The organism is Kribbella sp. C-35 (assembly GCF_046549195.1).
Classification (GTDB): domain Bacteria; phylum Actinomycetota; class Actinomycetes; order Propionibacteriales; family Kribbellaceae; genus Kribbella.
The window spans coordinates 393,492-450,003 of sequence record NZ_JAJPWG010000003.1; the positions used below are offsets into that span (position 1 = coordinate 393,492).

Consider the following 56,512-nt stretch of genomic DNA (forward strand, 5'->3'; position numbering starts at 1 on the left):
AGTCGATCACCACGCGGACGAGCGTGCCGAATCGGTCAGTGGGTTCAGTGAGGCCGGGGTACAGGCAGAACGGATGGCCCACCGGGTCGGCGTACACGCGCCAGCCGGGGAAGTCTTCCAGCTTCGTCGCGCCATGCTCCAGCACCGCGCGCTCGGCGGCCTCCAGCTCAGGGACCTGCACATCGAGGTGAATCTGCGTCGGGTACGCCGGGTCGCGCCAGCGTGGAGGGCGCATCCGGCCCTCGCCTGGCCCGATCCGTCCATGGGTGAGCATCCTGTAGAACGCGCGCAGCTCGTCCTCTTGCTCCTCGGGGCAGCCCACGACGACCCAGAATCGTCCGTCCTGCTCGTCGGAGTCGACCGACGTACCAACGACCTTGCCCGCTTCATCAAGCACCACACTCACGAAGGCCTGCCCACGGTCGCCAACCAGAACGACGCGAACCATGCGCCCGTTGACCTGCCGCGCACTACTCACCGACCGGCCCGAACCCGCGAGCTCCTCCACCCTTGGCTGCCACGCCTCGACGATCCACGGACCCGGATCCCATCCGAGAAGACCGCTGACCGCGTTGGCCGCCGGCACGTCCGCTCGCTCCAACGCGTCGACCCAACGGCATGCGACTTCGACGAGATCTCGCGACATCTCCGCAGTCTCACGCCGGCGGACCACCCAATCAAGCCTCGACCAGCCCAGGATGCTGGACCTGGACCAGTGAATTGGTCGGCGGTCTCGCGACACGGAACCGGACGTCAGGGGCGTGCCCTAGGCCACCTTGGTGATCTTGCAGTCAATGCCTGCCGGTCCAATGGGAGCTTGCGCCGGGTTGGTTCCTCCGAAGGTGGTCGTGTCGCGGACCTCGAAGGTCTGTCCGCCGATCCTCTCCTGAGAGGCTGCATCCAGTACGTCGACGGTCACTGTGTAGCTCGTCGCGTCGAGGACCGGAGTACCTTCCCCTGGCGCACCTGTCATTTGGCGCACGGCGAAGACGCCCAGGCACACCAGCATGCCCAAGGCGATGACAATCTGAATCCTCCGCAAGGGGCGCCGAGGCGAGCTGTATCCATCGCCGGCCGTAGTCCACTCGTGAGTCGGCATTCTCTGTCCCCCCAGAACCCTGATCGATCGTGCTGCACGCCGCAAGCGCCGGTCAGCTTGCAGCGCAGATGCGCCACGAGGTCAGACGAGTTCGCAGTTGCTGTTAGCACGGTCGGCGTAAGCCGGAGGGTGGGCGGGAGCTCGCGTAGTGGCGCGCTGAGGAGCGGAGCGACGAAGATAGCGGCCGCGTAGCGTGCGTGGGAAAGAAAAATCCCTCCCCGGTGTGCGGAGAGGGTGGTGGTGGTCAGGGGCGGTCTCGAACCGCCGACCTTCCGCTTTTCAGGCGGACGCTCTACCAGCTGAGCTACCTGACCGGGGAGAAAGTTCGGCGGCGGTGTTTTGGACACCGCCGCCTTCTCCTGGCGACCCAGACGGGACTCGAACCCGCGACCTCCGCCGTGACAGGGCGGCACGCTAACCAACTGCGCCACTGGGCCAAATGACTCGATGATCTTACAGCATCTTCGAGGTACTTCTTGCACCGGTCTTTCGACCGTATCCCCAACGGGATTCGAACCCGCGTTACCGCCTTGAAAGGGCAGCGTCCTAGGCCACTAGACGATGGGGACTCGGACCCGCGGGAGCCGAAGCTCCAGGGACAGCCGTAAGCATAGAGGAGACCGTGCCAGCTTCCAAAACGAGATACTGGCGGGGTGATCGAGATGAGTCGGGTCGACTTCGAGGGGCTCGTGGCGCAGGCGCTGGACGAGGTGCCGGAGGAGTTGGCGGCGCTGATCGACAACGTCGCGGTGTTTGTCGAGGACGAGCCGCCGGCGAGCGATCCGGACCTGCTCGGGATCTACGAGGGCATCCCGCTGACGGAGCGCGGGCACGACTACGGCGGCGTACTGCCGGACCGGATCACGATCTACCGCAATCCCACGCTCGCGATCTGCGAGGACGTCGACGACGTCGTCGATGAGGTGAACATCACGGTCGTGCACGAGATCGCGCACCACTTCGGCATCGACGACGCCCGCCTGCACGAACTCGGTTACGGCTGACCGTAGGCCGATCGCGGATCGGTGAGGTAGCCTCGGGCGGCCGGTTTCGGGGACCGGACCGCCTAATCTTTTGAACGATCTAGTGAGGCCTCGCCGTGAGCGATCAGCAACCGCCTGCCTGGAACCCCGACCACCGCCCGACCGGGCCGTACGGCGCCCCGCCGCCACCGCCCGGTACCCCGTCTCAGCCGTACGGCGCGCCGTCCGAACCCACCGTTCCACTGCCGCAGTACGGCCAACCGCAGCCCGGCGGCCCGCCGTCTCAGTACGGCAACCAGCCACCGCAGTACGGCAACCAGCCGCCCCAGTACGGCAACCAGCCACCGCAGTACGGCAACCAGCCACCCCAGTACGGCGGCCAGCCGCCGCAGGGCCTGTACTCGGGCAGCGGTCAGCCGCCCGGCAAGCGCCCGAGAGGCCCGTGGCTGTTGGTCAGCGCCATCGCTGTAGTGGTTGCGCTCGTCGGCGGTGCTGTCGTCCTCCTGACGAGCCGTGGCGACGACACCACCGACACCGAGGCCCCGATCCCGACGGCCACCTTCACCGATGAGGTGGCCAGCCCAACCGCCAGTCCGTCCTCTGAGCCCCCGTCGGCAACCCCGTCGACCAGGCCGACCCCGACCCCGACCCCGACGCCCACGCCCGCCGAACGGCGTCGGACCCTGAAGGACGTCGACCAGGGCATCGCCGTGTACGACGACGTGTACGTGAACCCGGCCGCGGGCTGGCGTAAGAGCCGCTCGACGACGTACTCCGTCACGCTCGGCGCCACCACCCGAGCCGGCGCCGCCATGGTCGTCGTCAGCCCGGCCGGCATCTCCCCGCGGACCGCGGTTGTCGCGGTCGCGCAGGCGCTGATCAAGGCCGACCACCTGAAGGCCGCCAAGCAAGGCCCCGTGCGGACCGTCAGCCCGGCGAACTCGAACATCGGCGCCCAGGCCGAACTGACCTACTCGGGCCGCTACACCGCACCGGACGGTGCTGTGTTCTCCCTCGTCTCCAGGTGTACGACGATGACCGGCGTCGAGTCGATCCACAACGTGACGGTCACGCTGTGCGTCGCGGCCCGGAAGGACGCGCAGAAGCCGGTCTTCAGGGACGGAGCCCGCATGCTGGCCTCTGTCGCCCGTTCGATCTAGAAACCCTAGGAGCGGCCGAAGAGGAGTTTCCAGGGCATGAGGGCCGACTCGAGCTGCACCTTGAGGGACATCTTGGAGACGCCTTCGGTGCGTTCCTCGAAGTGGATCGGGACCTCGGCGATCTTCAGGCCGCGCTTGACCGTGCGGTAGTTCATCTCGACCTGGAACGAGTACCCGTTGCTCTCGATCGACGACACGTCGATCCAGCGCAGGGTGTCGGCCTTCCACGCCTTGAACCCGGCGGTGGCGTCCTTCACGTGCAGCCGCAGGATGGCGTTCACGTAGAAGTTCGCGAACGCGGACAGGGCCCGCCGGTGCCAGCCCCACTCGGCGGCGGCCGAGCCGCCCGGCACGTAGCGGGAGCCGATCACCACGCCGGCGTCCGTGGTCCGCAGCGTCTCGACCATGGTCGGGACGACCGAGGCCGGGTGCGACAGGTCCGCGTCCATCTGGATGACGATGTCGGCGCCTTCGTCGAGCGCGCGGGTGATCCCGGCGACGTACGCGCGGCCGAGGCCGTCCTTCGCGGTCCGGTGCAGTACGCCGACCTTCTCCGGCGACTCCTTCGCCAGTTCGTCGGCGACGTCGCCCGTACCGTCGGGGGAGTTGTCGTCGACGACGAGAAGCTCCAGGCCGGGCAGGTTCAGGTCGGACAGCAGCCCGGCCAGCACGGGCAGGTTGTCCCGCTCGTTGTAGGTCGGTACGACGACCACGATCTTGGCTAGCTCACCCATGACTTTCCTTCGTCGGAGACACCGAAAGCTACCGTATCCGCGGTCAGAGCTGGGTGAGCGCCTCTGCGACCGTGCTGAAGATGCGGAACTGACCGCCGAGACCGGTGACGCTGAGCGGGCGGTCGACCGGGCGGCCGACGCCGACCAGCGCCAGGGTGATGTTGTGCTGTCCGGCCAGGTTGCGGGCCTCGACCAGGTTGCCGAGGCCGGCCGAGCTGCAGAACGTGACGGCGGACACGTCGATCAGCACCAGCCGGGCCGGCGGCGCGACCGCGGCACGGATCGCCTCGGCGGCGAAATCGGTGCTCGCGATGTCGATCTCACCGGACATCCGGACCAGCAGTACGCCGGGTTCCAGCTCCTCGGCCACAGCGTCGAAGGTGGTCCTGATCATCTCGCCGTCACGCGGCTCTGGGTGGCTGGTCACGCCGAATCTCTCCCCGGGTAGCGCCACGAACGCAAGGTCCTGGCGGAGTGGAACTGCCCTGCCCTCACCGTATGCCTGAACGCGCAGGCATAACAACGGGTCTGCCTCGGATGACCCCGGAGCGTGACCTCCGACCTGTAAGCGCTGCCAAAATCAAGCAAACGAAGGACCCAGGACGGGTGGTAGACAGGACGACATGGGCGTTCTCGACGGTAAGACAGCGCTGGTCACCGGTGGCTCGCGGGGGATCGGTGCGGCGATCGTACGGCGGTTGGCCGCGGACGGCGCCGTGGTGACTTTCACGTATGCGAACAGTGAAGCGGCCGCGGCCGACGTGGTCGCCGAGGTGAAGGCAGCCGGCGGCGAGGCGATCGCCGTACGGGCGGATCAGTCGGACCTGTCCGCGATCGACGAGCTGTTCGACAAGGCGGCTGAGCCGACCGGGACGCTGGACATCTTCGTCTGCAACGCGGCGCAGGCGATGGTGAAGCCGATCGCCGACGTCACCGTCGAGGACTACGACCAGCTGTTCGCGACCAACGTCAAAGGTCCGTACTTCGCGATCCAGCGTGCCGGCCGCGTTCTCCCCGACGGCGGCCGGATCATCGCGTTGTCCACCCTCAACACCGTGATGCCGGGCCCTGGGATCTCGCTGTACGCCGCGAGCAAGGCAGCGCTCGAACAGTTCGTGAAGATCGCCTCCCGCGAGTACGGCCCGCGCGCGATCACCGTGAACACGGTGTCGCCGGGCGCGACCGACACCGACATGTTCCACGACCACAATCCCCCCGCGGTGAAGGACGCCCTGGTCGGCATCACCGCGCTCGGCCGGATGGGCGAGCCCGCCGAGGTCGCGGACGTGGTCGCGTTCCTCGCCGGTCCGGACGCCCGGTGGATGACCGGGCAGAACCTCCGCGCGACGGGAGGGATGCTGGTCTGAGTACGACGGACTTGCTCGCCGAGATCGACGCCGCCGCCGATCCCGCGGTGGCGGAGGTACTCGCGCGCTACTTCAAGCTCGGGCCCGGCGAGTACGGCCACGGCGACCAGATGATCGGCGTGAAGCTCTCGACGATCCGCGGCATCCTCAAGCCGTACCTGCGCGCTGACCTCCCGCTGCCCGAACTGGAGCAGGCCCTGGCCAGCCCGGTGCACGAGCATCGGCTCGCAGTCCTTTGTGTGTTGGCCGATCGCGCATCCCGCAGTCTGAAGCCGCGTACGGCGAACCCGGACGAGCTCACCGCGATCTACGAGCTGTACACGCGCAGTACGGCGTACATCAACAACTGGGATCTGGTGGACTGCAGCGCTCCCCAGGTCGTCGGCGGGTACCTGCTCGACAAGCCGCGCGATCCCCTCTACACGCTGATCGGCTCCAACCAGCTCTGGGAACGCCGGATCGCGCTGGTCGCCACGCAGTACCTGATCGGCCAGGGGCAGACCGCGGACACGTACAAGCTGGCCGCCGAGGTCCTCGACGATTCGGAAGACCTTATTCACAAGGCCTCCGGCTGGATGTTGCGCGAAGCAGGCAAGCGGGTTTCCGAGGACGAACTGCGCGCCTTCCTGGACCAGTACGCGACCCGCATGCCGCGCACCATGCTCCGCTACGCCATCGAACGCCTCGACCCGGACAGTCGCGCGCACTACCTCAAAAGATAAGTCGACATATCAGCTCGGTGTGCGGCTGTCGGCGTACGGCGGGGCCTCGAGCGCGCAATGTGTGTGGTGGTGCACGAGGTGATGCTTGCGCGGTACGCCGCGATCGCCCAGGGTCACCCACGCGATCACGCCGCCGGCTGCCGCGAGGACCGCGGAGATCCACAACGCGTGCCCGAATCCGTTGTGGAAGGCAACGGGATCGCGGTACGCGTCGCCGGTGATACCGGCCGCCATCGGGATCGCCGCGACCGCCATCAGCTGCGCCGACCGGGCGACCGCGTTGTTCACCCCGGACGCGATCCCCGCGTGGTGGTCCTCGACCGACGACAGCACGGTCGCGGTCAACGGCGCCACGGTCGCGACCAGACCGAGCCCGAGCAGAACGACGGCGGGCAGTACGGCGGTGTAGTAGCTCGTGCCGGTGTTGATCCGCAGCATCAACAGGAACCCGCCGGCCATCAGCGCCGGCCCGACGGTCATCGGGATGCGCGGGCCGATCCGGTCCGCGAGGCCACCGGCGTACCCGGACAGGCCGAGCATCAGTACGGTCATCGGGAGCAAGGACGCGCCGGCCCAGAGGGCTGAGTAGTGCAGCGCGGTCTGCAGGTAGACGACGACGAGGAAGGTCGCCGTACCGAGGGCGCCGTACACGACGACGGTGACCAGGTTCGCGCCGGTGAAGCGGCGGTTGGCGAAGATGTTCAACGGCAGCATCGGGTGCGAACCGCGACGTTCGACCTCGATGAACGCCACGAAGGCGACGACCCCGATCGCCAGGCTGGTCAGCACCATCGCGTCGCCGAAACCGTGGTCGCCCGCGCTGATCAGGCCGTAGGTGATGCCGGCGAGACCGACGGTCGCCAGGATCGCGCCGTTGATGTCGAGCTTGCCGGCGGCCTCTTCGTCGCGAGTCTCCGGTACGTGCCGGAGCGTGACCAGGACGGTCGCCAGAGCGAGCGGTACGTTGAGCAGGAAGATCAGCTGCCACGATCCGCTGTCGACCAGACTGCCGCCGACGAACGGGCCGACGGCCGCGGCCACCGAGGTGAGACCGGACCAGGTGCCGACCGCCTTACCGCGATCGGAGTGCTGGAACGTTGTCTGCAAGATGGCCAGGCTGCCCGGGGTCAGCAGCGCACCGCCGATGCCTTGCAGGACGCGGCCCGCGATCATCACCTCGAGGTTCGGCGCGATCGCGCAGACGACCGAGGCCACGGCGAACCAGATCACCCCGACGACGAACGTCCGCCGCCGGCCGAGCCGGTCGCCGAGCGAACCGCTGAGCAGCACCAGCGACGCCAGCATCAGCATGTAACCGTTCACGATCCACTGCAGACCCGCCATGTCGGCGTTCAGGTCCTCGCCCATCGCCGGTAGCGCGACGTTCACCACGGTCCCGTCCAGGAACGCCATACCCGACCCCAACGCGGTGGCCGCCAGCACCCACCGGCCTCGCGCCGTACCCAGCGCGATCCGCTCATCACTCATGGGGTCAGCGTGGCAGATTCAGCTGCAGTACGACGAGGGCCTTGCCGGCTGGGATGGCGGGCCGGACCGTGAGGCGGGGCAGATCGCCGACAGCGCACCTGGGTTCGTCCAGCAACGGGCAGACGACGTTCAGCAGCCCGCTGGTGACCGTGACGTCGGTCGGCAGGGTGCTCTCGACGCTCGCAGTGAGGGGACGAATGGCCGCGGCGGCGCGGGACGTCTGCGAAGGTGTGGCGCGCACCGTCGAGCCGGACAGCTTGTAGGTCAGCTGGATCTTGGTCGCTCCGGGGGCCAACCGAATAAAGCTGGTGCCTGTGATCGTGGTGTCCCGGAGCGGCACCGCCCGGCCGTTGGCGAGCACCTTCAGGTTCGTCACGCGTGGTGTCGTCGGGGCCATCATTCCGGGCAGGTTCTGACCGGACGCCGGTAGCTGCAACGGCAGCCTGCCGGCGGCCTCGGGCAACACCACGTTCTCGGTGATGTCGAACGAACCGTCCGAGCGCGGTACCACGGTGAGCTTGATCCCCGGCTTGGCCTGGTTGGTGCCCGGCGTAGTCGCCGGCTGAGACGAGACCGGCGTACTTGTGGTCGCCGGCGCGGACGGAAGGGAACCGCTGACTCCCGGGCTCGGGGCAGCCGGGCCCTGCGACCCGTCCGAGCAGGCGGCGGTCGCGCTGTACCCCAGCACCAGCGCGACCGCCGCCAGGTATCGGGTCGTCGTGGTGCGCCGCGACTCCTCCACCCCCCAAAAAACGGACCTGGCCGCAAAGAAGATTCGCTACCCCTGGCGATCAGGTAGAACTTCCGCATACGATACGCCCGAATTCAAGGGGTCGGGCGTTTGTTTCACAATTTTCCGGTGAACTCCGGAGGGGGAGAAAAATGCGGAGACGGAGCGTGTCCGGGCAATCCCGGGCGGTGCACGGAAATGTTACGAGAATTCACGGTGCGGTAATTCGAAGGGTAGTTCCGCTGCTGCTCGCGGTGTTGATCGCGGCCGCGCCGGCACTACTCACCGTGCCCGCCGAGGCAGCCGCGGGCGCCAACCTGTACTTCGTCCAAGGCCTGCCCGGACGCACTCTGGACATCAGTGTCGACGGGCGTCAGGTCGCCACCGGAGTCGCCGGTGGGAAGCTCGTCGGGCCGTTCGGGGTCGCGTCCGGCAAGCGGACGATCACCGCCAAGCAGGACGGGAAGGTGGTGATCCAGCGCGCGATCACGGCGGGCTCCGGCACGAGTCTGGACGTCGTCATTCATCAGCCGGTGTCGCCGACGGGGGCGCCGCTGATCACGACGTACGCGAACAAGTTGACCGCGGTGCCGAAGGACAAAGCCGGATTGCGGGTCGCGCACGATGCCGCGGTCGGTCCAGCTGACATCCGGGTGAACGGAAAGGTACTTTTCCAGAACGTCGCGAACGGCGAATCCCTGGACGTGGTCGTTCCGGCGGGCACGTACAAGGTCGACATCGTGCCGACCGGTGCGACCTCACCGGTCGTACTCGGTCCGCTGGATCTGCCGGTGCAGGCGGGGTACCTGACCCGGGTGTTCGCGATCGGCGCTCCGAGTCAGAAGACCATGACCGTCGCGCTCGGCACGATCAAGGTTCCGGCCACCGGATCGGCCAAGCCGGGCGTGGTGGACACCGGAACCGGCGGACAAGCGGCGGGGCTCGACCAGGCGCAGAGCCCCGCCGCCCAGTCCGGGCTCTGGATCGTGGTGTTCCTCGCCGCGCTCGGGGTCGCGGTCGTCACCGGCCGGAAGGTGGTCCGTCGCTGAACCGGCGACTCGCAGGTACGGCGCTGTGCTGTCTCGCCTTGGCCGGCTGTTCGGCCGAGGCGGACGGCGCAGCGCCTGTACCCACGCCCACGGCATCCATCAGTTTCAAGCTCGGCGGTACGCCGTCCGCCGCCGAGTCGACCGCACCGAAGTCCGCGCCACCGGGACGCGTCGGTACGCCGGCGCCGAGCCAGCGCATCCGTTTCGTCCCGGAACAGGTCGTGCTGCCCGGGGGAGCCAACGCATCGGTGCTCCCGGCAACTACCGTCTCCGGTCAGCTCCAGGTGCCGGCCAAGGCGCAGCGGGTCGGCTGGTGGGACGGCGGCGCCCAGGCCGGTGATCCGTTCGGGTCGGTGGTGCTGGCCGGACACGTCGACACCAAGACCGAGGGGCTCGGGTTCTTCGCCCGGTTGCTCGACGTACGGCGCGGTGAGGTCGTCGTACTGCACGGGTCCGGGCATACGGCGTCGTACCGGGTCGTCTCGGTCGTGTCGGTGCGGAAGGACGCGCTCGCGACGAAGAGCGGCGCGTTCGACCAGACCACCGGCCACCGGCTCGTGCTGATCACCTGCACGGGTGCGTACGACGCGTCGCGCGGCGGCTACGAGGACAACCTGGTGGTGACCGCGCTGCCCGTCGGCCTGGCCAAGTAGGCTCGGCGGTCATGGCCAGGTATTTCGACATCCATCCCGAGAACCCTCAGCGGCGGTCGATCGGGCAGGTGGTGGACCTGCTGCGTGAGGACGGGTTGATCGCGTACCCGACCGACTCCTGCTACGCGCTCGGCTGCCAGCTGGGCAACCGGGACGGCATCGACCGGATCCGCACGATCCGGCACCTGGACGACCGGCACCACTTCACGCTGGTGTGCGAGAACTTCGCGCAGCTCGGTCAGTTCGTGCACATCAGCAACGCGGTCTTCCGCTCGATCAAGGCGGCCACGCCGGGCAGCTACACGTTCATCCTGCCGGCCACCAAGGAAGTGCCGCGGCGGCTGCTGCACCCGAAGAAGAAGACCGTCGGCGTACGCATCCCGGACCACGTCGTCACCCAGGCGCTGGTCTCCGAGCTCGGCGAGCCGCTGGTCTCCAGCACGCTGCTGCTCCCGGGCCACGAGGAGCCGATGACGCAGGGGTGGGAGATCAAGGAAGAGCTCGACAACCAGATCGACGCAGTCATCGAGGGCGAGGCCGGCACCGACCCGACCACCGTCATCGACTTCTCCGAGGATCTCCCTGAGGTCGTCCGCGTCGGCTCCGGAGACCCGACTCCGTTCGAGTGAACTACCTGCGGTCTTGTCATGGGGTAACAAATGACCGATGGTGGCGGGCGAGCGTTAGTTAGTTACCTCGTCCGCCCCGGAGGGACTCATGCGACGTGTTCTGCTTGCCTTGACCGTTCTGCTCATTACCGCTCTCGTGCCGCCGTTTGCGCAGGCCTACGCCAACGCCTTCTTTCCGACCCAGAGCCGCGGCAACCGTGGTGCCGACGTACAGGCGATCCAATTCCTGCTGCAGCACGCTGGACAGTCCGTAGGTGCGGACGGGGTGTTCGGCGCGACCACTGTGACCGCAGTGAAGGCGTTTCAGACCGCCAAAGGTCTGGGGGTCGACGGGATCGTCGGACCGCAGACCTGGGGTGCGTTGGCGCCGACCATCCGTTCCGGCGACAGCAACGCCGCGGTGAAGGCGTTGCAGGTCGAGTTGAACGCCAAGCGCCGCCTCAGCCTCCCGGTCGACGGTGTCTTCAGTACGGCGGTCCGCGACGCGGTCGTGTCCTTCCAGTCGCATGCGGGGATCGGCGCGGACGGCGTCGTCGGCCCGATCACCTGGCGCAACCTGGCCTGGCACTACGACTACCCGGACTTCAGTGCGAACCTGTGCGACCAGGACCCGGACGGCAACGGTACGGCGGCCAACTGGGCAGCTGCTGCACCTGTGGCGCAGCTGGAAGCCGCCGCCCGCTCGTTCGCGTCCACCGGCCAGGGCAAGGTCCCGTACGGCGATGCGGGATTCGAGCACGGTGGCGACATCCCGGGCCACGCCAGCCACGACAACGGGATGGATATCGACATCTGGCCGATCCGTACCGACAACGCGCAGTGCACCGCGGGCCGGATCACCTGGGAGTCTTCGACGTACGACCGGGCCGCTACTCGCCAGCTCATCCAGGCCGTTCGCGCCGCGGCGCCGGGGCACGTGAAGTACATCTGGTTCAACGACCCGACCCTGATCGGCGAGGGCCTGACCCAGAACTGGCCGGCCCACGACAACCACCTGCACGTCCGGTACTGCGAGAAGGTCCACCCGAACAGCACCTACGTCTGCTGACAGACTGGCCGGCGTGACCTACACACTCGACCTGAACCCCGACGAGCTGCTGACAACGACCCGTACCGTCCGCAAGCGGCTCGACCTCGAGCGGCCGGTGCCGATGGAGCTGGTCCGGGAGTGCATCGAGATCGCGTTGCAGGGCCCGTCGGGGAGCAACCGGCAGACGTGGCATTGGCTGGTGATCACGGACGCTTCGAAGCGCGCTGCGGTGGGTGGGTACTACCGGCGCGCTGTCGAGTCGTACCTGGCCGGCCCGGGCGCGGCAGGGAAGCTCCACGCCGACGACCCCGAGCGTGGTCCGGTGCAGCGCCGAGTCGGTGACAGCGTGGCGTACCTGGGTGAGCGGATGGGAGAGGTGCCGGTGCTGGTCATCCCCTGTTTGCAGGCGCGAAACCTGCCGGCCGGGAACCAGTCCGGGTTGTGGGGCTCGATCCTGCCGTCGGCGTGGAGCTACATGCTCGCGGCGCGGGCGCGTGGCCTCGGTACGGCGTGGACCACGCTGCACCTCACCTACGAGCAGGAGGTGTCCGAGCTGCTCGGTCTGCCCGAGGACATCCGCCAGACGGTGCTGATCCCGACGGCGTACTCGATCGGCACGAACTTCAAGCCGGCGCCCCGGCAGCCGCTCGACGACGTACTGCACATCGACGCCTGGTGATCACGAGGCGGCCATCTCCTCGATGGTGAGGCCGCTCAGGACCGAGCGGGGCTCCGTGACGGTCAGATCCAGCGCCGGGTCGGCGTCCGCGTCCTTCACCTTGACCAGGAGCCAGTCGCCGCCGGTACGGGTGAAAGCCCAGGCCCCGTTCAGCTTCACGCCGTGCAGTTGCACTTTCAAGTGCCCGCGTTCGATCGCCTCGGCCGGGTCGACCAGTTGCCGGCGGTCGTCGCGGGTGAGGTTCGTGTAGACGCCGGCGTCCCAGACGATCACCGCGCCGCTGCCGTACTGCGCGTCGCGGTGCACCCCCTCGTACGACGCGTACTCGAGATCGTGGTCCGTGGTGAACACCGCGAGCCGTTTCACGATCGGATCCAGCGACGGCCCGCGCGGCACGGCCCACGACTTCAGCACCCCGTCCACCTCGAGCCGTACGTCGTAGTGCAACCGCCGGGCATCATGCAGCTGGACGACGAAGATCGGCTTGGACAACGGGGCTCCTGGATGAATTCGAGTTACCGCTAACGGTCGGTCATGTTGCGGTTGTACGCTTGCGACTGGTCGGGAAACCGGCCCACAAACTTCCTCCATCATCCGCCCCTGTCCCTAAGCAGGTGCCCATGTCCGTAGCCCCCTCACCGGCGCGGCCGATCGCAGTCCAGATCCGCATCGGCGGCCGCTGGATCGCGGGTCAGGAGCTGGGTCGCCGGACCGGGACGGCCGGGACCGACGAGGTTCTCGTCAGTCACCACGGCCATCTCGTCTGGATCGATCAGAGCTCCGTCCGCGAATCCTGAAAGTCCTTACAGGTAAGGCTTTTCAGCAAAGAGTTTTCGCAACCAGGTTGCCGATCTCGACCGCCGACCCTGACCCCGTCGGATCGAAGAGCGTCCTGGTCAGCGCGAACGTGACCCCTGACCGCGTGTCCGCCCAGGCCACACTGCCACCCATGCCCGGCCATCCGAACGACGCCGGGCTCTCCTCCGCGGTCGACCCGAGCCGGCCGATCGCGTAGCCGAGCGCCAACGTCGCCGGATTGCCGAGCAGTTCGTCCTGCGCGACCAGTGCCGGTCCGGTGATCACCGGGACCGCTTCCGGTCGGACGAGCCGGACCCCGTCGACCTCGCCGATCAACCCGGCGTACAGCTTGGCGATCCCACGAGCGTTGAGGATTCCGCTCGACGGGTCCTCGATCGCGAGCTGCTCGGGCCGGTTCAGTACGGCGGCCCGCGGCTGCATCGCCCGCGGTACGACGTTCTCGAACATCCCGGCCAGCATCGCGAACGTCTCCTCGGCACCCTCGGGCTCCACGAGTTCGGCGAGCCGATGCCGCTGATCCACGGGCAGCGCGAAGAAAACGTTTTCCTGCAGGCCGAGCGGGGTCACGATGTCCCGGAGTACGGCGGAGATCGTGCGGCCCGTCGCGCGGCGGACGATCTCGCCGACGAGCAGGCCGAAGGTCTCCGCGTGGTAGGTCATCTTCGTGCCCGGTTCCCACCACGGCTTCGCGTCGGCGAGGCGCTCTGCCTGTAAGGGGAGCGTTTTCCGGGTCGCGTCAGGCGGCAGCGCGGGCAGGCCGACGGAATGTGTCAGGACGTGCCGCAGGGTTGCAGTTTCCTTCCCGTGCGCACCGAACTCGGGCCAGACCTCGACGATCGGCCGGTCGTAGTCGAGGACGCCGCGATCCACCAGCACATTCGCCACCGTCGCGGACGCGCCCTTGCCGGTGGAGGCGGCGAAGTACAACGTCTCCGAGGCCACGCCGTCGCCGGCCACCGCGTCCACGACGAGCTCGCCGTGTCGATACACCGCGACCTGCAGACCGAGTTCGGTCTCCACGAGTTCGTCGATCCGCCGCTGCACCACGTCCTGAAGCTCCATGCCGGTACGTCGTAGCAGACGCGGGCCGCTCTACGCGTAGTCCAGGGCGAACCGGATCGTGCGCTCCACCTCCGCGTCGGTCCCGACCGGGCAGACCAGGAACTCCGTCGTACCGGCGTCCGCGAACCGCTGCAGTTCCTTGGCCACCGTCTCCTCGTCACCGAGGACCGCGGTGTCCTCCGGGCCTGCCTTGCCGCCGCGGTCCAGGACGGCCCGGTACGACGGCATGTCGCCGGCTGGCCCGAACTTGTCGTGGATCCACTGCCGCGTCGCGTCCGGATCGTCCGTGACCGCGACGCAGACGCCCGCGATCACCTGAGGCTCGGGCCGTCCCGCTGCGGTCGCGGCCCGGTCGATCGTGGGGCGGATGAAGTTCTCGATCACCTCAGGACCCGCCCAGCTGGTCGTCGTACCGGCAGTCAGTTCGCCGGCCGTCTTCAGCATCCGCGGACCAAGTGCGGCCAGGATCAGCTCGGGTGCCTCGGCGCCGGCGATGTCGACTTGCCCGCGGGCGGTCAGCCGCTCGCCTACGTAGTCGGTGGGCTCACCGGCCAGCAGCGGGCCGAGCGCCTCGACGTACTCGCGGACGTAGGCCGCGGGGCGGTCCATCGGCAGGCCGAGCATGCCTTCCACCATGTGCGGATGGCTCGAGCCGACCCCGAGCGTCAAGCGGTTTCCGGTCAGCACCTGGACGCTGAGCGCCTGCGCCGCGAGGGCCAGCGGATGCCGCGGGTACACCGGGACGACGCCGACGGCGTACCCGATGGTCGAGGTGTACGGCGCGACGCCCGCGATCAGCGTCAGCGCGTCCCACCCGAGCCGCTGGCTGAACCAGATCCGGTCGATGCCCGCATCCTCAGCGGCCTTCGCGGCCGCCCCGATCTCGTCGATGGTCTTGCCCTCTTCGTCGATCCACAGTCCGATCCTCATGTCCACCAGTCAACGAGACCGGCGGGCGCCGACCCAGACGCAGTTACGCTGTGCAGCGATAAGGGATCGTGATCGCCGGAGGTGTCCGATGGAGCTGCGGCAGCTGCGGTACTTCGTGACCGTCGCCGAGGAACTGCACTTCGGCCGCGCCGCCGAGCGGCTCAACATCGTGCAGCCGGCCGTCAGCCAGCAGGTCGCCCGGCTCGAACGCGAACTCGGTCTGCAACTCCTCGACCGGTCCTCGCGACACGTCCGCCTGACCGGCGACGGCGAGCGGATGCTGCACGAGGCCCGCGCGGTCCTGTCCGCCGCGGATCGGGCCGGCGAGGTGGCCGCAGAGCTTGCCTCCGGGCGTTCCGGCGTACTGCGGATCGGGATCGCGCCCGGCCTCCGCGACCGTCTGGAGCGCGGCCTGACGACCCTTCGCAAGGGCACAGCGAACCTTGAGGTACAGCTCAGTTCCGGGTCTACGGCTGAGTATCTGAAGGCGCTGCGTTCCGGGGAACTCGACGTCGCATTCGTCCGGGGCGAGGTGGCGGCCGCCGACCTGCGAGTCGTCGAACTCTGGCGCGATCCGCTGTCCGTCCTGGTCCCTTCGTCCTACCGAGCCGACGAGGGCGTCAAGCTGATCGATCTGGCGGACCTGCCGCTCCGGCTGCCGAGCGACCCTTGGCTGAATGATCGCTTGCTAGCTGAGTGCCGGGCGGCCGGGTTCGAGCCGAGGATGGGCCGGCCGGCGGATGATCTCGAGGCTGCGATCGTCGAGATGTCGACCGGGTCGCCGGCCTGGACCGTCGTCTACGGCACGGCCTGTGAAGCCGCCGAGGGCGCGCTGTGGATGGGGCCGTTCGCGTCGCCGCTGAGCGCCCCGGGGCAGCTGGTCGTCGGACCGGGGCCGACCGCCGAGTGCGTCGACGTACTGGTGGCCGCCTTCTCGTGAGGACCTCCGGCGGGCCCTGACAGCTCCGCCGGAGGCCGGGTGTTGATTACTCAACAAGCACCGGATCGTACGTGGGAAATCGCCTTCCGAGGAGGGCCCGTCTCATAATGCGCCGATCACGCGTTTGATGGCTCCCGGTGAACAGTTGCTGACGGTGCGGGATTAAAGTTGGTAGTTGCAACCAAATAATCAGGTCGGGTGAGGGCATCGCCGGCCGTTTCCGCCTCGGAGCAGCACACCCCGCTGCTCCGGTCGTCGCGTTCCCGCCGTACGAAACGGAAGCTGATGTCTGCCACCCAGGCCTCGCCGGCCACACCTGCCGCCGGCTCCCCACCGGCCGGCTCCACGCCGCCCCGGTACCGCTCGCGGTACGCCGCCGGTGGCCCCGACCCCGCGCCCCCCGCAGCACCCCCGGCCGTAGATCCAGAGCTCTCGCACCGCGAGATCCTGGAGATCCTCGCCGGGCTGCTCGCCGCGCTGTTCACCGCGGTCCTCAGCTCGACGATCGTCAGCAACGCGCTGCCGACGATCATCGCGGACCTCGAAGGCACCCAGACGCAGTACACGTGGGTGGTCACCGCCAGCCTGCTCGCGATGACCGTGTCCACGCCGGTGTGGGGCAAGCTGTCCGACCTGATGAGCAAGAAGCTGCTGGTGCAGTTCGCGATCATCATGTTCGTGACCGGCTCCGTGCTGGCCGGCGCCTCGCACAACGTGCCGTTCCTGATCGGCTCGCGGGTCCTGCAGGGGCTCGCGATGGGCGGTCTGATGGCGCTCGCGCAGGCGATCATCGGGGCCGCGATCCCACCGCGGTCGCGGGGCCGGTACTCCGGGTACATGGGCGCCGTGATGGCGCTCGCGACCGTCAGCGGTCCATTGGTCGGCGGCGTGATCGTCGACACCTCGTGGCTCGGGTGGCGGTGGTGCTTCTACGTCTGCGTGCCGCTCGCCGTACTGTCGCTGATCGTCCTCCAGCGGTTCCTGCACCTGCCGGTGGTGAAGCGCAGGGTGAAGATGGACTACCTCGGCGCGCTGCTGATCGCGGGCGCGGCCAGCCTGCCGCTGATCTGGGTCTCGTTCGCGGGCGAGCACTTCCCGTGGTGGTCGTGGCAGACCGGTGCCTATCTGGGCGGTACGGCGGTGCTCGCGATCCTGGCCGTGGTGGTCGAGGTACACGCGGCCGAACCGCTCGTGCCGATGCGGGTCGTCCGGGAGCGGACGACGGCGCTGGCGATCCTCGCGAGCGTGGCGGTCGGGATGGGGATGTTCGGGAGCGCGGTGTTCCTGGGTCAGTACTTCCAGGTGGCCCGCGGGTACAGCGCGACCGAGGCCGGGTTGCTGACCATCCCGATGATGTTCGGGTCGTTCCTGGGGTCGGTTGGGTCGGGGCAGTTGATCACCCGGTTCGGGAAGTGGAAGCGGTACCTGGTGATCGGCGCGTTGTTCCTGACCGCGGGGCTCGGGTTGCTCGGCACGATCGACCACACGTCGCCGTACTGGTATGTCGGGCTCGGGATGCTTGCCATGGGCATCGGGATGGGCATGACGATGCAGAACCTGGTGCTCGCGGTGCAGAACACCGTGGACGTCAGCGAGGTCGGGGCCGCCGGCGCGTCGGTCACGTTCTTCCGGAGCCTTGGCGGTGCGGTCGGCGTGTCGGTGCTGGGGGCGATCCTTGCCACGCGGGTGACCGATCTGATCACGGAGCACCTGCGCGAGCTCGGTCCGGGAGCGGCGGCTGCGGCGCAGGGCGGTTCGGGGAGTTTGCTGGACGTGAACTCGCTGCCGGGGCCCGTCCAGGAGATCGTGCGGCACGCGTACGGCGACGCAACCGGCCGAATCTTCGTGATCGCCGCCGGCGCCGCGCTGGTGAGCTTCCTGGCAGTCCTCTTCATCCGAGAAGTCCCCCTCCGCCAAACCGTCGCAATCCGCCCGTCGGAGGCTGAAGCACCTGTGCGTGAAACCGTTGCTGACGATCCGGCGGAGCGGGCTGCGGTGGTTGCGCTTGATGTGATCACGTCGGCGGAGCGTACGGCGCGTGAACGTGAGCGGGAGGCCAGCGAACGGGTGCAGGCCGCCGCGAACACGATCCGCCAGATGCGGACCGATGTCGCGGACCTGTTCACCCGCGTGGATCAGCAGATCGCCGACCTGGAGAGCACTCTCCCGGACGCCGAAATCCCGCAGCCGGCCGCAGCACTCCTGGACGCCCAGCGCCCCGCGGGCGAACTGGTCGACGAACTCCGCCGGTACGAGCTGAGCGTCCTCAGCGCCAGCCAGCGCACCGCCGACCACCTCCGCGAAACCGCCCGCACCGAAGCCGACCACCTCCGCGGAACAGCCCAAGCCGAGGCGGACCAGCTCCTCGCCGAGGCCCGCGCCGAAGAACACGAAATCCGCACCCGCATCACCGAACTGGAAGCTGTAGAACACCGCCTCCTAACCACAGTCCGCGACAACCTCTCCAACACCCCACCCCCACCCGCTGCCCCATCCACCCACGCATCCGGGCATCAGATCCACCCACCGACCCACGCACCATCCACCCACGAGGCCGCCGCCTCCGGCAACGGCTACCCCGACGAACACCACAACCGCCAACCCTTCGGCTGATCCCCATTTGCCTGGCAGACCCACCAATTTGCCTGGCTGACCCACCAAATGCGGGGTTCCACACCCGCGTTCAGGGTCCGGAACCCCGCATCTCGTGGGTAGGCCAGGCAAATACGGCGGCGGGTGGGACTCGTCGAGGCCAACCCGGAGCTCGCGTCCGACGGTCCGGGCCGCAGCCTGACGTACCTCCGACCCGTTCTCGGCGAACCCTCCAGTTCGGTGGGCGCCCACTCAGCTGGAGGGTTGCCCGCTGAAAATATGAGGGGGCAACCCTCTGCCCCAGTGGGCAAGCTCAGGTGGGTTGAGTGGGGCGGTGGGGGGTGGGGGTGTCGGTGGGGGGTGGCATGCTTCGGGTAGGGCGTGGTGAAGGAGTGGTGTGGGGTTGTGGGACGTGGAGCAGGTGGTGGGGCTGGCGCCTGATCCTGCGTCCGCGAAGGCTGGGCAGGGGCTGGCTCGGGGGGAGAAGTGGTCGGGCGCCGGGGCGACGGATCGTGCGGTCTGGGGTTTGTGCCAGGGCAGCGGGAAGCAGCCGTACCAGACAGTCGTGGATCTCGGCGGCCCGGCGTACAAGTGTTCCTGTCCGTCCCGGAAGTTCCCGTGCAAGCACGCGCTCGGGCTGCTGTTGCTCCACGCGAAGCACGAGGTGCAGCCGGGCGACGAGCCGGACTGGGTGAAGAGCTGGGTCGACCAGCGGGCCGAGCGCGCTGAGCGGCCGGAGCGGAAGCCCGGTGAGGTGGCCGACCCGATTGCGGCTCAGGAGCGGGCTGCCCGGCGCGCGGATCGCGTCTCGGCGGGACTGGCCGAGTTGGCCGGTTGGCTGGACGACCAGGTGCGCCAGGGGCTCGGCGGGTTCGACCAGCGGGCGTACACCGAGCTGACCCGCCTCGCCGCGCGAATGGTCGACGCGCAGGCACCAGGAGTGGCAGGAGCGGTACGTCGGGCAGCGGGTGTAGTCGGACGTGGTCACGGCTGGCCGGGTGAACTGCTCGAAGAGTTGTCCCTCGTCCACCTGGTCGTCGCGGCGCATGGGCGTCTCGCGGAGCTCCCGCCGTCGCTCGCCGACACGGTGCAGAGCCGGATCGGCTGGACGACCGAGACGGCCCGCGTACGAGAGGAAGGAGAGAAGGTCGAGGACGACTGGCTCGTACTCGGCCGTGTGATCGAACCGGACGACCGCCTCACGGTCCGCCGCGTATGGTTGCGCGGGGCAAAGACCGGCCGGATCGGACTGATCCTCACGTTCGCCGCCGCCGGACGCCCGTTGGAACCGCTCCCGGCTCGCCCCGGTGAGTACGTCCCCGGCGCGCTCTCGTTCTACCCGGGCGCTCTCCCAATGCGCGCGCTCCTGACTCAGACCGATCCGCGCCTGCCCGCACCACGTCCCGCCGGCCTCACCGTCCGCCAGGCATTGGCGTCGTACGTCGAATCACTCGCCGCCGACCCGTGGAACGAACGCTGGCCGCTGGTGCTCCAGGATGTGCGACCCGCACGGCACGGCGACGGCTGGGCGCTGGTGGACGAAGCCGGCGATGGGCTGGAGCTCCTGCCGGGTTGGGATGCGTTGAAGCTGCTCGCGGTCTCGGCAGGCGACCCGCTCACCGTCGCCGGTGAGTGGAACCGCGCCGGCCTCCGCCCGATGACCTGCTGGCACGGCGATCGGCCGGTGATCGTGTGAACGACGATCGGTGGGTGAGAGTGTGAAGGGCTGGGACGGGCTGGTCAGTTCGGCGTTGCTCGGCACCGATCGGCGGCCGCCGCACTTCGATGAGCTGCCCGAGCACATCCAGGAGCGCCTCGGCGACGGCAACCTGCTGGACGCTGCTGCGCTGGCGACCGTGTACAAGCGGGCCGGACGTAAGCCGCTGCACGATCTCGAGCCGCTTCCAGCCGCGCCCGGTGCGGATCGGCCGTTGCCGCGGCCGAACGCGGTTCGGCGGTTGGCCGCGATGCTGGGCGGGTTCCAGACGTCCGCGCTGGGTGAGTGGTTGAGTACGGCGGACGCGCACGGCTGGGGCGTTCCGCCCGAGCAGCTGCCGGCGTTGGCAGACTACGCGCGCAACCGTGCGCAGTACCGTCCACTCGTCATCGCCGCTGCTGGCCGTCGTGCACGCTGGCTCGCGGAGCTCAACCCCGAGTGGCGATTCCTGCACGCAGCGGTTGCTGAGAGCAACGACTCGGAGTTGTGGACGCACGGCAACGCGATCCAGCGGCGTACCTGGTTGCACGCCGCTCGCACCCAAGATCCCGCCGCCGCGCGGGAGTCGCTCAAAGAGGTCTGGCCGAGCGAGTCCGCCGCCACCCGGGCGGACTTTCTTGGGCTCCTGCAGGACAACCTCGCGCAATCGGACGAGGAGTTCCTCGAGTCGGCGCTCGACGACCGTTCCCGTGAGGTACGGCGGGTGGCCGCGCGGCTGCTCGCACGGTTGCCGGGATCGCAGTACGGCGTACGCATGACGGAACGCCTGCACGCGCACCTCCTGCCCAGCCAAGGCGTGCTCGCCGTCGACCTTCCGCGCAACCTGACCCACGCGATGGAGCGTGACGGGATCGACTCGCAGAACCCGGAAGGTGTCGGCAAGCGCGCGTGGTGGTTCCACCAGATCGTCGCCAACACGCCGTTGCAGGCGATGGACCTCACCTGGCTCCAGACGCCGGTCGAGGGATGTGCCGTCGAGGTACTGCAGTCCGCCTGGACCGAGGCCGCCATTCGTGAGAGTTCAGTCGAGTGGTCCCGAGCGATCCTGCAGACCGGATCGAATACGGGCAGTCGAGGCCCCGCCGAGCTGTTGCGGTTGTTGCCCGCCGAGGAGTGGGCGAGCGCGGTCGACGTACTGCGGAAGAACGTCGACGTTGCCGAATTGGTCGGCGGATTGCCCGTGCCTTGGCCCGCTCCGCTCGCGACGATGATCCTCGACCAGCTCGCCAAGGTCGGCACCAACCGCGCCTGGGCCCGGCTCGCCAGCATCACGGCCCGCGCCGCGCCGCCCGACGTACTCGACCACCCGATCACCCGCGAACCCACCGGCGAGGAAGACACCTGGCGCCGCCGCCTCGTCGAAACCCTGACCTTCCGCCGCGAAATGTACGAGGAGCTCACATGACCACCGAGGTACTGCGCCCGCATGCGGAAGTCGAGTACGCCGACGAACTCCGGGCGCTGCGCGCAACGGACGACAAGCCGCGACCGCCGGCCTGGCTGATGTCCCCGAGCGCCGTGGTCACGTACCTGCTCGGTGGGCAGGCGGGCGACACCGAGATCTCACCGAAGTACGTCGGTCCGCGCCGGCTGGTCGAGGTCGCGGTCGCCACCCTCGCGACGGATCGGGCGCTGCTGCTGCTCGGCGTACCGGGTACGGCGAAGACGTGGGTCAGCGAGCACCTTGCGGCCGCGATCAGCGGCGACTCGACGCTGCTCGTCCAAGGTACGGCGGGCACCGCGGAGGAAGCGATCCGGTACGGCTGGAACTACGCCCAGTTGATTGCCCAAGGCCCCAGTGAAGCGGCGCTTGTGCCGAGCCCGGTGCAGCGCGCGATGACCGAGGCGAAGATCGCCCGGATCGAGGAACTGACCCGGATGCCGTCCGACGTCCAGGACGCGCTGATCACGATCCTGTCCGAGAAGGCGCTGCCGATCGCCGAGCTGGCCACGGAAGTCCAGGCCCGGAAGGGATTCAACGTCATTGCCACTGCCAACGACCGCGACAAGGGCGTCAACGAACTGTCCAGCGCGCTCCGCCGGCGCTTCAACACCGTCGTACTGCCCCTGCCCGACTCCGCCGAGGACGAGGTGGAGATCGTGTCCCGCCGGGTGTCCCAGCTCGGCGCGGCGCTCGAGCTGCCGCAGCCGGACGACGCGCTGGACGAGATCCGCCGCGTGGTGACGATCTTCCGCGAGCTCCGCTCCGGCCGGACCGAGGACGGCCGGACGGCGGTCAAGTCGCCGTCCGGCACGCTCTCCACCGCGGAGGCGATCAGCGTCGTCACCGGCGGTCTCGCGCTCGCGGCCCACTTCGGTGACGGCGTACTGCGTCCGACCGACGTGGCCGGCGGCATCCTCGGGGCGGTCGTCAAGGACCCGTCCGCGGACCGCGTCGTGTGGTCGGAGTACCTCGAAACCGTCGTCCGCGAACGCGACGACTGGGCGCCGTTCTACCGTGCCTGCCGAGAGATTTCCGGATGACCGTTCACCTGCTCGGGATCCGGCATCACGGGCCGGGATCGGCGCGCGCGGTGGCGACCGCGCTGGCCGAGCTCCGTCCTGATGTCGTCCTGATCGAGGGGCCGCCGGAGGCCGACAAGATCGTCGAGCTGGCGGGCTCCGAGGAGATGGAGCCGCCGGTCGCGCTGCTCGCGTATGCGGTGGACGACTCGACGCGGGCGGCGTTCTGGCCGTTCGCGGTGTTCAGTCCGGAGTGGCAGGCCGTCAGGTACGGGCTGGCGGCCGGGGTGCCGGTGCGGTTCTGCGATCTTCCGGCGGCACAGCAGTTCGGCTCCTCGGGCGGGCGGTCGGTATCGATGGATCCGCTCAAGACGCTGGCCGAGGCGGGCGGGTACGACGATCCGGAGCGCTGGTGGGACGACGTGATCGAGTCGCGCCGCGGTGGTGCCGAACCGTTCACGGTGATCGCCGACGCGATGCGGGAACTGCGGCACGGCGAGGAGGCGATCGGCCGCGAGGCGCAGCGCGAGGCCTACATGCGAACCGTTCTGCGCAAGGCGATTCGCGAAGGTTTCGAGCGGATCGCGGTGGTCTGCGGTGCCTGGCACGTTCCTGCTCTGGAATTGCCGTTGCCTCCAGCAACACATGATGCGCGGATCCTGAAGGGTCTGCCGAAGCGGAAGGTCGCCTGCACCTGGGTGCCATGGACGCACGGCCGGCTGGCGGCGGCGAGCGGTTACGGCGCCGGCATTACGTCACCGGGTTGGTACCACCACCTGTTCACCGCGCCTAACCAGATCACGACTCGTTGGCTCTCCAAGGTGGCGCAAGTACTGCGCAACGAGGATCTGCCGGTCTCCAGCGCGCACGTGATCGAGGCGGTGCGGCTTGCGGACACGTTGGCGGCGATGCGCGAACGGCCGCTGGCCGGGTTGAGCGAGGTGACCGAGGCGACGCGGGCAGTGCTCTGCGGCGGGAACGACGTACTGCTGGACCTTGTGACGCGCGAAGCGGTTGTCGGTGAGCTGCTCGGGTCGGTACCGGGCGAGACGCCGCAGGCGCCGGTGGCGGCGGACCTGGCCGCGCACGCGCGACGCTTGCGGATGAAGCGGGATGCGGCCGAGCGAGTGATCGAGCTCGACCTGCGGAAGTCGAACGACTTGGAGAAGTCCAGACTCCTGCACCGGTTGCGGATTCTCGGGGTGCACTGGGGTGTGCCGGCCGCCGACGAGCGGCGGGCGCAGGGCACGTTCCGGGAGATGTGGCGGCTGGCCTGGGACCCCGGGCTGGAGGTAGAACTGGTGGCCGCGGGCGCTCACGGTACGACGGTGCTCGGTGCAGCGACGTCCGTGATGCTGAAGTCCGCGGACTCGCCGACGCTGGCCGATGTCACGGCCGCGCTGGAGAAATCGCTCCTCGCCGACCTCGCGGACGCGCTCCCGCCGCTGCTTCAAGGTATCGATACCCGTGCTGCGGCCGACGCTGACGTAGGGCATCTGATGGCGGCGCTGCCCGCGCTCGCACGAGCCTCGCGGTACGGCGACGTACGTGGGACCGACACGGCCGGGCTGGCTGCCGTCGCGGGGCGGATGGTGTCGCGCGTGTGCGCCGGTCTTGCGCGGACCGTTCACGGGCTGGATCCGGATGCGGCGACCGCCGTACAGGAACTGATCGACGGGGTGCAGGACGCGACCGTACTGCTGGCTGAGGACGTGCGGTCGGAGTGGCTGAACACGCTGCAGGGGTTGAGTGATCGGGCGTCGGTGCCGCCATTGATCCGGGGGCGGTTGACGCGGTTGATGTTGGACACGTCGCGGTTGCCGGATCACGAGGTCGGGCTGCGGCTGGGGCGTTCGCTGTCGTCTGGCACGCCGACTGCGGACGCGGCCGGGTACGTCGAGGGCTTCCTGGCCGGCGGCGGGTTGTTGCTGGTGCACGACGAGCGGCTGCTGGCGATGGTGGACGGGTGGCTGGCGGCGATCCCGGACGACGCGTTCGTGGAGGTCCTGCCGCTGCTGCGGCGTACGTTCGGCACCTTCGCGGCGCCGGAGCGACGCTCAATTGGTGCGCGGGCCCGGGTGCTGAGCGATCCGGCGTCGTTGGTCGTTGCTGATGACAACGAGCTGGACGCCGAGTTGGCGGCGACCACGTTGCCGGTGGTTGCGCAGTTGTTGGGGGTCTCATGAGTGACGAGCGACTTCGCCGGTGGCGGCTTGTGCTGGGCGGTGAGGCCGAGGAGGAGACGGGTACGACGTTGTCGGCCGAGGACCGGTCTGTCGACGCGGCGTTGGCGGCGTTGTACGACGCCGCGGAGGGGGAGTCGGGTACGCAACGGTCAGCCGGGTTGGGGGCGTCGGCGCCTCGCGTGGCTCGGTGGTTGGGCGACATCCGGCAGTACTTTCCGAGCACCGTCGTACAGGTGATGCAGCGGGACGCGGTCGAGCGGCTCGGGATCACGCGGATGCTGATGGAGCCGGAGCTGCTCGGCGCGGTCGAGCCCGACGTCCATCTGGTGTCCACGTTGCTCGCGCTCAACGAGGTGATGCCCGAGGAGACCAAGCAGACCGCGCGGGACGTGGTCGGCCGGGTGGTGGCCGAGCTCGAGGCGCGGCTCGCCGAGCGAACGCGGGCGGCGGTGACCGGCGCGCTCGACCGGGCCGGGCGGACGGCGCGGCCGCGGCATTCGGACATCGACTGGGACCGGACGATCCGGGCGAACCTCAAGCACTTCTCGCCGACGCTCGGCACGATCGTGCCGGACCGGCTGGTCGGGTACGCGCGACGGAACCACAGTGTGCAGCGGGACATCGTGCTCGCGATCGACCAGTCGGGGTCGATGGCGGAGTCCGTCGTCTACGCGTCGCTGTTCGGGGCGGTGCTCGGGTCGATCCGGACGTTGCGGACCTCGTTGGTCGTGTTCGACACCGCGGTGGTCGACCTGACCGATCAGCTCGAGGATCCGGTCGACGTACTGTTCGGGACGCAGCTGGGCGGTGGGACGGACATCAACCGGGCGCTCGCGTACTGCGAGGAGCTGGTCACGAAACCGGCCGAGACGGTGCTCGTGCTGATCTCGGATCTTTACGAGGGCGGGGTCCGGGAAGAGATGTTGCGTCGGGCGCGTTCTTTGGTGGAGTCCGGCGTACAAGTGATTGCTCTGCTGGCGCTCGCGGACTCGGGTACACCGTCGTACGACGCCGAGAACGCGGCCGCGCTCGCCGACCTCGGCGTACCGACGTTCGCCTGCACACCGGACAAGTTCCCTGACCTGATGGCCGCTGCCATCCGCCACGAAGACATCGGCGGCTGGGCAGCAACCAACATCACCTGAGAGGTACCTCGATGTCGACTGTCGAACTGACCCGTTTCCGTGTGCTGCCGTCGCGCTCTGAGGAGCTGCTCGCGGCGCGCGCCGACATGCTCAAGGACTTCGAGGCGGACCGGGCCGGCTTCCTCGGTGCGCGGCTGGTGCAGCTCCCGGACAACGAATGGCTGGACATCGTTGACTGGGCGACCCCTGCGGATTTCGCTGCGTCTCGTGAAAAGGGCGCCAATCTGCCCGGTATCGCGCGTTTCTTCGCGGCGATCGACTCGCTCGTGGTCGCGGAGGAAGGCGTCAGCGCGGCGTAATTCGCCTGACAGCCCGCTGGGTGCGGTGCGACGGTGGCGGGATGGAGATCAGCGACATCCGGCCGGACGAGTACGACCGGGCGGCCGAGTTGTGGGAGGCGTCGGTCCGGGCGACGCATGCGTTCGTCACCGAGGCGGATCTCGACGTGTTCCGGCCGTTGGTGCGAGCGGCGTTCCCGGAGATCGCGCAGCTGGCCGGGTTGCGGGGCGACGACGGGCTGCTGATCGGGTTCATCGGGGTGGCGGACGGGAACGTCGAGATGCTGTTCCTCGACCCGGCGTACCGGGGGCGCGGCGGCGGGAGCTTGCTGCTGAAGCACGCGTTCACACACTTCGCCGCGACGTCGGTCGACGTCAACGAGCAGAACCCGTTGGCCGTTGGGTTCTACGAGCATCACGGCTTCCGACTCGTGTCCCGTAGTACGCACGACACGACCGGGAAGCCGTACCCGATCCTGCACCTGAAGCTTTAGCCGGCGACCTCCAGGATGTCGATCTCGGTGTACGGGTCGGCCTCGGCGAAGCGGAGGGCCCACTGGACGGCTTCCTCCTTGGTGTCGACGCGGATGATCGAGACGCCCGCGACGAGCTCCTTGGTTTCGGCGAACGGCCCGTCGATCACCCGCGGCTGACCCGGTGCGGGGAACGTCACCCGGGCGCCGCGGGAGCTCGGCATCAGGCCCTCGCCGAGCACCAGCACCCCGGCCTGACGCATCTCCTCGAGTACGGCGTCCGCCCGCTCGAGGATCTCCGGATCCGGCGGGTTCCCGGCCTCCAGACTGTCGTTGGTCTTGTGCAGCAGCATGTACCTCATAGCGCTGACCTTAGTGCCGTCCAGAACGCCGGCGGCACCTCATAGTCGTGCCACGCCGCGACCTCGGCGATCTCCCGCGGGCTTCGCGCTCCCACGACCACGGCTGGTACGGCGGGATGCGTCAGGGGGAACTGCAGCGCAGCAGCCAGCAGAGGTACGCCGTACGCGCTGCAGAGCTCCCGCAGTACGTCGATCCGCCGCAGCACGTCCCGCGGGACCCGCTCGTACCCGTGCGGCGCCCCGTCCGCGGTGTCGGCGAGCACCCCACCGTGAAACACCCCCGCGGCGAGCACAGCCACCCCAAGTTTCTCGCACAACGGCAACAACTCATCCGCCCCCGACTGATCCAGCAAGCTGTAACGCCCCGCCAACAAAATCACGTCCGGCCCATCCACCGCGGGCCCGCCGGGCCCTCCGCCGGGGTGTTCGCTTGGTGCTGTTGTGGTTTCGCGGAGGAAACGAGCTGCTACGTCGGCGTGGTTGACGCCGAGGGAGATGGCTCGGATCGTGCCTCGGCCGCGCAGTTCAACGAGCGCGCGGAACGCCTCGGTCGACGCGGTCGTGAAGTCCAGCTCCGGGTCGTGGATGTGCAGAACGTCGATCCGGTCGATCCCCATCCGTTCCAGACTCGCCTCGAACGACCGGATCGTCGCGTCGTACGAATAGTCCAACCGCGGCCCCACTCCAGCGGGCGGCTCCGCCCAGATCGGCTGCAGATCCGGCCCGCCCGGCTCGATCAGCCGCCCCACCTTCGTACACAGCACGAACTCGTCCCGCGGTCGCCCCCGCAACGCCAGCCCGGCCCGCTGCTCCGACAACCCGTACCCGTACACCGGGGCCGTGTCGAACAACCGCACGCCCAACTCCCAGGCCCGATCGATCGTCGCCACCGCCTGCCGCTCCGGCACCGCCGCGAACATCCCCCCGACGGACGCCAGCCCCAACCCCAACTCACTGACCCGCAACCCCGTCCGCCCGAGCTCCACCATCCGCATGGGGCAGACGCTAGATGCGAGCACCGACACTTGGAGGCGATCCCCAGCCCATCACAATCGCGCCGAGGACGGTCCCCGCCGCGGCGACCGGCCCTCGCGGTCCGATTGCGATGGCCTGGAGATCCCCACTTCAGGTTGACCCTTCCCTCGGTGCGTGCGGGCGCGCGACCATTCGGGGATGGGTGAGATCGCGGAGCGGTACCGGCGGCGGGCCGAGGCGTTCGAGCGGAAGGTCGCGGCGGTGCGTTCCGATCAGTGGGGGAACCAGTCACCGTGCGCCAAATGGACCGCGCGGGACGTGGTCGAGCACGTCGTCACGATGCACGCGGTGATGCTGACGCCGGTCGCGCGGAAGCTGGAGCCGGCGGACGACCCGCTCACCGCGTTCCAGGAGGCACGGGCCGCGATCGAGGACGTACTCGACGACCCGGTGGCCGCGCTGACCGAGACGCAGACCCCGGCCGGGCCGTTGACGACCGAGCAGCACATCGACCAGGTCGTGTCTGACGACCTCGTCCTACACGGCTGGGACCTGGCGCGCGCCACCGATCAGGACGAGACGATGGACCCGGCCGACGTCGCGCGGCTCTGGGCGACTGCGGTCGCGATCCCGCCGGAGCTGATGATGAAGTACCGGACGCCAGGTGCCTTCGGAGAGGGCATCGAGGTGTACGGCGCCGAAGTACCGGTCGAACCGGACGCCCCGCTACAGGACCGTCTACTCGGGTTGCTCGGCCGCGAGCCGTGACAGGGTGCTCGGCGCGTAGTAGCTGCTCGGGTCGTCGCACAGCGGTGCCTCGGTGAGTTGTCCAGGGCGAGACATCAGCAGCGCGTGACCCTTGGCGATCGCCGGGTCCAGGTACTCGTGGCCCGGGAGGTCCGCGACCGCCGTACGGCAGCCGAGCGCCATGCCCTCGAACAACGCGGTGGTCGAGACGCCGACCTGGTACGTCGCCGTCGCGAGCAGATCGAGCGTACTGCCGCCGGTCGAGAGCTGGACGCCGGCCGGAATCGTGTAGTCCTCGGCGCGCTCGCTCGGATGCAGACGGTAGAGAACCTCGAGGTCGGAGTGCTCCTTCGCGACTGCACCCGCGACCTCGACAAGCTCCGATCCGACCGTCCCCTGCGACAAGAACACAACGCGGCGCGGTTCCTTCGGACCAGGCGGCGGCAGGAACGGCGCGCCCATCACCTCGGTCCGCATCCCGGCGGCCAGGTCCGCGACATCGGTCCAGTACGACCCGAAGCACCACAGCTCGTCCGGCTGATCCGCGACCACGGGCCGGCTCGGGTAGCTGTACCCGAGGTGGAACGGGCTGATCGCGCCGTGCTGCAGCTCGACGACGCGGATCCCGAGATCGCGGGCGGCGCCAACGATGTGCTGGTGGAAGTACGCGACGACCAGGTAGACCGTCTTGATCCGGTGCTTCTTGAGGAGCGCGCGGTACAGGGCCCGCAGCCTCAGGTGCTTCGGGACCTCACGGGCCAGCAGCGCACCGATCGGGATCCGGACCCCGGTGAGTTTCTCGAGCGCGGTCGCGATGCCGCGGTCGTCGGCGGTACGGCGATGGACCGCGCCGGCGGCCGACGTGAAGAAGTCCAGGTTCTTGCTGCCCGGAAGCGGGGTGCCGTTGATCCCGGAGTCGAGGATCAGCGCGCGGTCGCCGAGCGCGGCGCGGAGCTCGTCGGTGTAGATCTCGACACCGTTCGGTTTCCGCGGATGCGGTACGACGAGCGCGTCGTACCGGCCGGGGAACGGGCTGCGCGTGGCAATCCCGGTCACGTGGCGAGCGACCAGGGCGGCCTTGTCGTACGGCGTACGGCGTACCGGATGCGGCGCGCCGTGGATCCCGGTGCGGCGGGTCAGCTCATGAAAGACGCGCATCCGGATGATCGGCCAGGGGTGCGCTCCCCGGATCTGCCACGCGAGCAGCTCCAGGTCCCGTTCCACCGTCCAGATCGCCCGGCACAGCTCCGCCACCGTCGGCCGAACCGTGCCGTTCCCGGTACTCGTCATGGTTGATCCCTACTATCCCCGCGAGACTCCCGACGCCCGAGAAGAACCGGCGGACTGCCTTCAGCAGGTGCGTCTTCCGGCCGAGCAGCAGCCCGGCGAGGGCGAACCCGATCGCCGAGATCACCCGGGCCGAAGCATAGGCCAGCACCAAGACGTAGCTGACTGCGCCCGGGCGGATCAACAGGCGGCTGATCGTGTCGCCGCTGCCCGAGCGGAAGGCCCGCCGTACCAGCCAGCGCAGCGTGGTGCGGCCGACCGGAACCTCCTCGGCGATGCAGGCCTCCTCGCACCAAACGATGCGGAAACCGGCGCGGTGCACGCGGAGGAAGAAGTGCAGGTCGCTGGAGCCGGTGTACCGGAACGCGGGATGGAAGCCCGGCGTGACGGCATGGTAGACGCGGCGGCTGACCAGCGTGTTGTTCGTGTACGCCTTGCGAAGCTCCTCGCCGGTGGTGTGCCGGCCGGTGGAGTCGTGTACGTCGCTGTAGGCGTTCCACGGCGGCGCGCCAGGCGGGAGATTGCCCTTCACCGGACCGGTGACGACGTCGGCGCCGGTGGACTCCCACGCCTGGAGCAGCGTTTTGAGCCAGCCTGGGGGCGCGGTCTCGTCGTCGTCCACGAAGATCAGCGCATCGTCGTTCCAGCACAGCTCGACGGAACGCTCCCGCGCGAAGGGGATCCCCGGCTCCGCTTCCACGACCGACTCGATCGGGTACGGCGTACCGTCCCCGAACTCCTCCAGCACCCGCGCAGCAGACCCTTCCGCGTCGTTGTCCACCACGACGATCCGGATCGCGTACTCCCCGCCCGAAGGCAGCTCCTGAGCCTGCAAACTCGTCAACAACCCCCGCAACAGAGCAGGTCGCCTGAAGGTAATCACCGCTATGGCGACACTCGTGCTCATGCCGCCCGAGACTATCGGTCCCTACCCACAACCGCCCATCCAACGCGTGTGACATTCCCAGTCCCCGCCTCGCGCCGCCGCGAAGCTGGAACAACCGCCGGCGACTGGAAACAAGCAATTGCCTGTCTCCAGTCCCCGTCGTGTGTTCCCACCGGGACGGTCAGGTGGGTGCGGGGGTCGCCGGGGTCCAGTGCGGCGACGGAGATCTGGATGTCGGCCGGCTTGGCCGTCCGGGCTGGGAACAAGTGGTGGGTTCTGGGGACAGGGGATTACCTGTCTCCGGGTCCCGCGGGGTGTTCTTGGTTCCGTCCGGTGGCGGGTGTGACGGAGATGAGGGGGAGGCCGAGGTCGCGGATTCGGGCGAGTAGGCCGTGGAGCTCGGACTGGTCCGTGATCGGGCCGCGGAGGGTGGTGGTGTCGTCGGGCTCGGGGATGAGCGTGAAGTCGGCGAACCAGCCGGACCAGCTCGGGTCGAGTCGCCCGGCGACCCGGACCTCGTAGACGGTCAACTCCCGACCGCAACCGGCTGCCGCACCGATGTCGTGGTGCGCCAGAGCGAGTAGCCGAGGGCGATCATCGCGATGCCGTTCGGGTAGGCCAGCAGGCGGTAGAGCGAGTCCGGCGCCACGGCCAGTGCTGCGGTGACGAGACCGCCGGCGGCCAGTAGTAGCGGCGCCCAGCGGGCCAGGACGTGAGCGCGGTACAGCGCGATCCCGAAGACGAGTCCGCCGGCCAGGTACGCGAAGCCCTGCAGCTTCAGGACCGCGCCGAGCGGCCCGATGTCGCCGACGGGCGATCCGTTGCTCGCGGCTTCGAGGACGTCGCGGACGTACCCGGGATTCGTGTCGGCGATCGACGGCAGCACGTAGCCGGACACGAAGGTGGTGCTCAGGATCGACAGGTAGCCGGCGCCGAGTACGACGTACCCGATCAGTCCGAGCAGGCCGTTCCGCCGGATCTGGCTCAGGTACAGGCCGGTGATCCCGACCAGCGCCAGCGCGGCCATCACCAGCTTCAGCGTGTTCCGTACGGCGACCTCGGTCGTGACGATCGTCGTGACGTCCAGGTGCGGGTGCCCGATCTGCACCCCGATGAAGATTGCTCCGGCAGCGACTGCGGCGGCGCCGGCGGCCCGGGTCAGTGTGGTTGCGGTGATGATCATTTCCAAGCCCCTCGTTCGTGGTAATCGGAACGTAGGCCGCGACATGTGGAGTAGGCGTCACCACATGTGGTGATTCAGGTGGTGACTAGTGCAGGCCGCGTTCGCGCGCACGGCGTACGGCGCCGGAGCGGTTGGTTGCACCGAGCTTGGTGAAGATGCGTTTCGTGTGGGTGCGCAACGTGTTCAACGAGACGTACAGCCGCCGGGCGATCTCCGGGCCGGTGAGCTCGGTGTCGAGGAGCCGCAGTACGTCGAGTTCGCGCTCGGTCAGCGGGTCCGGCAGAGTCGTTGACGAGAGCAGTCAGCGCAGCCGTCGTCGATACGTCGGCCGCGGGCGGCGCGACCCGGATGCCAGGCAGGGCCGCCCAGAGGTGAGCCAGGAACCGCGGAAGTGCGTTGTCGCCGTCGTCGAGCGACAGCCAGCCCACCCGCTCATGACCGGCCGCCCACTCCGCGACGAGGGTCGTCTTGCCGAAACCGGCCGGTGCGGAGACCAGAGCGAGCCGATGGCCGGGCTCCAGAGTGCGGTCCAGCCGCTCCACCAGCCACGGTCGCGCCACCAGCCCGGACCGCCGAGCCGGCGCGAACAGTTTCGTGGCGAGCACCGTGGTCGACACCTAGGGATCATAGAACCTGTAACGCCGAGGGTGCCTCCAACGATTTAAGGCCTGGACCGAATACGGTCGGTTCACTCAACTTGGGGGTCCCCCGTTGTCCCGTCCCACTCAATTGCTGCGCCTGGCCCTGCCCGCGGCCCTCGTCGCAGCCGGCTTGGTCGCCCTCTCCGGATCGTCCGGCACCGCCGCGGTCTCGGCCGAGCCGAACGTGCCGCACGCGAAGTTCCGGCCTAGCACTGCCAACGGACCCGCGTACGACGCCAAGTCCGTGATCGTGAAGTTCAAGCCGAAGGCAACCACCTCGGCCCGGAAGGCCGCGCTGGCGAAGGCCAAGGGCACGCCTGACGTGTCCGTCACGTCCGATGTCGTCACCGTGACCGGTGACACCCCGGCGCCCGAGCTGCTGAAGAAGGTCAAGGCCGACCCGTCGGTCGAGCTTGCCTCGCTCAACTACGTCCGGCAGAAGTCCGCGACCCCGAACGACTGGCTGTACACGAACTACCAGAAGTACCTGTCGACCGTCCGCGTCAACAGCGCCTGGGACCTCTCGAAGACCGCCGGAGACCAGACGATCGGTGTCCTCGACACCGGTGTCGACGCCGGCCACCCGGACCTGGTCGGTCACCTGCTGCCCGGCTACAACACGTTCAACACGGCCCTGCCGCCGAACGACGGCGACGGCCACGGTACGGCGGTGACCGGCATCATCGCGGCCGGTACCAGCAACGGGATCGGCGTCGCCGGTGTCGCCTGGAGCGCGAAGGTCCGCCCGGTCAAGGTCCTCGACGACAACGGCTCGGGCGACGACTCGAACCTGATCAACGGCATCAACTGGGCGGTCAAGAACAAAGTCCGGGTGATCAACATGTCGCTCGGCGGCGAGGGTGACAACCCCGTCCTGCACCAGGCGATCCAGACCGCGGTCAACGCCGGCGTCGTCCTGGTCGCCGCGGCCGGCAACACCGGCGGCGACTCGTCGAACCACTTCCCGGGGGCATACCCAGAGGTCCTTTCGGTCGGCGCCACCAACCAGGCCGGCGTACTGACCAGCTTCAGCAGCTACGGCGACGCGGTCGACATCGCCGCCCCCGGCTACGACATCACGAGCACCGCGCCCCGCGCGAAGACCCCGGCCGGCTACGAGCCGTACCTGCTCGGCCTCGCCGGTACGTCGTTCTCGTCCCCGATCGTCGCCGGCGTCGCCGCCCTGGTCCGCAACAAGTGGCCGTCGTACACCCCCGCCCAGGTGATGGCGCGACTGAAGGCCACCGCCCGCGACGCAGGCCCACGCGGCACCGACCCGTACTACGGCGCCGGCATCCTCGACGCGTACCAGGCCCTCGGCGGCAAGTGGACCACCGACTTCCCGCAGGGCGCCGCAGACAAGAACGACCAGCCTTCCCGCGCGGGTGAGCTGATCGCCGGAGTCGCGGTCTCGTCGACGATCAGCGTCGAAGGCGACGTCGACTGGTACAAGCTGCCGACGGACTACGCCCACCAGGTCCGCATCGACGTCACCGGGCAGATGTTCGACTCGGGCGCCTTTGCCCAGAACTTCGGCCCGGTCGTGTCGGCGTACGACGAGAACCTCAAGCCGCTGGCCTTCGTGCAGAAGCCGGAGCCCCCGACGGACAGCCAGGGGTACGAGATCCCGCAGCCGCTGACCGCATCGACGTACGTCACCGTCCCGGCCGGACCCATGTACGTCGCCGTCCGGAACGCCAACGGGTCGCGGGACAGCCGCACGTACTCGCTGAAGCTCACGAACGCCGACGGCACCCCTGGCGCGGAGGCGATCGATGCGTACCCGGTCCGGGACGCGCTGCCGGGGAATCTGTCCTCCGGCGTCTCGGTCCTGGTCAAGCCCACGATCACCTTCCCGCGGAACGTCGACGAGAACAGCGTCGCCAACGGCGGCGTGAAACTGCTCAACGGCAAGACCGGTGCGGTGATTCCGGCGACCGTCTCGTACGACCCGGCCATCCGCCGGGCGGAGATCACGCCGGCGTCCCCGTTGGCCGAGGCAACGCCGTTCCGGATCGTCGCCGACGGTGTCGTCTCGCTCGATCCGACGGTGCCGATGGTGCCGTTCACCTCGGTGTTCAGCACGGAGGACCTCGTTCCGCAGAAGGTGCAGCTCGTCGGGGTCGGCGCCTACCTGGCCGCCAACCTGTCGTGGACGATCCCGCCGACCACGGACCTCGATCAGGTGATCATCCGGCGGAACGTCGGGAGCAAGGCGCCGACGCCGACGACCGGGACGCTCGTGTACGCGGGCACCGGGGAGTCGGTGAAGAACACCGGGCTCGCGCAAGGTACGACGTACACGTATGCCGCCTGGATCAAGGACCGCGCCGGGCACTACAGCGCCCAGCCCGCGGTCAAGCAACTGCTCGGGATGAAGTCGGGTATCAGCGTGACGTCGACGCTGATCAACTACGGCGGGGCGATCACGATCAAGGGCAGCACGCTGCGGATCGACAACGTCGCGTACGCCGGGTTGCCGGTGAACGTGTACGTGCGGCCGAAGACGTCCTCGAAGTTCACCTTGCTGGCGGCGCTCAAGACGTCGTCGACCGGGACGCTTGCAGTGACGCACAAGCCGCTCGTGTCGTCGGTCTACATGCTGACGTTCCCGGGCAATGCGACCCTGATGGGCACCCGTACCGTCGACGTCACCGTCCAGGTCAAGCCGACGATCTCGGCCACGCTGTCCCCGGCCTCGATCCGCCTCGGCGGCACAACCGCCTTCACCGGCTACGTCGCCCCGGCGCACGCCGGCCACACCGTCTACCTGCAGCAGTACGGCAGCAAGGTCTGGAAGTCGATCGCCTCGGTGAAGCTGAGCACCTCAGGCAAGTACGCCTTCGGCATCAAACCCGCCATCCGCGGCCAGATCGCCTACCGCGTCTACTTCCCCGGCGACACCGACCACGCCCCGACGTACACCATCAACAAGATCGTCACCATCAGCTGACGGTCACTTGGGGAGGATTCTGTGCCGATCCGGGGACAGGATCCTCCCCACCTTCATCTCCCGGTGTTGTACCTGTGGGTACAGTGGGGTGGGTGGAGACGGTGGAGCGGTTGATTCGTAGTACGCAGGAGTTGTTGTGGGAGCGGGGGTATGTGGGGACCTCGCCGAAGGCGATTCAGCGGGCTGCGGATGCGGGGCAGGGCAGCATGTATCACCACTTCACCGGGAAGGCGGAGCTGGCGAAGGCCGCGATCGAGCGGTCGGGGGCCGAGTTGCGGGCGGCTGCCGAGCTGCAGTTGGCCGGCGACGGTACGGCGGCTGAGCGGATCAGCGCGTATCTCGGGCGGGAGCGGGACGTGCTGCGCGGGTGTCAGGTCGGCCGGCTGGCAGCGGATCCAGATGTGGTTGCGGATCCGGAGTTGCGGGCACCGGTCGCGGAGACGTTCGAGTGGTTGCGGGGCAGGCTCGCTGAGGTGGTTGCTGAGGGCAAACGTACGGGCGAGTTCCCGGAGTCGCTCGACCCGGAGCGGACCGCTGCGACGATCGCCGCCGTACTGCAGGGCGGGTATGTGCTCGCCCGTGCGGCCGGATCGACCGAACCGTTCGAGCTTGCCGTCCAGGGGCTCGTCGACTTGTTGGGAGCGAAATGAAGATCGGTGCGGTGTTCCCGCAGCTCGAGGTCGGCGCCGACCCGAAGACAGTGCGCGACTGGGCGAGGACCGTGGAGGACGCCGGGTACAGTCACGTGCTCGCCTACGACCACGTGCTCGGCGCGGACCCGGCGAACCGCCCAGGATGGACCGGATACACCGACAAGTCCTTGTTTCACGAGGTTTTCGTCCTCTTCGGGTACCTGGCCGCGATCACCACGGAGCTCGAGCTCGTCACCGGCGTACTCGTCCTCCCGCAGCGCCAGACCGCGTTGGTCGCGAAGCAGGCGGCCGAGGTCGACCTACTGAGCGGCGGCCGGCTCCGCCTCGGCGTCGGCATCGGCTGGAACCACGTCGAGTACCAGGCCCTCGGCGTACCCTTCAAGCAGCGCGGCGCCGTGCTGGAGGAGCAGGTCGACGTACTGCGGAAGCTCTGGGCAGATCCCGTGATCTCGGTCAACGGCAAGTATCACGAGATCGAGGAGGCCGGCCTGAATCCCTTGCCCGACAGGAAAATCCCGATCTGGTTCGGCGGCAGCGCAGACGCCGTACTGCGCCGCACCGGGCGGATCGGCGACGGCTGGATGCCGCAATCCGCGCCGGACGAGAAAGCTCGCCAGCAGATCGCGACGATCCGCAAGGCCGCGGAAGCAGCCGGCCGCGACCCACAATCCATCGGCATCGAAGCGAGACTGACGCTCGCCGCCGTACCAGAACAGGACTGGCGCTCCTTCGCCGACGCCTGGCGAGACCTCGGCGCAACCCACCTCTGCGTCAACACCATGAACCTAGGCCTCTCCGACCCGGAGGAGCACGCCCAGCTCCTCCGCGACGTACTACCGCGCCTCCGCGACTGACGGCACGAACGGGGCGAACGGGCTGCTACGGAACCACCCCGGGAACTCCTTGCACAGCCGCGGCGGTCCGACCAGCTCGACGCGCCCGGTTCGGATCGCGCTCGGGTAGGTCAGCTGCTTCAGATGCAGGTCGACGAGCGTCGAGGCATCGGTCCGGCAGACCAGGTCCTCGGCGTACCCGCTGGACCTGCTGCACAGCTCGGGTTGGGGTCGTCGCAGGAGCAGCCAGTACTGCTCCGCCGGACGGTCGCGCAGTTCGAACCTGATCACCGTCGTCCCGTCCGGGATCCTGTCCAGGTCCACGAGTTTCATCGTTGCCCAGAGCACGTAGGCCGGCTCCAGATGACCCGGCTCGATCTCCAGCCAGCGCGCACCCCACTGGCCCATCGCGTCGAGCACCGGGCGCAGTGCCTGCCCCCTGTCGGTCAGCTGGTACGTGACCGCTCGTCCGTCGACGGTACGGCGGAGTACGCCGTGCCGCTCGAGTACGTCGAGACGCTGGGCGAGGAGCGCCGTCGAGATCCCGGGTGCCCCTTGGCGGATCTCGTTGAACGTGCGGCAGCCGTTCAGCAGATTGCGGACGATGATCGGCGTCCACCGTTCCGCCAGCAGCTCGGAGCTCCTGGCGATCGGACAGAACTGGCCGTATCCGCGCACACCTTCAGCGTCGTCCGCCCGCAGCCGGATGGCAACTTCAGAATTTGATATTGCCTGACACCCCGGGCCGGACGACTGTGGGAGCAATCGAGCAGGAGGCGGTGGGGACGATGACAGGTCAGGCGCATGTGGTGACGAAGGATGCCGGGCGGACCGTGGATCTCGGGGTGGCCCGGATGCGGGTGCTGGCCGATGATGCCGTCACGCCGACGTTCTCGTTGACCGAGTTCGCCGGGGAGGCCGAAGGTGCGTGGACGGTCCCGCATCTGCACCACGGGTTCGAGGAGTCGTTCTTCGTGCTGGAGGGTGAGTTCACCTTCACGGTCGGCGGTGAGCCGGTAGTGGCCGGCGCCGGAACCTATGTCCTGGTTCCGAAGGACACCGCGCACACGATCACCGCCGGCCGCGGCGGCGGGCGCTTCCTGACCCTGATGGTCCCGGGCGGTCTGGAGAAGATGTTCCTCGAGCTCGGCGAACTCCCACCGAACGCGGTCACCGACCCGGTGGCCCGGAAGGCCGTCTCAGCCCGCTACGACTCGATCCCGGTCTAGATGCGCCGGTGAGCCGTTGAGCCGCGGATCACCAAGGGGCACGGGAGAGTGATCACTTCGGTCGGACGATCGGGGTTCGCGATGCGCTCCCGTAGCAGGTCGATGCCGGTCTCCACGATGGTGTGGATCGGCTGCTCCACCGAGGTGAGGTCGAAGGCTTCCCAGGCGGCCATTTCGGTGTTGTCGAAGCCGATGACCCAGACGTCGTCGGGGACGTGGGCGCCGACCGCGCGGGCGCCGTCGAGGATGCCGAACGCGAGGAGGTCGGTGACGGTGAAGATCGCGGTCGGTGGCTTCTTGCGGGAGAGGAGTTTTTCCGCGGCTGCGTGGCCGTCCGCGTGCGGTACGCCGACCGTGACGATGTTGCTCGGCTTGAGCTTCACCCCGGCGTCGGCGAGGGCGGCGCGGAAACCCTGGTCGCGGTCGCGGGACGTGGTGCCGGTGGGGGTGAGGGTGACCAGTCCGATGTCGGTGTGGCCGGCGTCGACCAGGTACCGGCCGGCGTCGTACGCGCCCTGCCAGTTGTCGCCGATGACCTGGTCGCAGTCGAGCCCGTCGATCCCGCGGTGCAGCAGGACCGTCGGTGTCCCGGACGCCAGCGCCATCGTGTGCAGCCTCGAGTCGAACGTCGCCGACGTCAGCAGGAACCCGTCGACGAGGCGCTGCTGGAGCACCTCCGCGACCGTCTCCTCGGGATCGTGCTCGATGTTCCAGAGGATCATGTGCAGGCCGATCGAGCTCAGCACCCGGCCGATCTCGTCGAGCAGTTCGGCGTGGAACGGGCTGGTCACCCGCGTCATGAACACGCCGATGGTGTCGGTCCGGCCGGTCTTCATCGCGCGGGCCAGTGCGTTCGGCGTGTAGTTCGCGTCCTTCAGCACCTGCAGGACGCGGGCCCTGGTCTCCGGGTTGACCTTCGGGTTGTTGGTCAGCACCCGTGACACCGTCGCCTGCGACACCCCGGCCAGACGTGCCAGGTCGCGGCTCGTCGGTGGTCGTGTCATCGTCCGCCTCCCCTCGTGGTCTCCGAACCCTACTCAAGAGTGTCCGCACGAGGCGTTGACCACGCCAAGGGACCTGTGTATACGTATTCAGTATCTGGAAGTGTATACGTATTCATCCCTCGCGGATGGGAGATTCCGGTGCAGACCAACCTCTCCAACCTGAACCGCCGCAGGTTTCTCGCCGGTCTGACGGGCCTGACGGCCGCCGGTCTGCTGGCCGGCTGCGGTGGCAACGGCAGTGCAAGCGGTGGTGGCGGCAAGAAAGGCCTGACCTTCCTCAACTGGGAGCAGGTCAAGGGCAACCCGCTGGAGCAGGCGATCCAGGCGTTCGAGAAGGAGTCCGGAACGCAGGTCACCATCCAGCCCGCGGTCACCCAGGAGTACGACACCAAGATGCGCACCCTGATCGCCGGTGGCAGTCCGCCGGACGTGATGCGGATCAACGACGACTTCGTCCGCGGCTTCTCGCAGCAGGGGGCGCTGCTGGACCTGAAGCCCTACATCGAGAAGGACAAGCTCGACACGTCGCAGTACGCCAAGGAGACGTTCGAGTTCCCCCTGCAGCCGGACGGTTCGCACACCGCGTGGGTGCTCGGGTACCAGCCGCGGCTGATCTTCTACAACGTCGATCTGTTCAAGCAGGCCGGCGTACCGCTGCCGCCGACGACCTGGTCGTCGGCGGGCTGGACCTGGCCCGATTTCGAAGCGGCCGCGAAGAAACTCACCGACCCGGCGAAGAAGCAGTACGGCGCTCTCGTGTACCTGGACACCGGCTACGAGCAGACGTTCACCGTCAACCACGGCAGCGAGACCGGCATCTTCTCCAAGGACGGCACCCAGTTCACGCTGCCCGGGTCGAAGGAGGTCGAGGCGCTGCAGTGGGCGACCGACCTGACCTGCAAGGACCAGGTGCAGCCGCCGTGGTCGATGCTGCAGCAGGACAACGTGCAGAACCAGATGTTCGCCCAGGGAAAGATCGCGATGATGTTCGCGACCTTCGGGACGGTTCCGTACCTGCGGTCCGCGGTCAAGGACTTCACCTGGGACGTCGCTCCGCCGCCCGCTGACGTGGCGCAGAAGACCGAGTCGAGCGTGATCGTGTTCTGCGTCCCGAAGAAGGCGAAGAACCCGGACCAGGCATGGGACCTGCTCAAGTACCTCGCGAGTGAGGACGGCGGCAAGATCCTGCTCCAGGGCGGCGCGTTCACGCCGATCAACCTGAAGGCCGCGGCCGAGCTGGCGCCGAACGGCAAGGCGCCCGCGCATATCGGGCTGTTCGCCGAGGCGGCGAAGCACCTCACCGCGACCAATCAGACGAAGAACACGATCGGCGCCCGCGAGCTGTACCGGCCGGCGCTCGACACCGCCTACAACTGCGAGAAACCCGTCGGCGACGTGCTCCAGGGCGTCAAGTCCCAGGTGGAGAACGCCTTGAAGGGTTGATGTCGATGGCAACCATCACGATGACGCGGAACCGCGGCACCGTCCAGGTCGCCGACGTACGCCGGGCGCGGCGCCGGCAGAATCTCACCGGCTGGTTGTTCATCAGCCCGATCGTGGTCGGCGTCGTGGCGTTCCAGTTCTTCCCGATCCTGGTCTCGATGGCCGCCTCGCTGACCGACTGGAACGGCATCGCGGCGCCGAAGTTCGTCGGGCTGAAGAACTTCACCGAGATGTTCAGCGACGATCCGTTGTTCCTGCAGACCTTCAAGAACACGGTGTACTTCACGCTGGCGAGCATCCCGTTGACGATCGGCATCGGCCTGGTGCTGGCGTTGCTGTGCGCCCGCCCGATCCGCGGCGTCGCGTTCTTCCGGACGGCGTACTTCGCGCCGTACGTGACCAATGTGGTGGCGATCGGGTTCGTCTGGTTCTGGTTCTTCCAGCCGGACAACGGGGTGATCAACGGGTTGCTCGACCAGGTCGGGATTCACGGTCCGCAGTGGCTGTCGAGCTCGAGCTGGGCGATGCCGGCGGTGATCATGGTCAGCGTCTGGCAGGGCATCGGGTACCCGATGATCATCCTGCTCGCCGGGCTGCAGGGGCTGCCGAGCGAGTACTACGAGTCCGCGAAGCTCGACGGGGCGAGCGCGTGGCAGCGGCTGCGGTTCATCACGCTGCCGCTGCTGACACCGCATTTTCTGTTCCTGCTGATCACCCAGTTCATCACGTCGTTCCAGGTGTTCGGCCTGATCTACGTGATGACCAAGGGCGGGCCCGGCCACGCCACCAGCGTGTACATCTTCAACATCTACCAGAACGCGTTCAGCTACGGGAAGGTCGGCTACGCCTCGGCGATGGCGTGGATCCTCTTCGCGGTGATCGCGGCCGTCACCTACCTGCAGTGGAAGCTGCAGAGGAGGTGGGTGTTCTACGCATGAGACTCGTCTCCAAGACCTCGCAGTACGTCGTGATGTCCTTGTTCGCACTCGTTTTCCTCGCGCCGCTGGTGTGGATGATCAGCGCCTCGCTCCGGCCGGAGGCGAAGGTGCTGAGCGTGCCGCCGAAGTTCCTGCCGACGGACGCGCACTGGGACAACTACCGGCAGGTGTTCGAGCTGATCCCGGTGTTCCTCTGGAACAGCGTGAAACTCGCCGGGCTGAACGTGATCGGGATCCTGATCGTCGCGTCGATGGCCGGCTACGCGTTCGCGCGGCTGAAGTTCGCCGGCCGGGACGCGGCGTTCATGGTGCTGCTCGCCACCTCGATCATCCCGGGCATCGCGTACCTGATCCCGCAGTACATCGTTTTCCGGCAGATCGGGTGGGTGGACACGCAGTACCCGCTGTGGGTGCCGAAGGTGCTCACGCCGGTGTTCGCGACATTCCTGATGCGGCAGTCGTTCCTGACCGTTCCGCAGGAGCTCGAGGACGCGGGCAAGATCGACGGGGCGTCCACGTTCGGCATCTACTGGCGGATCATGCTGCCGCAGACCAAACCGGCGCTGGCCGCGATCGGGGTGTTCACGTTCCTGGAGTCGTGGAACGACCTGTTCGGCCCGCTGATCTACATCAATTCCGAGAACCTGCAGACGCTGCCGGTGGCGCTGGCCCAGTTCCAGGGCGAGTACTTCACCCAGATCAGTCTGCTGATGTGCGGTGCGACGATTTCCGTCGTACCGGTGATCGCCGTCTTCCTCTTTGCCCAGCGCTATTTCATCCAAGGCATCACGATGACAGGAATGAAGGGGTGAGCACCGTGCCGGACCGGCTCGTTGCCATGCAGATCGGAGCGGTTTCGTTCGTCGACGAAGGCGTCGACCAGACACTCGACATCCTGGCCGGACGCGGCGCGGTGAACGCGCTGTTCCTGGCCACGCCGACCTGGACCCGGGGGACCGGCGGGCGGCAGATCCCCGGCCATCCGATCCCCGACCACGGCGGAGCGGAGTACGACCTCGGCTGGGTCGGCGGGAACTACGCGACCCCGCACCCGCAGTACTACGGAAATACCGTGCTCGGCGCGGTCGGAAAGGCGCCGGAAAATCCGGAATTCGATTTGCTCGGTGAGGTGATCCCGAAGGCCCGCGAGCGCGGGATGAAGTCGTTCGCCTGGATGGAGGAGAGCGGGGGCGCGCGCGAGCTGCGGACCTACCCGAACTTCGCCAAGGTGCTCGAGGTCGACGCGTGGGGACGGCCGGGGCGGCGGCCGTGCTTCAACAACCCGGACTACCGCAACTGGCACCTGGGATTCGTCGAGGATTACGTGCAGAGCTACCAGCTCGACGGCCTGGCCTGGTGTTCGGAGCGGCCCGGGCCGCTGAACATGCTGATGCAGGGCACGGTCGACGTCGCCGAGATCGGTTGCTTCTGCACGCACTGCCGGCGGATCGCCCGCGAACGGGGCATCGATGTCGACCGTGCGCTGCGTGGGTACCGCGAGCTGGTCGACTGGAACCAGCGGGTCGGCGCCGGTGAGCGCCCGGTGGACGGCGCGTTCGTGACGTTCTGGCGGATCCTGCTGAACTTCCCCGAGGTTCTGGCCTGGCAGACGTTGTGGACCGAGAGCCAGCAGCAGTTGTACCGCGACATCTACGGCGTGGCCAAGGCGATCTCGCCCGAGGTGCAGGTGGGGTGGCACGTCTACCACAACATCTCGTTCAGCCCGTTCTACCGGGCGGATCAGGACTACGCCGAGATGGCGAAGTTCTCGGACTTCGTCAAGGTCGTCATCTACAACAACTGCGCGGGGCCGCGGTTCTTCACCTGGGTCAAGAGCATCTGCGGTGCGCTGTTCGCCGACGCCGAGCCGGAGGACGTCTACCCGCTGATGATGAAGCTGCTGCAGCTCGACGAAGGAGACTACGAGAAGCTGCCGCAGACCGGATTCACCGCGGACTACGTACGGCGGGAGACCGAGCGGGCCGTCGCGGGCGTCGGCGGGCAGAGCAAGATCTACCCGGGCATCGACATCGACATCCCGGTCGGGGTCGCGAAACAGCGCGGGCTGGAGTCGCCGCGGGACCTCGGCACCAAGATCAACTGGGACGACAACGAGGGCGAACTGACCCGGTGCACCCGGGAGTCCGTGCGGGACGCGACGCTGGCCGCGTTCGAGGGTGGCGCGGAGGGTGTCGTACTGAGCCGGAAATACTCGGAAATGCTGCTGGAGAATCTTTCCGGCGCGGGCGACGCGATCCGGAGTCTCGCGTGAAGCCTTGGTACCAAAGGACCTTGCGGTGGGCGCAGACCAACCTCACCGAGAAGGACCCGGCGCGGTACGACGCCGAGTGGTGGCGGGAGCACTGGCGGCGTACGAAGATCCAAGGGGTGATCGTCAACGCCGGCGGTATCGTCGCGTACTACCCGAGCAAGTTCGAGCTGCACCACCGGGCGGAGTACCTCGGCGATCGCGACCTGTACGGCGAGATCGTCGACCTGGCCCGGCAGGACGGTCTGACGGTGCTCGCCCGGATGGACTCCAACCGGGCCCACCAGCCCTTGTACGACGCACACCCGGACTGGTTCGCGGTTGATGCCGACGGCAACCCCTATCGGGCCGGTCGCCTGTACGTCGCCTGCGTCACCGGCCCGTATTACCAGGAATTCCTGACCGGGATCCTCGAAGAGATCATCGAGCGCAGCGCCCCGGACGGTCTGACCGACAACAGCTGGAGCGGTCTCGGACGGGACTCGATCTGCTACTGCCCGAACTGCCGAGACAGCTTCGGCCAGGAACTGCCGGCCGCCCCGGACTGGACGGATCCGGTTTACAAGCAATGGATTCGCTGGAGTTACGACCGGCGGCTGGCGGTCTGGGATCTGAACAACGAAGTGACCCGCCGCGCGGGCGGCCCGGACTGCTTGTGGATCGGGATGAACGGGGGCGAGGTCGTTGCGCAGAGCAAGAGACTGCGCGACGACGTCGAGATCTGCAAGCGGGCGTCGATCTTCCTGCTGGACTCGCAGTGGCGGCACGAGGAGTCCGGATTCCAGGCCAACGCGGACGCCGGCAAACGCCTCCACGGGTTGCTCGGGCCGGAAACACTGATTCCGGAAAGTACTGCAATGTACGACGCTGGCGTTCCGACGTTCCGGCTCGGGAGCAAACCCGAACCGGAGGCGCGGATGTGGGCGATCGAGGGCTGGGCCGGCGGGATCCAGCCGTGGTGGCACCATATCGGCTCGGTGCACGACGACCGGCGGCAATACGCGACGGCGCAGCCGCTCTTCGAGTGGCACCAACAACACGAGGAGTTCCTGGTCGATCGCGAGCCGGTCGCCACGGTCGGGCTGCTGTGGAGCCAACGCAGCGTGGACTTCCACGGAAAAGCTGATCCCGAGGCGGTGAGTCAGCTGCCCTACCGCGGCTGGGTGGATGCGCTTGTCAGGGCCCGCATCCCGTACCTGCCGACGACTGAGGTAGATGAGCGCTTCCAGGTGCTTGTCGTGCCCAACGTGGGGGTGCTGACCGACGAGCAGATCGCACAGCTGCAGGCGTACAGCGGTCGTCTTGTTGTTACTGGGGAATCGGGGCTCTACGACGAGTGGGGTGATCGCCGGGACGACTGGGTGCTGGGTGATCTGCTGGGCGTACGGCACACGGGCAAGCGGCTCGGTGACGGGACGGTGACGGACTGGGAGAACTACGACAGCCACAGCTACCTGCGGATCGAAGACCGATCGGTTTTCGACGGTGACACCGACGTCCTGCCGTTCGGCGGGCAGTTGGAGGTCGTCGAGTCCCAGGCGCGGAAAGCGTTGTCGTGGATTCCGCCGTTCCCGATCTACCCGCCGGAGAAGTCGTGGATGGAGGAGCCGCGCAGCGACGTACCGGCGCTGGTCCTCGGTGAACGTACGGCGTACCTCGCGGCCGACCTGGACCGGTTGTACGCGAAGTACCACCACCCCGACCACGGACAGGTCCTGGCCAACCTCGTCCGCCATAACAGCCCGCTACATGTCGAAGGGGCCGGCGTCCTGGATTGCCAGCTGTACCGGCAGGGCGACCGGCACGTGCTGCACCTGGTCAACCTCGATCAAGGCGGCGCCTGGCGCGGTCGCCTGCAGGAGCTGACGCCCGCCGGTCCCTTCACGATCAAACTCAAAGTGAGCGGATCCCGGGCGCGGCTGCTCGTCTCGGGCGGTGAGGTGGACGTGCAGGAGCAGGACGGCTGGATTACGGTCGGGGTAGACCGGATCACCGATCACGAAGTCGTAGTACTTGATTAAGGAGTTCCCTGTGGCAGTCGAGGTCAGCGGCCCGATGGGCGAGCGGTACGACGAGATCCTCACCGAGCGTGCGCTCGGACTGATCGAGACGCTGCACCGTGCGTACGACGGGCGGCGGCGGGAGCTGCTCGAGCGGCGTGCGCAGCGGGTCGCGGAGATCGCGGCCGGCGCCTCGCTGGGATTCCTGGCGGACACGAAGGACGTCCGGGACGACCCGGAGTGGCGGGTCGCGCCCGCCGCTCCGGGGCTGATCGACCGACGGGTGGAGATCACCGGGCCGACCGACCGGAAGATGACGATCAACGCGCTGAACTCAGGCGCCAAGGTCTGGCTCGCCGACCAGGAAGACGCGAACACGCCAACCTGGGAAAACGTTGTCGGCGGCCAGCTCAATCTGCTCGACGCGATCACCCGGCGCATCGACTTCAGCACCGACACGAAGAGCTACGAGCTGAAGCCGGACGAGGAGCTCGCGACCATCGTCGTACGGCCGCGCGGCTGGCACCTGCCGGAGAAGCACATCCTCGTCGACGGCGAGGAGACGTCCGGCTCGCTGGTCGACTTCGCGCTGTACTTCGCGGCGTGCGCGCAGCTGCAGCTCGTCCGCGGCCAGGGACCGTACTTCTACCTGCCGAAGATGGAGTCGCACCTCGAAGCGCGGCTCTGGAACGACGTGTTCGTGACCGCGCAGGACGAGCTCGGGATCCCGCGCGGGACGATCCGCGCCACGGTGCTGATCGAGACGTACCCGGCCGCGTTCGAGATGGAAGAGATCCTGTACGAGCTGCGGGACCACTCCGCCGGACTGAACGCGGGTCGCTGGGACTACATGTTCAGCGTGATCAAGACGCACCGCACCCGCGGCAAGGACTTCCAGCTGCCGGACCGGAACAGCGTGACGATGACGGTGCCGTTCATGCGCGCGTACACCGAGCTGCTGGTGCGGACCTGTCACAAGCGCGGCGCGCACGCGATCGGCGGGATGGCGGCGTTCATCCCGAGCAAGGACCCGGCGGTGAACGAGCAGGCGTTCGCGAAGGTCGAGGCCGACAAGACCCGCGAGGCCGGCGACGGCTTCGACGGTTCGTGGGTCGCGCACCCGGGGATGGTCGAGACCTGCCGGAAGGTGTTCGACTCGGTCCTCGGCGAGCGTCCGAACCAGGTCGACAAGCTCCGCGAGGACGTCTCGGTGACCGCTGAGCAGCTGCTGGACGTCGCGGCCACCCCTGGCGAGGTGACCGAGGCAGGCCTCCGCAGCAACGTCAGTGTCGCCATCCAGTATCTGGCCGCCTGGCTCGACGGCACCGGCGCCGTCGGCATCTTCAACCTGATGGAGGACGCCGCCACCGCCGAGATCTCCCGGTCGCAGATCTGGCAGTGGCGCCGCAACCAGGTCACCCTCGACTCCGGCGATACGGTCACCACCGAATTGGTCGAACGCATCGCCGACGAGGAGATCGGCAAACTCGGTTCGCCGGAGCGCTACGACGCGGCCCGTGCCCTGTTCCTGGAGGTAGCACTCGCCGACGAGTACGTCGACTTCCTGACGCTCCCGGCGTACGAACGCTTCAGCTGACCCGAGTCTGCCGCTAGGGGGAGACCGATCTAGATCAATTTCGGTAATGGCCGTAAAGCGTTGACATCGACGCTCGTACGGCCCTACGGTCGCGCCATAAGTCGAGTTCAGGACGCCAGAAAGGCGACACTCCATGGCCAAACGCGCGAGCTCGGTTCCCCCTGTCGGCCAGACGCGGCGCGACTTCCTGCGACTGTCCGGTCTGACCATGGCCGCCATCGGCGGTAGTTGGTCGCTGACCGGTTGCGGTCTGTTCGGTGACGAGACCAAGGCGGCCGACGGCCAGTCGACGCTGAAGATCGATTACGTACCGGTCGAGGTGCTGGACCCGCAGGTGATCACCAACGGCATGTGGATCCTCAGCCGGGGGATCTCCGAGGGCCTGGTGACCCAGAACGAGAAGGGCGATGGCGTGCTGCCGGCCGTCGCTTCCGAATGGAAGGTGTCTGACGACCACCTGACCTACACCTTCACGCTGCGCGACAACGCCCAGTGGTCCGACGGCAAGCCCGTTGTGGCACAGGACTTCGAGCGGACCTACAAGCGGCTGTTCACCCCGGCGGCGACGTCCGCCGGCGGTACGACGCTCGGCGCGAACAGCTACCAGGTCTCGACCGGGATCAAGGGTGGCAAGGACTTCCTGGCCGGCGTACTGACGGACTGGGCGCAGGTCGGCGTGAAGGCGAACGGTGACCACGAGCTCGTGCTCACCCTGTCGAACCCCAACCCGGACTTCCTGCTGGCGCTGACCCACCCGGCGATGCTGCCGCTGCCGATGGACCTGGTCGAGAGCAAGCCGAAGGACTGGCAGAACCCGCCGAACTACGTGTCCAACGGGCCGTACACGGTGACCGAGTGGGTCCAGAACTCGAAGCTGATCCTCGTGCCGAACGAGAAGTATTGGGACCGCGGCAACGTCAAGCTCGGACGGATCCAGGTCAACCTGGTCGAGCCCAGTGCGGCCGCGACCGCGACCGTGGCCTACGAGAACGGCGAGACCGATCTGGTGCAGCTGGCCGGACCCGATGTACTGCGGTTCCAGAAGGACGCGAACCTGTCGAAGGAGCTCGAGCAGACCGAGAACTACAGCATCCTCTACCTCGCGAAACTGCGCAGCCAGCACCCGGCAATGGAGGACGTCCGGGTCCGGAAAGCGTTGTCGCTGGCGCTCGACCGCAAGACCCTCGCGGGCGTGCAGCCCGGTCAGGAGCCTGGGGTCTCGTTGGTGACGAGCCGGACCGGAGGCTGGGACGCAAGCCTCGGGATCAAGGAGGACGTCGCCGAGGCGAAGCGGCTGCTCGCCGAGGCCGGTTATCCGAACGGCCAGGGCCTGCCGCCGGTGCGGATCCTCGTCGGCGTACCGGACACCACTCTCGCCGACGCGATGGTGGACAGCTGGACCAAGCAGCTCGGCATCAAGGCGAGTGTCGACCACGTCGAGTCCGGCGTGTACACCGAGCGGCGCTGGCAGGTTCAGAAGGGCAACTACATCGGCTTCTACTACGGCACGTTCGCCGGGCTGCCGACGTGGCCGACGATGGTCGGTTCGCTCTGGTCGCCGAAGAACGTGCAGGAGATCAGCCTGCCGAGCGACCAGTGGCAGAAGTACCAGAGCCTGCAGGACGACAAGAACCTCAAGCCGGCGGAGAAGACCGCGCAGCTCAACGCCATCCTCGCCGGGCATGCCACGGCGCCCGCGAAGGAAATCGGTACGCTGGTCGACAAGGCCAACACCGAGCCGGACGACGCGAAGCGGATGGATCTGTACAAGCAGGCCGCGAAGCTGCGCGAGGAGCAGTACCTGTACCTGCCGGTGCTCTGGCTGAGCCTCTTCCACGCGGTCAAGCCGAAGGTGCACGGGCTGCAACTGCGGGCCTATCCGGACTACTTCTACCTCAAGTCGCTGAGCGTAGGGAGCTGACGTGGGGCTCGCCGGCTACATCGGCAAGCGCGCGGTGCGCCTGGTCCTGTCGTTGATCGCCGTCTCGATCCTGACGTTCACCCTGCTGCAGCTCGCGCCCGGCAACTTCGCCGATCTGCAACGGGTGAACAGCGGCGCCACGAACTTCGGCGGCGTCGGCACCGAGTCGATGGTCGGCGAGCTCGAGTCCCGGTACGGCGCCGACGTACCGGTCTGGAAGCAATACCTGATCTTCATGAAGGGCGCGGTCGTCTGGGACTTCGGACCGTCGTACAAGTACGCGAGCCGCAACGTCCAGGACATCATCGCCGAGGCGTTCCCGGTGTCGGCGACGCTGGCGGTACTAGCGGTTCTGCTCGCGCTGCTGATCGCCGTACCGATCGGGGTGTTCGCGGCGTTGCGGCAGAACACCAAGACCGACCACGCGACGATGTTCGCGGTCACCCTCGGGCACGCGTTGCCCAGCTATCTGACCGCGGCGTTCATGATCCTGCTGTTCTCCGCGACCCTGAAGCTCCTGCCGTCCGGCGGCTGGAACGGCCCGGAGGACCTGATCCTGCCGGTGCTCGCGCTCAGCCTCGGCCCGGCCGCGGTGCTGGCGCGGTATGTGCGGTCGAGCATGCTGGAGACCCTCCGCGAGGAGTACGTCACCGCGGCGCTGGCCAAGGGCGGCCCGCGGCACACTGTCATCATTCGGCACGCCCTGCGCAACTCGCTGATCCCGCTCGTCACCGTGGCCGGCCCGCTGCTGGCGGCGCTGATGACCGGCACGGTGTTCGTCGAGGCACTGCTCCGGATCCCCGGTCTCGGCCTGTACTTCGCGAACGCGGCGGCCAGCCGGGACATGCCGTTGCTGATGGGTACGGCGATGTTCTTCGCGCTGATCCTGATGGTGACCAACCTGGTCGTGGACCTGATCTACGGTCTCCTCGACCCCCGAATCCGTACCGTGGGAGGTGGGTCCCATGACGGCCACTGAGGGCGTCGAGGCCGTGGTCGGCACGACGGGTACCAGTGAACCGGAGCCGATCGAGCGCGGGACGACCGCGCGTGGGCCCTGGTCGCGGGCGTGGTCCCGGTTTCGCAAGCACCGGCTGGCTTTCGGCAGCCTGATCTTCTGCGCATTGCTGATCCTCACCGCGATCGCGGCGCCGCTGATCGCGCCGTACGGCTATGAGGAAACCGACATCCAGCACAAGCTGGCGGGGCCTGGTTCCCCAGGGCATCTGCTTGGCACGGACTTGCTCGGCCGGGACATTCTCAGCCGGCTGATCTACGGGCTGCAGACGGCGTTGACCGTGGCGTTCGGTGCTGAGTTGACGGCGCTAGTGCTGGCGTTGGCGATCGGTTTGCTCGCGGGCTATCTCGGCGGTCGGGTCGAATCGTTGCTGATGGCATTCACCGATGTGATGTATGCGTTCCCCAGCTACTTGTTCGCGGTGGTGATGGTCACCGTGCTCGGTCGCAGCATCTTCGCGTTGGTGGTCGCGATCGGGATCGCGTCGTGGGTCACCCAGGCGCGGCTGGTCCGGGCCCAGGTGATGACGCTGAAGGAACGCGAGTACGTCGAGGCGGCCCGGTCGATGGGCGCCAAGGGCAGCACGATCGCGATCCGGTACATCCTGCCGAACGCGATCGGGCCGATCCTGGTCACGACCAGCTTCGCCATCCCGGCCGCGATCGCCGCCGAGGCGGGGCTAGCGCTGCTAGGACTCGGCGTACAGCCACCGACCCCGTCCTGGGGCGCGATGATCAGCGAGGGCAGCCGGTACCTGCTGGCGGCGCCGCACATGCTGGTCGCGCCGGCGGTGCTGTTCGCCCTTACCCTGCTGGCGTTCACCTGGATCGGCGACGGCGTACGGGATGCTTTCGACCCGAGTGGAGAGCAGCGATGAGCGAAGACGCGTTGCTGTCCGTCCGGGAGCTGCGGACGACGTTCCGGCGTGACGGCGCCGAGCCGCTGACGGCGGTCGACGGGGTGTCGTTCGACGTACGACGTGGGCAGGCGCTGGCGATCGTCGGCGAGAGCGGTAGTGGCAAGAGCGTCACGATGCGCAGCGTGATGGGCATCCTGCCGCGGACCGCGCGGATCACTGGTGGGCAGGCGCTGTTCGGTGGCCGGGACCTGCTGGCGATCGGGGACAAGGAACTGCGCAAGGTCCGCGGACGCGAGATCGCGATGGTCTTCCAGAGCGCGATGGAGGCGATGAACCCGACGCTGACGTTGGAGCGTCAGCTGACCGAACATCTGCTCTGGCACGGGCTGTGTACGAAGGCGGAGGCTCGCAAGCGCGCCGTACGGGCGCTTGGCGATGTCGGTATTCCCGACCCGGAGAAGCGGATCCGCACGTACCCGTTCCAGCTGTCCGGCGGGATGCGGCAGCGCGCGATGATCGCGATGGCGATGGTGACCGAGCCGGCGCTGCTGATCGCCGACGAGCCGACCACCGCCGTCGACGTCACCGTGCAACGGCAGATCCTCGATCTGCTGGCGGAGCTGAAGGACCGCGGCACCGGCGTCATCATGATCACCCACGACCTCGGAGTCGCCCGCTACTTCTGCGACGACGCGGTCGTGATGTACGCCGGTCGCGTGGTCGAGCGAGCGCCGATGGACCGGCTGCTCGACGATCCGCGCCATCCGTACAGCGTCGGACTGCTCGGGTCAGGGGTCGAGGTCGGCGGCCGGGAGCTTCCATTGCGGCCGATCCCGGGTAGCCCGCCTGACTTGTCCCACCGTCCCGAGGGCTGTCCGTTCCATCCGCGGTGTGCGCAGGCCGAACTGCCCAGGTGTGCGACGGAGCAAGAGACTTTGACGATCGGTCCCGGCCGGGACGCCGCGTGCTGGAAGGTGACCGTCGATGCCTGACGAACTGGTCCACGCTTCATCGGTGACGAAGATCTTCCGGACTCGCGCCGGTGAGGTCCGCGCTGTCGATGACGTCTCGTTGACCGTGCACCGTGGCGAGACGCTCGGCCTGGTGGGGGAGAGCGGCAGTGGAAAGTCCACGATGGCGCGGTTGATGATGGGCCTGCAGACGCCGACCTCGGGCCGGGTCGAGTTCGACGGGCAGGACCTGAGCAAGCTACCGGCCCGCGAGTTGCGGACGTTGCGGCCGCGGATGCAGATGGTCTTCCAGAACCCGTACGGTTCGCTGCTTCCGCATTTCAGTGCCATCGGCAACGTGATGGAGCCGCTGCGGCTGCACGAACGGGGCGACAAGGAGTCCCGACGTACCAAGGCTCTCGAACTGCTCGACCTGGTCGGTATCAACACCGGCCACGCGGAGCTGTATCCACGGCAGTTCTCCGGCGGTCAGCAGCAGCGCATCGCGATCGCCCGCGCGCTGGCCCTAGAACCCGACCTGCTGGTCTGCGACGAGCCGACCTCGTCCTTGGATGTCTCCATCCAGGCCCAGATCCTCGAACTCTTCACCGACCTACGAGACCGCCTAGGCCTGTCCTTCCTGTTCATCTCCCACAACCTCGCAGTAGTAGAACGCCTAGCCGACCGCGTAGCAGTAATGAACAAAGGCCAGGTAGTCGAGGAGAGCACCACCGAAGCCCTTTTCCGCGCCCCCCAAGACGCCTACACCAAGCAACTCCTCACCGCCGTACTCCCCATCCGCCAAGCCTCGGACCATTAGCTGAGGGCGTTGGTGAGGGTGGTGGCTAGGGAATGGGTTTGGGAGTCGGTGCCTAGTAGGTAGGGCTGGGGGAGCCAGATGGTGTCGGTGGAGACTTTGTCGGCGTTGGGGCAATCCGGCTCGGGGTAGGGCTGGTTCAGGCGGGTGGTGATTGTTTTTGCTTCTTGGAGTACGGCGGTGTTGCGGTGGAGGGGGACGTAGCCGCTGGATGCTCGGGTGATGCCTGCGGCGGCGAGGGACTGTAGTACGGACTCGCGGCGGCCGGGGACTCGGAGCATGAAGAGGTGGCGGCCGTGTGCGGTGATCGCCGGGTCCTCGGGGGCGAGTTGAATGCCGTCAACGTCGGACAGCAGGTCCGTGAGCAGCCGCGCGTTGCGTTCACGCAACTCCTGCAGCCGCGGATGCCGCCGAAGCTGGACCCGCAGGATCGCCGCCTGGAACTCGGTCAGCCGCAGGTTGTACCCGACCGCCTCGTGCTGGTACCACCCACCGCCCGGCACCCGGCCGACGTTCACCAGCGAATACACCGCGCCCGCCAATTCCGGGGAGTCGGTGAGTACGGCGCCGCCCTCGCCGGCGGTGATGTTCTTGCTGCTCTGAAAGCTGAACGTGCCGAGATCGCCGATCGCGCCGACCGGCCGGCCCTTGTACGCCGCCCCGTGCGCCTGGGCCGCATCCTCGATGATCGTCAACCCGTGCTTGGCGCCGAGCGCATTGAAGGCGTCCATGTCCGCCGGCCGACCCGCGAGATGGACGACCACGATCGCCTTCGTCCGCTCGGTGATCGCAGCCTCGGCCGCGACCGGATCAAGGAGATGGGTGTCCGCATCGACGTCCGCAAAGACCGGCACCGCACCGACGAACAGCGCCGCCGAGGCGGTCGCGATGAAGGTGTACGGCGGCACGATCACCTCGTCGCCGATACCGACGCCGGCCGCCCGCAGCGCCACCGCGATAGCCAGCGTCCCGTTGGCGAGGCAGATCGCATGACCCGCCTGCTGGTACTCCGCGAACTCCTGCTGGAACGTAGCGACCACATCCCCGCTGGTGCTACCCCACTTCCCCGAGCGCAGGACCTCAAGCAGAGCCTTCTCTTCTTCGTCGCCAAACTCGGGCCATTCCGGCATCCCAGAAGTCATGGTGTGATCACCCATCTGTTGTCTCCGGCAACGATGTCAGCGGTCAGTTCGACGAAGGTCCGGCCGAGCCGTACCACCGTCTGGGCGGACCCTTTGCCCTCCTTCACGATGGGGCCAGTGCTCTGTACGGCGAGCAACACCGCAGCGCCCGGCACCGGCTCCAAGGCCTCAGCTCGTACGGCGAGACCGTCCGGATGCGGCTCGACGGACAGCACGACCCCGCGCCGGCTGCGCTCCCAGCTGTTGATCCGGGCGGCCGTCCACCACGGCATCCCGCGCCGACGGGCCTCCGCGGCGAGCTCGATACACGCCGCACGCGTCGGCGGACGCAGATGCAGATGCGGCCCGTGGAACAGAAAGTGCGCGACGCCGTGCACCGACTGGGCGCCGTCCAGGATCACGTCCCGTACAGACTCATGCCCCGCCCAGGCGAGATCCTGCGTGTGCAGCGGCAGGTTGAGTACGTCGTACAATCTGTTGCCCTCAGCAACCGGTGCGAGAGGGAACGACACGTGTGAGGCGCCGAACGTGAAGCCCACATCACCCTGTTTACTGGGCCCACGTGACTCGTCGATCTGGATGCCGAGCCGTTCGCACCAGGTGTAGAACTCGGTCCAGCCCTCCCAGCGCGTGTAGTGGTTCTTGTTCGAGACGATCTGCTCGGTCCCGGTCACGGCCTGCGCCCACACGTACTGCGCTCGCATGAACGGCCAGCCCCAGACCGCGAGGTCCGCGTCGCCCATCGCGTTGTAATGCAGGGCATTCTCGTGTCCGGCCGCGGTGATCGCCGCGTATAGTTCGGGGGAGTACCCGCCCGGGAACACGTGGCACCACGTGACCTGAACGTCGGCCTCGGCGAAGGCATCGATCGCCGCCTGACCATGTTCCTCGACGTTCTGGTCGGAGTCGTGCGACATGTGCGCGACGGCGTCGACGCCCGCCGGCCAGTACCAGAGCCAAGGCACTGCCGCGCCGGCCCCTGAAGTGCCCCACCACAGGCTCTGCGCGAACAACGAGCACCACCAGTCGGCGTGCGGCTGGTCGAACATCGGTACGGCGCTCGGCGGCGGATAGGTGTGCTCGTACGTCGGGAGCAGTTCCGGCTCACCCGGTGGCATCGCCCGGTCCCGCTCGAAGCTCAGCACCATCCCGTCCTCGCACTTGAGGATGCCGTCGTCGATCGGCGCGGTGCCGTCGGCGGCCGGTGCACCGTCGGCGGTGACGGCGTACCCCTGCTGGATCCGGACGATGGTCTGCCACAGGTCGACGCCGTACGTCAGCACGACGCCCGCGTCGAGTCGCCGGAGGGTGACCGCAGCCGTGTCGTCGTCCTGCCAGCGCGCGAGGATTTCGACATCCTGGCCGGTGAGTCGACGACCGCCGACGGCATGCAGTGCGACCGGCGGGTGGGATGACCAAACCGGGGTTTCGGACAGTACGACGTGGCCGTCCGGGATGCTGTCGCCCGCCGATACACCCGCAAGCGCGGAGAGCGGACCGGGATCGCCGACGAGGATCAACACACCGCCGTCGCGCACCCACTGCTCGAGCCCGGCATCAAAGGAGGCCGGTGTGGTTGCGAAGACCAGCACGGACACGTCGTCCGGAGGAGCAGCGGCTTCGTGAGGGGAGATCGACTGATACGGCAGCCGCAGGTGCCCGAGCACCTCGGCCAGGTAGACCCACCAGGCGTCCTGACCCGCCTGGTGGGCCCGCTCGGTCGCCGCCCGGCTGTCCACCACTGCGACTGCATGAAGGGGTTCTGGCACGCGACCAACCCTGCCCCAGGCGTCCTGCTTCGGCAAGGCCTAAATAGCTGTTATGGACGACCGTAATAACTATCGAGGAATCTTCTCGACCAGCAGTTGGTACGGGCG

The 56,512-nt window shown here is 68.0% G+C and carries 56 protein-coding genes and 3 tRNA genes (2 of these 59 only partly in view); 35 read left to right on the forward strand and 24 right to left on the reverse strand.

The features are described from left to right. The 5 genes from ACLJOO_RS21830 to ACLJOO_RS21850 form a co-directional block, all read right to left on the reverse strand. Positions 1-646, reverse strand: partial view of a VOC family protein gene (locus tag ACLJOO_RS21830; protein ID WP_410789097.1) — the 5' portion only. Its footprint begins 335 nt before the window's first position; the window shows 646 of its 981 coding nt (coding positions 1-646); it begins with the start codon at positions 644-646; the stop codon falls past the left edge of the window. Positions 647-766: 120 nt separating this feature from the next. Then, positions 767-1,015: a hypothetical protein gene (locus tag ACLJOO_RS21835; protein ID WP_410789098.1), complete on the reverse strand. Its 249-nt coding sequence runs from the start codon at positions 1,013-1,015 to the stop codon at positions 767-769. Positions 1,016-1,337: 322 nt separating this feature from the next. Continuing rightward, positions 1,338-1,413: transfer RNA gene (locus ACLJOO_RS21840), tRNA-Phe, on the reverse strand. 46 nt (positions 1,414-1,459) lie between these two features. Continuing rightward, positions 1,460-1,536: transfer RNA gene (locus tag ACLJOO_RS21845), tRNA-Asp, on the reverse strand. 59 nt (positions 1,537-1,595) lie between these two features. Further along, positions 1,596-1,668, reverse strand: a tRNA-Glu gene (locus ACLJOO_RS21850). An 84-nt stretch (positions 1,669-1,752) separates the two neighbouring features. Here ACLJOO_RS21850 and ACLJOO_RS21855 point away from each other — a divergent pair. Both ACLJOO_RS21855 and ACLJOO_RS21860 read left to right on the forward strand, forming a co-directional pair. Further along, positions 1,753-2,103, forward strand: coding sequence for a metallopeptidase family protein (locus ACLJOO_RS21855; protein ID WP_410789100.1), 351 nt, complete (start codon positions 1,753-1,755; stop codon positions 2,101-2,103). A gap of 95 nt (positions 2,104-2,198) precedes the next feature. Then, positions 2,199-3,242, forward strand: a complete 1,044-nt coding sequence (locus ACLJOO_RS21860; RefSeq protein WP_410789101.1) for a hypothetical protein — start codon at positions 2,199-2,201, stop codon at positions 3,240-3,242. 5 nt (positions 3,243-3,247) lie between these two features. Here ACLJOO_RS21860 and ACLJOO_RS21865 read toward each other — a convergent pair whose 3' ends face one another. Together ACLJOO_RS21865 and ACLJOO_RS21870 are read right to left on the reverse strand one after the other, a co-directional pair. Beyond that, the gene (locus tag ACLJOO_RS21865; protein WP_410789102.1) at positions 3,248-3,976 is read right to left on the reverse strand and encodes a polyprenol monophosphomannose synthase; all 729 of its coding nucleotides are present in this window, start codon (positions 3,974-3,976) and stop codon (positions 3,248-3,250) included. 43 nt (positions 3,977-4,019) lie between these two features. After that, on the reverse strand, positions 4,020-4,403 hold the full coding sequence (locus ACLJOO_RS21870; protein WP_410789104.1) for an STAS domain-containing protein: 384 nt from the start codon (positions 4,401-4,403) through the stop codon (positions 4,020-4,022). 196 nt (positions 4,404-4,599) lie between these two features. On the opposite strand from ACLJOO_RS21870, the gene ACLJOO_RS21875 reads away from it, so the two are divergent. Both ACLJOO_RS21875 and ACLJOO_RS21880 read left to right on the forward strand, forming a co-directional pair. After that, positions 4,600-5,343, forward strand: coding sequence for an SDR family oxidoreductase (locus tag ACLJOO_RS21875; protein ID WP_410789105.1), 744 nt, complete (start codon positions 4,600-4,602; stop codon positions 5,341-5,343). Beyond that, entirely contained in the window at positions 5,295-6,065 is a 771-nt protein-coding gene (locus tag ACLJOO_RS21880; RefSeq protein WP_410789107.1) for a DNA alkylation repair protein, read from the forward strand. Before ACLJOO_RS21875 ends, ACLJOO_RS21880 begins: the two co-directional genes overlap by 49 nt. Before the next feature lie 9 nt (positions 6,066-6,074). Here the strand turns inward: ACLJOO_RS21880 and ACLJOO_RS21885 are convergent, their stop codons facing one another. Continuing rightward, positions 6,075-7,553 carry an MFS transporter gene (locus ACLJOO_RS21885; protein ID WP_410789109.1) on the reverse strand — a complete coding sequence of 493 codons (1,479 nt, stop codon included), beginning with the start codon at positions 7,551-7,553 and terminating at the stop codon, positions 6,075-6,077. A 4-nt stretch (positions 7,554-7,557) separates the two neighbouring features. Then, positions 7,558-8,295 carry a hypothetical protein gene (locus ACLJOO_RS21890; RefSeq protein ID WP_410789110.1) on the reverse strand — a complete coding sequence of 246 codons (738 nt, stop codon included), beginning with the start codon at positions 8,293-8,295 and terminating at the stop codon, positions 7,558-7,560. A gap of 242 nt (positions 8,296-8,537) precedes the next feature. Here ACLJOO_RS21890 and ACLJOO_RS21895 point away from each other — a divergent pair, with 242 nt between their 5' ends. The 5 genes from ACLJOO_RS21895 (at position 8,538) to ACLJOO_RS21915 (ending at position 12,323) form a co-directional block, all read left to right on the forward strand. After that, on the forward strand, positions 8,538-9,332 hold the full coding sequence (locus tag ACLJOO_RS21895) for a DUF4397 domain-containing protein (protein ID WP_410789111.1): 795 nt from the start codon (positions 8,538-8,540) through the stop codon (positions 9,330-9,332). A 38-nt stretch (positions 9,333-9,370) separates the two neighbouring features. Further along, on the forward strand, positions 9,371-9,985 hold the full coding sequence (locus tag ACLJOO_RS21900) for a class F sortase (RefSeq protein WP_410789112.1): 615 nt from the start codon (positions 9,371-9,373) through the stop codon (positions 9,983-9,985). Positions 9,986-9,996: 11 nt separating this feature from the next. Continuing rightward, positions 9,997-10,614, forward strand: a complete 618-nt coding sequence (locus tag ACLJOO_RS21905; protein WP_410789113.1) for an L-threonylcarbamoyladenylate synthase — start codon at positions 9,997-9,999, stop codon at positions 10,612-10,614. A gap of 88 nt (positions 10,615-10,702) precedes the next feature. Then, positions 10,703-11,662, forward strand: coding sequence for a penicillin-insensitive murein endopeptidase (locus ACLJOO_RS21910; protein WP_410789114.1), 960 nt, complete (start codon positions 10,703-10,705; stop codon positions 11,660-11,662). Positions 11,663-11,675: 13 nt separating this feature from the next. After that, positions 11,676-12,323, forward strand: coding sequence for a nitroreductase family protein (locus tag ACLJOO_RS21915; RefSeq protein ID WP_410789115.1), 648 nt, complete (start codon positions 11,676-11,678; stop codon positions 12,321-12,323). On the opposite strand, the gene ACLJOO_RS21920 is transcribed toward ACLJOO_RS21915, so the two are convergent. After that, positions 12,324-12,815: a DNA polymerase ligase N-terminal domain-containing protein gene (locus tag ACLJOO_RS21920; protein WP_238155526.1), complete on the reverse strand. Its 492-nt coding sequence runs from the start codon at positions 12,813-12,815 to the stop codon at positions 12,324-12,326. It abuts the gene before it with no gap. A gap of 128 nt (positions 12,816-12,943) precedes the next feature. On the opposite strand from ACLJOO_RS21920, the gene ACLJOO_RS21925 reads away from it, so the two are divergent. Continuing rightward, complete coding sequence (locus tag ACLJOO_RS21925) at positions 12,944-13,120, forward strand: hypothetical protein (protein ID WP_327639587.1); 177 nt, start codon at positions 12,944-12,946, stop codon at positions 13,118-13,120. A 22-nt stretch (positions 13,121-13,142) separates the two neighbouring features. Here ACLJOO_RS21925 and ACLJOO_RS21930 read toward each other — a convergent pair whose 3' ends face one another. Together ACLJOO_RS21930 and ACLJOO_RS21935 are read right to left on the reverse strand one after the other, a co-directional pair. Then, on the reverse strand, positions 13,143-14,204 hold the full coding sequence (locus ACLJOO_RS21930) for a serine hydrolase domain-containing protein (RefSeq protein ID WP_410789116.1): 1,062 nt from the start codon (positions 14,202-14,204) through the stop codon (positions 13,143-13,145). Positions 14,205-14,234: 30 nt separating this feature from the next. Next, entirely contained in the window at positions 14,235-15,134 is a 900-nt protein-coding gene (locus ACLJOO_RS21935) for a TIGR03564 family F420-dependent LLM class oxidoreductase (protein WP_410789117.1), read from the reverse strand. Between the two features lie 88 nt (positions 15,135-15,222). On the opposite strand from ACLJOO_RS21935, the gene ACLJOO_RS21940 reads away from it, so the two are divergent. The 9 genes from ACLJOO_RS21940 (at position 15,223) to ACLJOO_RS21980 (ending at position 26,949) form a co-directional block, all read left to right on the forward strand. Continuing rightward, on the forward strand, positions 15,223-16,074 hold the full coding sequence (locus tag ACLJOO_RS21940) for a LysR family transcriptional regulator (protein ID WP_410789118.1): 852 nt from the start codon (positions 15,223-15,225) through the stop codon (positions 16,072-16,074). A 285-nt stretch (positions 16,075-16,359) separates the two neighbouring features. Continuing rightward, entirely contained in the window at positions 16,360-18,687 is a 2,328-nt protein-coding gene (locus tag ACLJOO_RS21945; protein ID WP_410789119.1) for an MFS transporter, read from the forward strand. A gap of 376 nt (positions 18,688-19,063) precedes the next feature. Next, positions 19,064-20,362, forward strand: a complete 1,299-nt coding sequence (locus ACLJOO_RS21950; protein WP_410789120.1) for an SWIM zinc finger family protein — start codon at positions 19,064-19,066, stop codon at positions 20,360-20,362. A gap of 10 nt (positions 20,363-20,372) precedes the next feature. Beyond that, positions 20,373-21,788, forward strand: coding sequence for a DUF5691 domain-containing protein (locus tag ACLJOO_RS21955; RefSeq protein WP_410789121.1), 1,416 nt, complete (start codon positions 20,373-20,375; stop codon positions 21,786-21,788). Further along, the gene (locus ACLJOO_RS21960) at positions 21,785-22,867 is read left to right on the forward strand and encodes an ATP-binding protein (protein ID WP_410789122.1); all 1,083 of its coding nucleotides are present in this window, start codon (positions 21,785-21,787) and stop codon (positions 22,865-22,867) included. Before ACLJOO_RS21955 ends, ACLJOO_RS21960 begins: the two co-directional genes overlap by 4 nt. Beyond that, positions 22,864-25,032, forward strand: a complete 2,169-nt coding sequence (locus tag ACLJOO_RS21965; RefSeq protein ID WP_410789123.1) for a DUF5682 family protein — start codon at positions 22,864-22,866, stop codon at positions 25,030-25,032. Before ACLJOO_RS21960 ends, ACLJOO_RS21965 begins: the two co-directional genes overlap by 4 nt. After that, a complete protein-coding gene (locus ACLJOO_RS21970; RefSeq protein WP_410789124.1) occupies positions 25,029-26,177 on the forward strand; it encodes a VWA domain-containing protein in 1,149 nt (382 codons plus the stop codon). Before ACLJOO_RS21965 ends, ACLJOO_RS21970 begins: the two co-directional genes overlap by 4 nt. Positions 26,178-26,188: 11 nt before the next feature. Further along, on the forward strand, positions 26,189-26,476 hold the full coding sequence (locus ACLJOO_RS21975; protein ID WP_410789125.1) for a hypothetical protein: 288 nt from the start codon (positions 26,189-26,191) through the stop codon (positions 26,474-26,476). A 41-nt stretch (positions 26,477-26,517) separates the two neighbouring features. Further along, positions 26,518-26,949 (forward strand): GNAT family N-acetyltransferase, encoded by a 432-nt coding sequence (locus ACLJOO_RS21980; RefSeq protein ID WP_410789126.1) that lies wholly within the window; start codon positions 26,518-26,520, stop codon positions 26,947-26,949. Here ACLJOO_RS21980 and ACLJOO_RS21985 read toward each other — a convergent pair. Both ACLJOO_RS21985 and ACLJOO_RS21990 read right to left on the reverse strand, forming a co-directional pair. Then, entirely contained in the window at positions 26,946-27,290 is a 345-nt protein-coding gene (locus ACLJOO_RS21985; RefSeq protein WP_133787581.1) for a YciI family protein, read from the reverse strand. The two genes, ACLJOO_RS21980 and ACLJOO_RS21985, sit on opposite strands and share 4 nt — an antisense overlap. Continuing rightward, on the reverse strand, positions 27,287-28,285 hold the full coding sequence (locus ACLJOO_RS21990) for an aldo/keto reductase (RefSeq protein ID WP_410789127.1): 999 nt from the start codon (positions 28,283-28,285) through the stop codon (positions 27,287-27,289). The genes ACLJOO_RS21985 and ACLJOO_RS21990 overlap by 4 nt, the downstream gene beginning before the upstream one ends. 178 nt (positions 28,286-28,463) lie before the next feature. On the opposite strand from ACLJOO_RS21990, the gene ACLJOO_RS21995 reads away from it, so the two are divergent. Next, entirely contained in the window at positions 28,464-29,033 is a 570-nt protein-coding gene (locus tag ACLJOO_RS21995) for a TIGR03086 family metal-binding protein (protein ID WP_410789128.1), read from the forward strand. On the opposite strand, the gene ACLJOO_RS22000 is transcribed toward ACLJOO_RS21995, so the two are convergent. From ACLJOO_RS22000 to ACLJOO_RS22020, 5 genes are all read right to left on the reverse strand, one after another. Further along, the gene (locus ACLJOO_RS22000) at positions 29,004-30,170 is read right to left on the reverse strand and encodes a hypothetical protein (protein WP_410789950.1); all 1,167 of its coding nucleotides are present in this window, start codon (positions 30,168-30,170) and stop codon (positions 29,004-29,006) included. The two genes, ACLJOO_RS21995 and ACLJOO_RS22000, sit on opposite strands and share 30 nt — an antisense overlap. Further along, positions 30,154-31,206 carry a glycosyltransferase gene (locus tag ACLJOO_RS22005; protein ID WP_410789130.1) on the reverse strand — a complete coding sequence of 351 codons (1,053 nt, stop codon included), beginning with the start codon at positions 31,204-31,206 and terminating at the stop codon, positions 30,154-30,156. The genes ACLJOO_RS22000 and ACLJOO_RS22005 overlap by 17 nt, the downstream gene beginning before the upstream one ends. Positions 31,207-31,475: 269 nt before the next feature. Beyond that, entirely contained in the window at positions 31,476-31,715 is a 240-nt protein-coding gene (locus ACLJOO_RS22010; RefSeq protein WP_410789132.1) for a hypothetical protein, read from the reverse strand. Then, the gene (locus ACLJOO_RS22015) at positions 31,712-32,368 is read right to left on the reverse strand and encodes a hypothetical protein (RefSeq protein WP_410789133.1); all 657 of its coding nucleotides are present in this window, start codon (positions 32,366-32,368) and stop codon (positions 31,712-31,714) included. Before ACLJOO_RS22015 ends, ACLJOO_RS22010 begins: the two co-directional genes overlap by 4 nt. A gap of 85 nt (positions 32,369-32,453) precedes the next feature. Then, on the reverse strand, positions 32,454-32,669 hold the full coding sequence (locus ACLJOO_RS22020; protein ID WP_410789951.1) for a response regulator transcription factor: 216 nt from the start codon (positions 32,667-32,669) through the stop codon (positions 32,454-32,456). A gap of 410 nt (positions 32,670-33,079) precedes the next feature. On the opposite strand from ACLJOO_RS22020, the gene ACLJOO_RS22025 reads away from it, so the two are divergent. From ACLJOO_RS22025 to ACLJOO_RS22035, 3 genes are all read left to right on the forward strand, one after another. Further along, the gene (locus tag ACLJOO_RS22025; protein ID WP_410789135.1) at positions 33,080-35,962 is read left to right on the forward strand and encodes a S8 family serine peptidase; all 2,883 of its coding nucleotides are present in this window, start codon (positions 33,080-33,082) and stop codon (positions 35,960-35,962) included. Positions 35,963-36,054: 92 nt separating this feature from the next. Then, positions 36,055-36,612: a TetR/AcrR family transcriptional regulator gene (locus ACLJOO_RS22030; RefSeq protein ID WP_410789136.1), complete on the forward strand. Its 558-nt coding sequence runs from the start codon at positions 36,055-36,057 to the stop codon at positions 36,610-36,612. Continuing rightward, positions 36,609-37,469 carry an LLM class F420-dependent oxidoreductase gene (locus tag ACLJOO_RS22035; RefSeq protein ID WP_410789137.1) on the forward strand — a complete coding sequence of 287 codons (861 nt, stop codon included), beginning with the start codon at positions 36,609-36,611 and terminating at the stop codon, positions 37,467-37,469. Before ACLJOO_RS22030 ends, ACLJOO_RS22035 begins: the two co-directional genes overlap by 4 nt. On the opposite strand, the gene ACLJOO_RS22040 is transcribed toward ACLJOO_RS22035, so the two are convergent. Then, positions 37,449-38,126: a winged helix-turn-helix transcriptional regulator gene (locus ACLJOO_RS22040; protein ID WP_410789138.1), complete on the reverse strand. Its 678-nt coding sequence runs from the start codon at positions 38,124-38,126 to the stop codon at positions 37,449-37,451. The genes ACLJOO_RS22035 and ACLJOO_RS22040 overlap by 21 nt on opposite strands. 50 nt (positions 38,127-38,176) lie before the next feature. Between ACLJOO_RS22040 and ACLJOO_RS22045 the strand changes: the two genes are divergently transcribed. Further along, complete coding sequence (locus tag ACLJOO_RS22045; RefSeq protein ID WP_410789140.1) at positions 38,177-38,677, forward strand: cupin domain-containing protein; 501 nt, start codon at positions 38,177-38,179, stop codon at positions 38,675-38,677. Here ACLJOO_RS22045 and ACLJOO_RS22050 read toward each other — a convergent pair. Next, complete coding sequence (locus tag ACLJOO_RS22050) at positions 38,674-39,681, reverse strand: LacI family DNA-binding transcriptional regulator (RefSeq protein ID WP_410789142.1); 1,008 nt, start codon at positions 39,679-39,681, stop codon at positions 38,674-38,676. The two genes, ACLJOO_RS22045 and ACLJOO_RS22050, sit on opposite strands and share 4 nt — an antisense overlap. A 138-nt stretch (positions 39,682-39,819) precedes the next feature. Here ACLJOO_RS22050 and ACLJOO_RS22055 point away from each other — a divergent pair, with 138 nt between their 5' ends. The 11 genes from ACLJOO_RS22055 to ACLJOO_RS22105 all read left to right on the forward strand — a co-directional run bounded on the left by ACLJOO_RS22055 (position 39,820) and on the right by ACLJOO_RS22105 (position 53,496). Continuing rightward, positions 39,820-41,124, forward strand: a complete 1,305-nt coding sequence (locus ACLJOO_RS22055) for an ABC transporter substrate-binding protein (protein ID WP_410789144.1) — start codon at positions 39,820-39,822, stop codon at positions 41,122-41,124. Between the two features lie 5 nt (positions 41,125-41,129). Then, positions 41,130-42,062, forward strand: a complete 933-nt coding sequence (locus ACLJOO_RS22060; protein WP_410789146.1) for a carbohydrate ABC transporter permease — start codon at positions 41,130-41,132, stop codon at positions 42,060-42,062. Further along, positions 42,059-42,874: a carbohydrate ABC transporter permease gene (locus ACLJOO_RS22065; RefSeq protein ID WP_410789147.1), complete on the forward strand. Its 816-nt coding sequence runs from the start codon at positions 42,059-42,061 to the stop codon at positions 42,872-42,874. The genes ACLJOO_RS22060 and ACLJOO_RS22065 overlap by 4 nt, the downstream gene beginning before the upstream one ends. Further along, positions 42,871-44,334: a hypothetical protein gene (locus ACLJOO_RS22070; protein ID WP_410789149.1), complete on the forward strand. Its 1,464-nt coding sequence runs from the start codon at positions 42,871-42,873 to the stop codon at positions 44,332-44,334. Before ACLJOO_RS22065 ends, ACLJOO_RS22070 begins: the two co-directional genes overlap by 4 nt. Further along, a complete protein-coding gene (locus tag ACLJOO_RS22075) occupies positions 44,331-46,352 on the forward strand; it encodes a beta-galactosidase (protein ID WP_410789151.1) in 2,022 nt (673 codons plus the stop codon). Before ACLJOO_RS22070 ends, ACLJOO_RS22075 begins: the two co-directional genes overlap by 4 nt. Before the next feature lie 10 nt (positions 46,353-46,362). After that, positions 46,363-47,928, forward strand: a complete 1,566-nt coding sequence (aceB, locus tag ACLJOO_RS22080; protein WP_410789153.1) for a malate synthase A — start codon at positions 46,363-46,365, stop codon at positions 47,926-47,928. A gap of 133 nt (positions 47,929-48,061) precedes the next feature. Continuing rightward, positions 48,062-49,849: a peptide ABC transporter substrate-binding protein gene (locus ACLJOO_RS22085; protein WP_410789154.1), complete on the forward strand. Its 1,788-nt coding sequence runs from the start codon at positions 48,062-48,064 to the stop codon at positions 49,847-49,849. 1 nt (position 49,850) lies between these two features. Then, positions 49,851-50,828 (forward strand): ABC transporter permease, encoded by a 978-nt coding sequence (locus ACLJOO_RS22090; protein WP_410789156.1) that lies wholly within the window; start codon positions 49,851-49,853, stop codon positions 50,826-50,828. Then, a complete protein-coding gene (locus tag ACLJOO_RS22095) occupies positions 50,815-51,744 on the forward strand; it encodes an ABC transporter permease (protein ID WP_410789157.1) in 930 nt (309 codons plus the stop codon). Before ACLJOO_RS22090 ends, ACLJOO_RS22095 begins: the two co-directional genes overlap by 14 nt. After that, the gene (locus tag ACLJOO_RS22100) at positions 51,741-52,718 is read left to right on the forward strand and encodes an ABC transporter ATP-binding protein (RefSeq protein ID WP_410789159.1); all 978 of its coding nucleotides are present in this window, start codon (positions 51,741-51,743) and stop codon (positions 52,716-52,718) included. The genes ACLJOO_RS22095 and ACLJOO_RS22100 overlap by 4 nt, the downstream gene beginning before the upstream one ends. After that, complete coding sequence (locus ACLJOO_RS22105) at positions 52,711-53,496, forward strand: ATP-binding cassette domain-containing protein (protein ID WP_410789160.1); 786 nt, start codon at positions 52,711-52,713, stop codon at positions 53,494-53,496. The genes ACLJOO_RS22100 and ACLJOO_RS22105 overlap by 8 nt, the downstream gene beginning before the upstream one ends. On the opposite strand, the gene ACLJOO_RS22110 is transcribed toward ACLJOO_RS22105, so the two are convergent. The 3 genes from ACLJOO_RS22110 to ACLJOO_RS22120 all read right to left on the reverse strand — a co-directional run. Next, positions 53,493-54,635 carry a DegT/DnrJ/EryC1/StrS family aminotransferase gene (locus tag ACLJOO_RS22110; protein WP_410789162.1) on the reverse strand — a complete coding sequence of 381 codons (1,143 nt, stop codon included), beginning with the start codon at positions 54,633-54,635 and terminating at the stop codon, positions 53,493-53,495. The genes ACLJOO_RS22105 and ACLJOO_RS22110 overlap by 4 nt on opposite strands. After that, a complete protein-coding gene (locus ACLJOO_RS22115; RefSeq protein WP_410789164.1) occupies positions 54,632-56,404 on the reverse strand; it encodes a hypothetical protein in 1,773 nt (590 codons plus the stop codon). The genes ACLJOO_RS22110 and ACLJOO_RS22115 overlap by 4 nt, the downstream gene beginning before the upstream one ends. 69 nt (positions 56,405-56,473) lie before the next feature. Next, positions 56,474-56,512, reverse strand: partial view of a hypothetical protein gene (locus tag ACLJOO_RS22120; protein ID WP_410789166.1) — the final stretch only. 1,266 nt of this gene lie beyond the right edge of the window; the window shows 39 of its 1,305 coding nt (coding positions 1,267-1,305); its start codon lies beyond the right edge, outside the window — the gene reads right to left on this strand; it ends in the stop codon at positions 56,474-56,476.

What these genes read in the sequence shown, in the direction of transcription:
- ACLJOO_RS21865 (WP_410789102.1), bottom strand. Translation starts at nt 3,976, where the DNA reads ATGGGTGAGCTAGCCAAGATCGTGGTCGTCGTACCGACCTACAACGAG.
- ACLJOO_RS21875 (WP_410789105.1), top strand. Translation starts at nt 4,600, where the DNA reads ATGGGCGTTCTCGACGGTAAGACAGCGCTGGTCACCGGTGGCTCGCGG.
- ACLJOO_RS21885 (WP_410789109.1), bottom strand. Translation starts at nt 7,553, where the DNA reads ATGAGTGATGAGCGGATCGCGCTGGGTACGGCGCGAGGCCGGTGGGTG.
- ACLJOO_RS21905 (WP_410789113.1), top strand. Translation starts at nt 9,997, where the DNA reads ATGGCCAGGTATTTCGACATCCATCCCGAGAACCCTCAGCGGCGGTCG.
- ACLJOO_RS21910 (WP_410789114.1), top strand. Translation starts at nt 10,703, where the DNA reads ATGCGACGTGTTCTGCTTGCCTTGACCGTTCTGCTCATTACCGCTCTC.
- ACLJOO_RS21925 (WP_327639587.1), top strand. Translation starts at nt 12,944, where the DNA reads ATGTCCGTAGCCCCCTCACCGGCGCGGCCGATCGCAGTCCAGATCCGC.
- ACLJOO_RS21930 (WP_410789116.1), bottom strand. Translation starts at nt 14,204, where the DNA reads ATGGAGCTTCAGGACGTGGTGCAGCGGCGGATCGACGAACTCGTGGAG.
- ACLJOO_RS21935 (WP_410789117.1), bottom strand. Translation starts at nt 15,134, where the DNA reads ATGAGGATCGGACTGTGGATCGACGAAGAGGGCAAGACCATCGACGAG.
- ACLJOO_RS21940 (WP_410789118.1), top strand. Translation starts at nt 15,223, where the DNA reads ATGGAGCTGCGGCAGCTGCGGTACTTCGTGACCGTCGCCGAGGAACTG.
- ACLJOO_RS21945 (WP_410789119.1), top strand. Translation starts at nt 16,360, where the DNA reads ATGTCTGCCACCCAGGCCTCGCCGGCCACACCTGCCGCCGGCTCCCCA.
- ACLJOO_RS21960 (WP_410789122.1), top strand. Translation starts at nt 21,785, where the DNA reads ATGACCACCGAGGTACTGCGCCCGCATGCGGAAGTCGAGTACGCCGAC.
- ACLJOO_RS21965 (WP_410789123.1), top strand. Translation starts at nt 22,864, where the DNA reads ATGACCGTTCACCTGCTCGGGATCCGGCATCACGGGCCGGGATCGGCG.
- ACLJOO_RS21970 (WP_410789124.1), top strand. Translation starts at nt 25,029, where the DNA reads ATGAGTGACGAGCGACTTCGCCGGTGGCGGCTTGTGCTGGGCGGTGAG.
- ACLJOO_RS21975 (WP_410789125.1), top strand. Translation starts at nt 26,189, where the DNA reads ATGTCGACTGTCGAACTGACCCGTTTCCGTGTGCTGCCGTCGCGCTCT.
- ACLJOO_RS21980 (WP_410789126.1), top strand. Translation starts at nt 26,518, where the DNA reads ATGGAGATCAGCGACATCCGGCCGGACGAGTACGACCGGGCGGCCGAG.
- ACLJOO_RS21985 (WP_133787581.1), bottom strand. Translation starts at nt 27,290, where the DNA reads ATGAGGTACATGCTGCTGCACAAGACCAACGACAGTCTGGAGGCCGGG.
- ACLJOO_RS21990 (WP_410789127.1), bottom strand. Translation starts at nt 28,285, where the DNA reads ATGCGGATGGTGGAGCTCGGGCGGACGGGGTTGCGGGTCAGTGAGTTG.
- ACLJOO_RS21995 (WP_410789128.1), top strand. Translation starts at nt 28,464, where the DNA reads ATGGGTGAGATCGCGGAGCGGTACCGGCGGCGGGCCGAGGCGTTCGAG.
- ACLJOO_RS22000 (WP_410789950.1), bottom strand. Translation starts at nt 30,170, where the DNA reads ATGCGCGTCTTTCATGAGCTGACCCGCCGCACCGGGATCCACGGCGCG.
- ACLJOO_RS22005 (WP_410789130.1), bottom strand. Translation starts at nt 31,206, where the DNA reads ATGAGCACGAGTGTCGCCATAGCGGTGATTACCTTCAGGCGACCTGCT.
- ACLJOO_RS22015 (WP_410789133.1), bottom strand. Translation starts at nt 32,368, where the DNA reads ATGATCATCACCGCAACCACACTGACCCGGGCCGCCGGCGCCGCCGCA.
- ACLJOO_RS22035 (WP_410789137.1), top strand. Translation starts at nt 36,609, where the DNA reads ATGAAGATCGGTGCGGTGTTCCCGCAGCTCGAGGTCGGCGCCGACCCG.
- ACLJOO_RS22050 (WP_410789142.1), bottom strand. Translation starts at nt 39,681, where the DNA reads ATGACACGACCACCGACGAGCCGCGACCTGGCACGTCTGGCCGGGGTG.
- ACLJOO_RS22060 (WP_410789146.1), top strand. Translation starts at nt 41,130, where the DNA reads ATGGCAACCATCACGATGACGCGGAACCGCGGCACCGTCCAGGTCGCC.
- ACLJOO_RS22065 (WP_410789147.1), top strand. Translation starts at nt 42,059, where the DNA reads ATGAGACTCGTCTCCAAGACCTCGCAGTACGTCGTGATGTCCTTGTTC.
- ACLJOO_RS22085 (WP_410789154.1), top strand. Translation starts at nt 48,062, where the DNA reads ATGGCCAAACGCGCGAGCTCGGTTCCCCCTGTCGGCCAGACGCGGCGC.
- ACLJOO_RS22095 (WP_410789157.1), top strand. Translation starts at nt 50,815, where the DNA reads ATGACGGCCACTGAGGGCGTCGAGGCCGTGGTCGGCACGACGGGTACC.
- ACLJOO_RS22100 (WP_410789159.1), top strand. Translation starts at nt 51,741, where the DNA reads ATGAGCGAAGACGCGTTGCTGTCCGTCCGGGAGCTGCGGACGACGTTC.
- ACLJOO_RS22105 (WP_410789160.1), top strand. Translation starts at nt 52,711, where the DNA reads ATGCCTGACGAACTGGTCCACGCTTCATCGGTGACGAAGATCTTCCGG.
- ACLJOO_RS22110 (WP_410789162.1), bottom strand. Translation starts at nt 54,635, where the DNA reads ATGACTTCTGGGATGCCGGAATGGCCCGAGTTTGGCGACGAAGAAGAG.